The following is a 54,782-nucleotide window of genomic DNA, read 5'->3' on the forward strand; positions in this document are numbered from 1 at the left end:
CCCCGGCGCGCCCATTCCCTCACGGGCGCAGCTGACCCGCAAATATCAGGTCGGCGAGACCGCCGCCCGTCACGCGCTCCGCGTGCTCGCAGGCGAAGGGCTCATCATCGGCCGCGTAGGGTCGGGCCATTACGTCAGGGAACGCCCCGACCTGACACCACTTCACCGATGGCGCTTCCTCGATCATCCTGCCCCGTTCGCGGCAGATCTGCAGTCGCAGGGCAGACGCGTGACCTGGGACTGGCACAGCGAACCGGCCGAAGCGGATCCCGACATCGCCAGACGGCTGCGCGTCAAGGAGTCGACCACGCTCACGAAGACCCATTACGTCTTCCGCGGCGACGGCAGACCGCTCCAACTCGCCACGTCCTATGAGCCGAGGGACTTCGCCGCCCACTCGGAGGAGGAACGGCGGAGTCTGGTCGCGAGGATGTACGCGCATGGCATAAAGATCACTGAGATCGTCGAGAGCGTGCACACCCGCGTGCCTCGCCCCGTGGAGAGCGACGCGCTCGACCTGGCGGCCGGCGTTCACGTTCTGCACGTCGAGCGTACGCACTGGGCCGGCGACCGTCCGGTGGAGACCAGCGACATCGTCATCCCCGGCGACCGCTTCCGGGTCACGTACAGCATGCCCGTCTAGGACGGCAGGCTCCGGGCGAACCCGCCTCGTCGCCCGGAGCCGCACACCGTCCCGGGCGGCGGCGGACTGCTGCGCGATCGGCCCGGCCGGGACCCAGCGCCACGCACCGATCCGCACCCGAAGCGCCGGCTGCCCGATCAGACGACCAGCCGGGCCGCCGCGGCCATCACCGAAGCGATGCGCCCGTAGACGCGGCCTTCCGCCCGTTCGGCGGCGAAAGACGCCTCCTTTGCCGATGAACGCGCAGGTCAGAGATTGTCGGTGCGCGCTGATACAACGGTCGCGGAGGTGCCGATGCGAGTGAAAGATCTGTCCAAGCACGACCGGCCACGCGAACGGCTCATGTCCAGAGGCGCGAGCGCCCTCGCGGATCGGGAGCTGCTGGCGGTGCTGCTCGGATCGGGTTTTCGCGGGTCGAGTGCCCTCGACCTGGCGGCCCAGGTGATCAAACACTGCGGAGACCTGGACGGACTGGGACGTTCCGACCCGCACCGGCTGCTCACCGTGCCCGGCGTCGGCCCGGCCAAGGCCGCGCGCGTGGCCGCGGCCTTCCATCTCGCACGGCGCGCGGAGGCCTGGCCCGAGCGCGAACGCATCACCAGCACGACGGAGCTGGCCGACCACTGCGCCCCGCTGCTGCGCGGCCATACGCAGGAGCGGCTGGTCATGGTGGTGTGCGACACCGGCGGCCGGGTGCTGAAACGCTCGGTGGTGACCGAGGGCGGCGCCGACCAGACGGCCATGCCGGTCCGGGAGGTGATCACGGAGGTCCTCACCACCGGCGGGGCGATGTTCGGCCTCGCCCACAACCACCCGAGCGGCTCCCTCGACCCGAGCCCGGCCGACCTGGTGGCCACTACGCGCCTCCTCGAGGCCGCCGAGACGGTCGGGCTCCGGCTTCTCGACCACCTGATCATCACGGACGCCGCCTGGCGGCGAATCCCCATCCAATCGCCTTCCACCTGCCCACCGAACCCCAAAGGGAATGATCCCGCGCATAGCGCCGAACAGCAGTTTTCCAAGAGACGACCATGAGAACCTAATCGCGCGGGTAGGCCGTTACGGACGTCAGCCGGCCATAACTCGTCATAGGTGTGGTCCCGCGCCTCCTGGTGGGTGCGGGACCACGCCCATGGTTTCCGCGCAGATCCCAGGCGGAGCGCATCCGGTCGCGTCGACGGTTCCCTGACCGGAGCGCCTCGCCTGGGGTTGCGCGAAGGACCGCCGACGTCACACGGCTGCGGCGCCGCAGCGACAGGGCCCCGCGACCTCGGCGCGATGGTGCGGCCGGCGAGGGCCGCGACCCGGTCCGGCGGCACCGGGAATGCGGCGCATTCCCCGTTATCCGACCTGCCCCGACAGCAGCTTGGCCCACACGATCATCGTTTTGACATGCCGGCTGTGCGCACACTCGTCGATCAGAATCTCGGCGCCCTTTCGCCGCGTCCTGCGGATGAAGCGCAGGCCGCCGGCCTGGCACAGCTCGTAGAACGTCGGCTGACAGTCGCACGTGTATTCCCGGACACGTACGCGTTCGCCGGGCGACCATATGGGGTCCCACCTCAGCGGCGTGTAGCCGGGGCGCAGCTCCGGCACGTGAACTCCGAGACACCAGTCTTCCCTTGGCATTGGCTTTGGAGAACGTTCGGCCATGTCGCAACCATAGGTCTGGTCGTCATCTCTTGTCTACATGTAACGAGCGCTCTGTCTAAATAGACAGCACGATATGGGGCTCCTTGCACCTCTTGGCCTATGTTGCCTACGTGCTCGACTACGAAGGTGACACCCACATCTACATCCAGGTCGCCGACATCCTTCGGCGCCGAGTCTCCGAGCTCTCGTCCGGACACCCGGTGCCGAGCGAGGCCGACATCCAGCAGGAGTTCGGGGTCGCCAGAACCACCGCCAGACGCGCGATCCACGTCCTGCGCGAGGAAGGGCTCATCTACACGGTCCAAGGGGAGGGCGCCTTCGTCGGCCCGCCGGCGGAAGCGCCTCGCAAGAAGCGGAAAGTGCCGCTCTACCAGCAAATCGCGACAGACATCGCCGATCACATCAAAGCGGGAAAGTTCCTCCCGCGACGCCCCATACCAGGCGAGACGGCACTCGTGAAGGAGTACGGCGTCGCCCGCGAAACGGTGCGGCGCGCCATGGCACTGCTGCGAGAGCAGGGCTGGATCTACACCGTCGCCCAGCGCGGCAGTTACGTCTCCCCAAAGGAGTCGTGGCCCCAGGCCTGACTTCACTCAACTGCTTGTATCGAGACGTCTACGATATGGGCATGCTCGACCGCGATGGACCCGTCCCGCTCTACATCCAGGTCGCCGAGGTGATTCAAGAGCGGATCACCAGTGGGCGGTTGCGGACCGGCGAACCGGTGCCGAGCGAGGCGGCCATGGAGGCGGAGTTCGACATCGCCCGGACCACTGCGCGAAACGTGGCCAGAGAGCTTCGCCGACGTCGGCTCGTCCATACCGTGCAAGGCGAGGGCACATTCGTGGGGCCGCTCGGAGTGCCACGCGTGAAGCCGACGAGGGCCATTCATGTGACCATCGCCAACGACATCATCGCCCGGATCAGACGCGGCGAGCTCCGGCCGGGCCGCGCGATACCGAGCGAGACGACGATGATGCGGCAATACGGCGTCGCCAAGGTCACCGCCCGTCAGGCTGTCTCACGCCTCCGTGAGCAGGGCTGGGTCTTCACGGTGCCACTCCGCGGCACCCATGTGTCCGATCCCGCGGGCTGGCCTGAGGAACAGCCTGATTGATCCGCGGACAGTCAGCCGAGAGCGTCGAGCAACTCGCGCTCGCGCTGGGCGCTGAGGCCGCCACGTCTCGCCCGATCCAGACCCTGCTCGCGTTCCCAGAGCAGCGTGTCGGCCAGCAGCTCCGCCCGGGGCCGATGACGGAGCCCCGCGGCGCGCGCCGCAGACCCGTTCCGGGCCGACCACCCTTCCCAGCCTGGCTGGACCAGCCACATCGGCAGCGACTCGGCCCCCATGTACTCGGCCACGCCGTTGGCGAGCAGCCATGCCGAATCGGCGGTGACCACCGGACCGGTGTGCCCGCCAATGCTGCGGGACAGCTCGATCCACTCTCCGAACGCAACGATCGGACCGACGGCGTCGTAGGTGCCGGTGCGCCCCGTCTCCGCGGCGTCGAGCAGCCAGGCGGAGAGGTCCCGCACGTCGACCGCCTGTGTCGGCCTGGCCGGCGTATCGGGAACCAGCATCGGCCCTTGCGGATCGCGTGCGGCACGGGCCACCCAGTAGCCGGAGCGTCCGCTGTGATCGCCTGGGCCGCCGATGAGACCGGCGCGTGCGATGAGGAGGCGGTCGCCCACGACGGCCGTCGACGCCTGCTCGCAGGCGACCTTCGCCTCGCCGTACAGCGCGCGGTCGACCTCGCTTCGGTCGGCCGGAGCGAGAAGGGGCGCGGACTCGTCCGCGTCGGGCGTGGCGTGGGAGGCGTAGGCGCTGATGGAGGAGACATAGGCCCAGTGCCTGGCCCTGCCGCCCAGCGCGTCGAGCGCCTCACGAACGAAGCCCGGCTGCCATGACACCTCGATGACCGCATCCCATTCGCGATCGAGCAGCGGATCGTACGCCGAAGGATCGCGCCGGTCGGCGGCCACCAGCGTCACGCCGTCCGCGACCTGCCCGCTTTCGCCGCGCGCGAGGCACGTCACCCGATGACCACGCTCGATCGCCTGCCGCGACAGCTCCCGGCCCACCCATGCTGTTCCGCCCAGAATCAAGATCTCCATCCCGACACTCAAGCACCCCGGACACCGGGCACCCAGGCGGGTTCACCGACAGCGGACCCGATGACACCCGGCAACGGATACGCACCGAGGTGCAAGCCGCCCCAGGGCGCCGAGAGCCGCCTGGACTGGAACGTCGCGGTGGACTCCCCCACCGTCCGGGCCCACCGCGCCACCGCCGGTTACCCGAAAGGGGGACACGGAGCCGGCAGCGGACATAGGTCGTCAGCTGACCGCCGCGGCCGGCAGAGGCCAGGCCGGTTGCCGCCGGCCGTCCCCCTGTCGTTCCGCGCTCGCGTACACCTCCTCCTTGTGGCTGCCGGAAGAGAGGCCCGCCGGACCGGCGTCGTCCGTGCAGAGAGCGGCGCGTCCGTTCCAGGCCACATGGGCGGCCATGTCAGAAGACCGGGATGATGTCCTCCGGGTCGATGAAGTCCACCTGCACGCCTTCGAGGTCCAGCTCGGGAATGGCGGGGAAGGCGATGCCCCACCGCTCGACGATGGCGCGGACCCTGGCCATCGCCAGGCGCCAGTTCTCCGCCTGCTCCTCATACGACAGCACGCCCAGCCCCGCCTGCCTGGCGTGGTCCATGAGGACGCGGTGGTTCGGCAGGAAGTACGGCGGGAGATCCCAGAAGCCTCCAGGAGGCTCCCAGAGGATCATGCTGAGGAAGACGAAGCCCGCTCTGAGCTGGCGGGTGATGAGGCCGCGGGTGTCGTCCGTGAGGCCCGGCCATTCGTTTTCCAGGATCGTCATGCAGATTTGCAGATGGCGGGACTCGTCCCGGCCGATGCGGTGGAACATCTCGCTGAAGACCGGGTGGTGGGTCGCCGACGCCATGCCTCGGAAGAGCGTCGAGGCGGCCATCTCGCCCATCATGAAGCTGGTGAAGAGGACCGGGAGCGAATATTTGCCCACGGCCGAGGTGTAGCCGTTCCAGTAGCGGCCGCCGTTGTGGTAGAGCCAGCCGATGTTGTTGTGGGCCGCCGATTCGAGGTCGTCCGACGGGGTCCAGTTGAGCGGGCCGCCGGGCCACAGTCTGGCGATGGTGCGCTGGCAGCACTCCTCGTGGTTCATCTCGTCGCGGGTGATCGAGAAGAAGCACTTCCTGACCGGGTCCTCTTCGTGCTTTTCGAAGGCCTGGATGGTGGCGCGGGCGAAGACGGCCGGCCCCGAGGCGTCGAAATTCGCCAGCACGGCGAACCAGTACATGATCCCCAGGCGCTGTTCCCGGGTGAAGTCCTCCGGCTTCAGGCCGTCCCATGGGAGGTCGGCCGGGTTCCAGACCGTGCGCTTGGACTTTTCGTAGATGGCGGCGAGTTTCTCCGTCTCGACGCGCCACTCCATGGGATAGATGTTGGGCTGCGGGATCTCCGGCGCTGGCCAGAAGCCGCCCTCTGGAATCGTGAGGTCCGCCATTGTTTGTGACACCTCCTCCCCTATCCTGCGCGGCGGCGTCACGGCTTTCAAGTACGGGCACGCTGGGTGATGGCCACGCAGACCAGTACGGCCAGCGCCGCGACCACTGTGGCCAGGCCGAATCGCTCGCCCATCAGGAACCAGGCCCAGACGAGCGTCAGCAAGGGTTGTGTCAGCTGTGTCTGTCCGGCCCTGGCGATTCCGCCGCGAGCGAGGCCCTCGTACCACGGGAAGAAGCCCAGGAACATGGAGATCACCGCTACGTAGGCGAATCCGCTGATCGCTTGGGGTGTGAAGGTCATGGGGGTCGTCAGGGCCAGCGCCGCGGTTACGGGGACTGTCAGGGGGAGGGAGAAGACGAGGGCGTGGGAGATCACCTGCCAGCCCGGGGTCTGCCTGGAGAGGCGGCCGCCTTCCGTGTAGCCGATCGCCGCCGACACGAGGGCCCCGGCAAGGAGGAGGTCGGGCCAGGACGCCGTTCCTTGGTGCTGGGTGAGGGTGAAGGTGGTGATCGCTATGGCGCCTGCCGTACAGGCCACCCAGAAGAGAGGGCGGGGCCGTTCGCCTGCCCTCACGACGGCGCAGGCGGCCGTGGCGGCCGGGAGGAGGGCCGTCACGACGGCGGCATGGGCCGTGCTGGCGCCGAGGTCCAGGGCCAGGCCGCTGAAGACCGGGAAGCCGAAGACCACGCCGAGGGAGATCAGGGCGTACGCGGGCCAGAGGTGTCTTGGGGGGAGGAGGGGGCGGTTGGCGGCTTTCAGGCAGGCCATGGCGATGACGCCGGCGATGGTGGCCCGGCCTGTGGCCACGAGCCACGGGTTGAAGCCCTCCATGGCGTAGACGGTCCCCGGGAAGGAGCCGGAGAAGGCCAGGACGCCGAGGAATGCCAGGGCCGTGCCTTGGCGACGGGCCCGCTCTGGCGCCCCGCCCACGGTCTGCCGCGGGGCCGGCCGGAGCGGTGCGGAGGGGACCGCTACTCCATCGAGGGCAGTAGCGCTATTCTTATCCTTCATGAACAACGATAGCAGTATCGCTCAGATCGCCGCGATGCTGCGCGAGGAGGCCGCCCAGCTCGGGCCGGGCGCACGGCTCCCGTCCAGCCGGGAGATCATGCGCAGGCACAACGTCAGTCCCGTCACGGTGTCGCGGGCCATCGGTCAGCTCGCGGCCGAGGGCCGGGTCGTCACGAAGCCCGGCAGCGGCGCCTTCGTGGCTCACCAGATCAGGACAGGGCGGGACACGGCAGACCTGTCCTGGCAGACCGTCGCCCTCGGCGATCGGGTGGTCGACGAGAGCCCTGTGGCGGCGTTGCTCGCCTCCGTTCCCGACGGGATGGTGCCGCTGACCGGCGGATACCTGCATCCGGGGCTGCGGCCGGACAAGCAGTTGGGGGCCGCGGCGGCGCGGGCCGTACGCCGCCCTGACGCCTGGGCCAAGCCGCCCCTCACGGGCCTGCCGGAGCTGCGCAGGTGGTTCGCGACGCAGGCCGGCGGCGACGTGACCGCGGCCGACGCGCTGATCGTCAGCGGCGGCCAGGCGGCCCTCGCGCACGCGTTCAGGGCCCTGGCCGCCCCGGGCACGCCGGTGCTGGTCGAGACGCCCACCTACCCCGGAGCGCTGGCGGCGGCCAAGGCGGCCGGGCTGCGCGCGACGGCCGTACCCATGGACAGCGCCGGCGTACGCCCGGAGCTGCTGGCCGAGGCGTTCGCCGTCACCGGCGCGCGGGTCTTCTTCTGCCAGCCGACGCTGCACAACCCGACCGGGGCCACCTTGCCCGTCGAGCGCCGCGAGCAGGTGTTGCAGGTGGCCAGGGCGGCGGGGGCGTTCGTGATCGAGGACGACTACGCCCGCTACCTGACCGAGGACGCGCCGCCGTCGCTGGCGTCCATGGATCAGCACGGCACCGTGGTGCACGTGGGCTCCCTGACGAAGATCCTGTCGCCGAGCCTGCGGGTGGCCGCCGTGATCGCCCGTGGCCCCGCCGCGCATCGGTTGCGGGCCAGCCAGCTCGTGGAGTCGTTCTTCGTGGCGCGGCCGTTGCAGGAGACCGCACTGGAGTTCGTCGGGTCCCCTGCGTGGCGACGGCACCTGACGGCCGTACACGCCGAGATCAGGACCCGGCGCGACGCGCTCGCGGCCGCATTGGCGGCGCGCATGCCGGAGGCCGAGCTCCATCTGCTGCCCATCGGCGGGATGCACCTGTGGCTTCGCCTGCCCGCCGAGGTCGACGAGAACGCGCTGGTGGAGGCCGCCCGGCGGAACGGCGTGCTGGTGAGCCCGGGCCGGATGTACTACCCGTCCGAGCCGCCAGGGCCGCGGATCAGGGTGACCCACATCGCCGCCACGCATCTGCCGGAGCTGCATGAGGGCGTACGGCGACTCGCCCAGGCCCTTGCCGACACGCGACGGCCCGCAGCCGATCGGGCGTGATCACAATGCCAGTAGAGTGACCGGCATGTCGTCCTCCGCGGAGCTCATCCGAGACTTCGTGAACACCTACGACGTCGAGTCCGACACGGACGAGCTCGCCTCTCCCGCCGAGCTGGCCCTCTGGCTGCGCGAACACGGCCTCGCAGGCCCGCACGACCGCGCCACCGACGACGATCTCCACACCGCCCACGCCCTCCGCGACGGGCTCAGGGCCGCGCTCAGGCGCGAGCCGGCCGGCCTGCCCGCCCTCCCCCTCCAGGTCATCGCCGGGGAGAGCGGCCCCGAGCTGGTGCCGGCACAGGGCGGCGTACCCGGCGGACTGGCCAGGATCGCGGCCGCGGCGGTGGACGCGTCGTGGGACCGGCTGAAGGTGTGCGCGGAGGGAACATGTCAGTGGGCGTTCATCGACTCGTCAAAGAACCGTTCCCGCTCGTGGTGTTCTATGCGTGTATGCGGCAACCGCACCAAGACACGCGCATACCGGGCGAGGAAGCGGGGTTCGCGTCGTCTCCAAGGGTCAAACACCGATACGGTGTAACTCGTGCCTTGTGGCATGGACGGCAGGCGAAGGAGCGGGCCGAGATGGCAGACGTAGGCGTCCGGGCGGCCCGGCGCGACGATGTGCTCCAGGTTGCGAATTGTCAGATACGCGCCTGGCGCTATGGCTATCGGGACTTCCTACCGGAAGGTCCGCTAGAGCAGATGACCGGGGCGGCCGCGGAGAAGATGTGGCTGCGCCAGTGGGACGAGGCGATCGTCGCCCCGCCCACCCCCATGCACCGGGTGCTGGTGGCGGTGGAGACCATCCTCGATACCGAGGGCTTCCCCGCCCTCGGAGCGGGCGGCAGTGCTGCCCTCATCACCCCTCGCGGCGGAGAGCGCGTGGTGGGCTTGGCCTCCCATGCCCCCGCCGAGGATCCCGACCTGGACCCCACCATGACGGCCGAGATGCTGACGCTGCTGGTCGACCCCGACTTCGTACGGCGGGGCCACGGCAGCCGCCTGCTCAACGCGACGGTCGACTACTTGCGCGACGACGGTTTCCGGCAGATCGTCACGTGGGTGTTCGCGGACAACCACGCGGTGCTCGGTTTCCTGGAGTCGGCCGGCTGGGGCGAGGACATGGCAGAGCGTGTCCTCGACATGGGCCGCCCGATCCGGATGATTAGGCTTACAACGGACATCAGCTAGAGATGGCGACGCTCAATCAGTGGATCGCGGGCGCTCGCCCGCGCACGCTTCCCAACGCGATCGTGCCCGTCATGGTGGGCACCGGCGTGGCCATCGGCGAAGGCGGCTTCGTGTGGTGGCGGGCGCTCCTGGCGCTGTTCGTGGCGCTCTCGCTGCAGATCGGCGTCAACTACGCCAACGACTACAGCGACGGCATCCGCGGCACCGACGACCAGCGGGTCGGCCCCATGCGGCTGGTGGGCTCGCGGGCGGCCGCGCCGCGGCAGGTGCTGACCGCCGCGCTGGGCTGTTTCGCGCTCGCGGCGGTGCTCGGCCTGGTCCTGGTGCTGGTCACGCAGGCGTGGTGGGTGCTGCTGGTGGGCGCGGCGGCGATCGCGGCCGCCTGGTTCTACACCGGCGGCTCACGCCCGTACGGCTACCGCGGGCTGGGCGAAGTCGCCGTGTTCGTGTTCTTCGGCGTCGTCCCCGTGGTCGGCACGGCGTACGTGCAGACGGAGTCCCTGAGCTGGCCCGCGTTCGTCGCGTCGATCCCGGTGGGGCTGCTGTCGTGCTCGATGCTCGTGGTCAACAACCTGCGTGACGTGGGGACCGACGGGCAGGCGGGCAAGCGTACGCTGGCGGTCGTGCTGGGGGCCGAGCGCACCCGTACGCTCTATGTGGCCTGCCAGGTGGTGCCGTTCGTGATCGCGCTGGTGATGGTCCCGATCACGCCGTGGGCCGCGCTCGCGCTGCTCGCCGCGCCGCTGGCGATCACTCCGATCAGGGCCGTGCTGGGCAAGGCCGTGGGGCCGGCGCTGATCGCGGTGCTGCAGCAGACGGGCAAGCTGCAAATGGCGTACGGACTGCTGTTCGCCGTGGGCCTGGCCATCGTCTTCTGACCGGGGGAGCGGCTCAGCAGCCGCGGCTCATCACCACGCGCGGCGCGATCTCGATCCCCAGCTCGCGCTCGTGCTCCACCAGCGCCCGCAGCTGCGGCCCCCATTCCGGCTCGGGCAGCACCGAGAAACCGTGCCGGGCGTACCACGGCGCGTTCCAGGGCACATCGCGGTACGTCGTCAGCGTCACGCGCGGCGCGCCGGCCGCCTTCGCGTGGTCGATCACGGCCGCCATCAGCCGCCCGCCGATGCCCTGACGCATGCTGTGCGGATGGACGGCGAGCTGGTCCAGATGCACGTTGCCGTCCACCCAGCCCACGAGCGCGAACCCCGCGGGCGGCTCCCCTTCGACCAGGACGGTCCCAGGATCGGCCACTTCCTCGACCATGGTGGTGCCGGGCGGGAACGGGAAGGTGATGCCCACCTGCTCGAACAGCCGGTCCGCGGCGAGCTCGATCGCTGTCAACCCGGGAAGTTCACCGGGCTCCGCCCATCGCACCATGCCGACACGATCTCATGTTTCGGGCGGATCCCGCCGCTCGTTATTAATCTTGATGATCGTAGGCCCGGCTGTGCGGAGCCGGGATCCTCTCCTCACGACGTGCCCACGACCAGCCAAGGTGGTGGGTACGTCGTGCGGCCCCGCGGACGGGCGGGGTCACAGGTCGAGCAACGACTCCAGGCCCAGGGTGAGGCCGGGCAGCTCGCGCACCCGGCGCACGCCGAGCAGCACGCCGGGCGTGAAGGCCGACCTGCTCATCGTGTCGTGCCTGATCGTGAGGATCTCGCCGTCGCCGCCCAGCAGCACCTCCTGGTGCCCGATGAGCCCGGACAGGCGCACCGCGTGCACGTGCACCCCGCCCACCTCGGCGCCGCGGGCGCCGTCGAGCGCGGTGCTCGTGGCGTCCGGCATCTGCCCGAGCCCGGCCTTGGCGCGCGCTTCGGCCACCAGCTCCGCGGTACGGCGGGCGGTGCCGGAGGGCGCGTCGGCCTTGTTGGGATGGTGCAGCTCGACGATCTCGACGGACTCGAAGTAGCGGGCCGCTTGCTGGGCGAAGTGCATCATGAGCACGGCCGCGATGCCGAAGTTGGGGGCGATCAGGCAGTTGGTGCCCGGAGCGGCCGCCAGCCAGTCGCGGAGGGTCTGCAGCCGCCCCTCGTCGAACCCGGTCGTGCCCACCACTGGATGGACGCCGTGGGCGATGGCCCATTCGAGGTTGCCCATGACCACGTCGGGGTGGGTGAAGTCGACCACCACCTCCGCGCCTTCGAGCCGCTCGATGGGGTCGTCCTTGCCGAGCGCGGCCACCAGCTCCATGTCGGTGGCCGCCTCGACCGCCTTGCACACCTCGACGCCCACACGGCCGCGGGCGCCCAGTACACCTACCCTGATCACACGGCCACCCTAGCGGATGGCGTCGGTGAAGTCCTTGTCGCCGTACGGACCGATCACGGCGAGCGTGAACGGTCGGTTGAGGACGTCCGCGGCGATCTCGGAGATCTCGTCGGGCGTGACGGCCTCGATGCGGGCCAGCACCTCGTCCACCGACATGAGCTCGTCGTAGACCAGCTCGTTCTTGCCGATGCGCGACATGCGGGAGCCGGTGTCCTCCAGGCCGAGCACGAGCCCGCCGCGCATCTGCCCCTTGCCGCGCATGATCTCGTCGGCGCTCAGCCCTTGGGCCACCACCCTGGTCAGCTCGTCCCGGCAGATCTTCAGCACGTCATCGATCTTCGACGGCAGGCAGCCGACGTAGATGCCGAACTGACCGGTGTCGGCGTAGGCCGAGGTGTAGCTGTAGGCGGAGTAGGCCAGGCCGCGCTTTTCCCTGATCTCCTGGAAGAGCCGGGACGACATGCCGCCGCCCAGCGCCGAGTTGAGCACGCCCAGCGCGAACCTGCGGTCGTCGGTGCGGGACAGACCTGTCGTGCCGAGCACCAGGTTGGCCTGCTCCGTCGGCCGGTCGAGCACCCTGACGCCGGAGCGCGTGTCGGCGCCGGGGCCGCTGGTGCGCGGCGGCGCGAACTCGGGAGGGCCGCTCAGCGCCCCCGCCCGCTCGTACGCCCTGGTGACCAGCTCGACGACCTCTTCGTGCCGAATGTTGCCCGCGACGGACACCACCGTGCGGCGAGGCCGGTAGTAACGCTGGTAGTACTCGGCGATCCGGTCCCGCCCGAGGGCGTTGATCGACTCGACCGTGCCCAGGATGGGACGGCCGATCGGCGAGTCGCCGTACAGCTCGGCGGCGAACTGCTCATGCACCACGTCCGAGGGATCGTCGTCGTGCATGGCGATCTCCTCGAGGATCACGCCGCGCTCGGACTCGACGTCCTCCTCGGTCACCAGCGAGCTGGTCACCACGTCGGCGAGCACGTCGACCGCGATCGGCAGGTCCTCGTCGAGCACGCGTGCGTAGTAGCACGTGTACTCCTTGGCGGTGAAGGCGTTGATCTCGCCGCCGATGCCCTCGATGGAGGCGGAGATCTCCATGGCGTCACGCGTCGGGGTGCCCTTGAACAGCAGGTGTTCAAGGAAATGGGTGGCCCCCGTGTGCTCGGGGGCCTCGTCGCGCGAGCCGATGCCGACCCACATGCCGACCGCGACGCTCCGCACGGTCGGCATGGTCTCGGTCACCACGCGCAGCCCACCGGGCAGGACGGTGCGCCTCACGACCCCGGCTCCGTCCCTGCCAGGGTGCAACGTAGCGGTGCTCACGGGGCCTCCTTCATCGGCCCCGTGAGCAACCCGCTGTGTCTGCTGGATCCCTCGCTTCGCTCCGTCACGAGTTCCGGTCGTCCCCTTCGCCTCCGCTGGTGCTACGGGTGCGGACGCGCGTACGGGTGCGGCGCGGCCGGTCCGACTTGTCCTCAGCGGCCGGCGCGGCCTCCTCGGGCTGCGGAACGTCGGCGTCGCCCTCCTCGGAGGTCGTCGCCTCCTTCTCCGCGGACTCCTTCTCGATGACCTCGACAGGCACCAGGGAGAGCTTGCCCCGGCCGTCGATCTCGGCGATCTCGACCTGGATCTTCTCGCCGACGCTCATCACGTCCTCGACGTTCTCGATGCGCTTGCCGCCGTGCAGCTTGCGGATCTGCGAGACGTGCAGCAGCCCGTCCTTGCCCGGCATGAGCGAGATGAACGCCCCGAAGGCCGCGATCTTGACGACCGTGCCCAGGTAGCGCTCGCCGACCTCCGGCATGTGCGGGTTGGCGATGGCGTTGATCGCCGAACGGGCGGCCTCGGCGGACGGGCCGTCGGTGGCGCCGATGTAGATCGTGCCGTCGTCCTCGATGGTGATCTCGGCGCCCGTGTCGTCCTGGATCTGGTTGATCATCTTGCCCTTCGGGCCGATGACCTCGCCGATCTTGTCGACCGGGACCTTGATGGTGATGATGCGCGGCGCGGTCGGGTTCATCTCCGCCGGAGAGTCGATCGCCTCCTGCATCACGTCGAGGATCGCCAGGCGGGCGCCCTTGGCCTGCTTGAGCGCGGCGGCCAGCACGTGGGCGGGGATGCCGTCCAGCTTGGTGTCGAGCTGCAGCGCCGTGATGACGTCCTTGGTGCCGGCGACCTTGAAGTCCATGTCGCCCATGGCGTCCTCGGCGCCGAGGATGTCAGTCAGGGTGACGTAGGAGTCACCCTCGCCGATCAGGCCCATCGCGATGCCGGCCACCATCTCCTTGAGCGGCACGCCGGCGTCGAGCAGCGCCATCGTGGAGGCGCAGACCGAGCCCATCGACGTGGAGCCGTTGGAGCTGAGCGCCTCGGAGACCTGGCGGATGGCGTACGGGAACTCCTCGCGCGTGGGCAGCACCGGCATCAGCGCCCGCTCGGCCAGCGCGCCGTGACCGATCTCGCGGCGCTTGGGCGAGCCCACCCGGCCGGTCTCGCCGGTGGAGTAAGGCGGGAAGTTGTAGTTGTGCATGTAGCGCTTGGTCCGCTCCGGGTTGAGCGTGTCGATGACCTGCTCCATGCGCAGCATGTTGAGGGTGGTGATGCCCAGGATCTGGGTCTCACCGCGCTCGAACAGCGCCGAGCCGTGCACCCGGGGCACCACGTGGACCTCGGCGGACAGCGCGCGGATGTCCTTGGTGCCGCGGCCGTCGATGCGGATGCCCTCCTTGACGACCCGCTCGCGCATGAGCTTCTTCATCACCGAGCGGAACGCGGCGCTGATCTCCTTCTCGCGCCCCTCGAACTCGGGCACGAGCTTCTCGGCGGCCAGCGCCTTGACCTTCTCCAGCTCGTTCTCGCGCTCCTGCTTGCCGGCGATGGTCAGCGCGGCAGCCAGCTCGGCCTTCACCGCGTACTCGACCGCGGCGTAGACATCCTCCTGGTATTCCAGGAAGACCGGGTATTCGGCCGTCTCCTTGGCCGCGACCCGCGCGATGCGGGACTGCGCCTCGCACAGCACCTTGATGAACGGCTTGGCGGCGTCCAGGCCCTGCGCGACGGTCTCCTCGGTGGGCGCGACCGCGCCCTCGGCGACCAGCTTGAGCGTGTCCCTGGTGGACTCGGCCTCGACCATCATGATCGCGACATCGCCGTCGGCCAGCACCCGGCCCGCCACGACCATGTCGAACGTGGCCCGCTCCAGCTCGTGATGCGTCGGGAAGGCCACCCACTGGCCCTCGATCAGCGCGACGCGCACGCCGCCGATCGGGCCGGAGAACGGCAGGCCCGCGAGCTGGGTGGACAGGGACGCGGCGTTGATGGCGACCACGTCGTAGAGGTGGTCAGGGTTGAGCGCCATGACGGTGGCGACGACCTGGACCTCGTTACGCAAGCCCTTGACGAACGACGGGCGCAGCGGCCTGTCGATCAGGCGGCAGGTGAGGATGGCGTCCTCGGAGGGACGGCCCTCACGCCGGAAGAACGAGCCGGGAATGCGGCCCGCGGCGTACATTCGCTCTTCGACGTCGACCGTGAGCGGGAAGAAGTCGAATTGCTCTTTCGGATTCTTGGACGCGGTGGTAGCGGACAGCACCATCGTGTCGCTGTCGAGGTAGGCGACGGCAGAGCCGGCCGCCTGGCGGGCGAGACGACCGGTCTCGAACCGGATCGTGCGCGTGCCGAATGAGCCGTTGTCTATGACGGCTTCAGCAGTGTGGACACCCTCCACGGGGGACCTCCTTGTGGTCGGTCTCCCGCGCCCTTTTCACCGGCACCCTCGTTAGGTGCAGCGCCGGTCTTCGATCGAAGCGCCCGGTCAGACGTCGTACGTCTTCCGGAAGCCACTACCGAGGACCGGCCCGCAGGCGTCGCGGGTCGCATGGTGCTAAGCGGACGCGGGGGCTGTGTGTCTCTGATTTTCAGTTTTACGCCAGGCGCAGGGGGGTTTTCACCTCGCCACGCGCCCGGTCTGTCCTGACTCTATGGGTCCTACCCCATATGAGAAGGGAGCGGCACAGGGCCGCTCCCTTTCATGCTATCGGCGCAGACCAAGCCGCTCGATGAGGGCGCGGTAGCGCTGGATGTCGACCTTCTGCAGGTACTTCAGCAGGCGGCGCCGGCGACCGACGAGCAGAAGCAGGCCACGACGGCTGTGGTGGTCGTGCTTGTGCGTCTTCAGGTGCTCGGTGAGCTCGCTGATGCGCTTGCTCAGCAGTGCGATCTGCACCTCGGGCGACCCGGTGTCGCCGTCGGCCGTCGCGTATTCGCTGATAATGGACTTCTTGGCAGCGGTGTCGAGGGACACGGCTCTCCTTCAATCTACGGGCACGCGCGAGTGAGTCGAGAGCGCGAACGACCGTGCGTGCCTACAGTCGCCGCGTGAAGGCCGTCATGGGCAGCGCGCAGCGGCGCCGTCACAGAGCCGACATGCAAGGTTACCACCTTGGCAAGAGTGCTCGGGTGTCGCCGTCACACGTATTGCGCAGCGTACTCGCCGGTCGGGGCGATGGGGGTGATGACGTCGATCAGCACCCCGTTGGGGTCGGACACGATGAAGTGCCGCTGGCCGAAGTCCTCATCGCGCAGCGCGAGCTCGGGACTGAGACCCTCGCCGGCGACCAGCCGCCGCCATTCGGCGTCGACGTCGGCCACCTCGAAGTTGAGCAGCAGTCCGGCGACGGGCCGCCGGTAGGCCTCGGGCAGCGTCGGATGCGCGTGGTCGAGCAGTGCCAGCTCGTACGTCCCGCGCCGCAGGCTCACGTACCAGTCGGCCTCGAATGTCACCTCGAACCCGAACAGCCGCACATAGAAGTCCTTCGACTCGTCGACCTTGGCCGTGCAGATCACGGAATAGAAGCTACTGAGCTCCATGGCGTCCTCCTTTTCACATACCACCGGTATGTGAGGGTAAGCTAGTTCGCATACCTTCGGTATGTCAAAGTGAGGATCGGGTGACCAGAGCGGCGCAGAAGGAGCACACCAGGCGGACACTGGTGGCCGTGAGCAGGCGCCTGTTCGCGGCCAGGGGCTACGCCGCGGTCGGCCTGGCGGAGATCGTGCGCGAGTCCGGGGTGACCAAGGGCGCGCTCTACCACCATTTCGCGGGGAAGACCGACCTCTTCCGCGCCGTGCTGGAGGAGGTGCAGCAGGAAGTGGCGGCCCGGGTGGTGGCCGCGGCCGAGGCGGCAGGCGACCCGTGGGCCCGGCTCAAGGCCGGCTGCGCGGCCTTCGTGACGGCAGGCGCCGACCCGGAGGTCCAGCGCATCATGCTCATCGACGGCCCAGCGGTGCTGGGCTGGAACGAGTGGCGGGCGATCGACGAGTCCTCATCGGCCGTACACCTGGCCGAGGCGCTCACGGCCCTCATCGACGAGGGCACGATCCCCGCTCAGCCGGTCGAGCCCCTGACCCACCTGCTGTCGGGCGCGATGAACGAAGCCGCCCTGTGGCTTGCGCAATCCGCCACACCCGACGTCGCCGCGACGCTTTCGGCGCTGTCGCGGCTGCTGGAGGCTCTGCGTCATGATTCATGAAGACTCTTACGCGCTGCCGTGGCCCGCCACCCACCGACGCCGGCTCACGTCTGTCCAGGGAAACGGCCGCTGACCGGTCAGTGGCGCGCCGCCGTAACGGTGCGCATGGTTGACCGGCGGGGTGGTTCAGGCCGGACGCGTGAGGCGGCGGGCGGCGGCGACGTCGGCGTGGATTTGCTGGATCAGTTCCTCGATGGAGTCGAAACGGGTGTTGGCGCGCAGGCGGGCGGCGAATTCCACGGCCACGTGAACCCCGTAGAGCTCCAGATCATCACGATCCAGCGCGTAGGCCTCAACCGTCCGCGGCACGCCCTCGAACGTCGGATTGGTGCCGACCGAGATCGCGGCCGGCCACCGCTCGCCTTCGTACAGGGCGGGCAGATTGGCCACGGGCACGCACTCCAGCCACCCCGCGTAGACCCCGTCGGCCGGGATGGCGGTGTGCGCCGGGGTCTCGACGTTCGCGGTGGGGAAGCCGAGCTGGCGGCCCCGCTGGTAGCCGCGGACCACCACGCCTTCCACCCGGTGCGGGCGCCCGAGCGCGGCGGCGGCGGCCTCGACGTCCCCCGCCACGAGGCGCTCGCGGATCGCGGTCGAGGAGATGGAGTCGAGCGTGGGCACGGCCTCCACCGCGAAGTCGTATTTGTCGCCCAGCGTCCGCAATGTGTCGACATCGCCGCTCGCGCCGTGACCGAACACGAAGTCCTCCCCCACGACCACGACGGCCGCCCGCAGCCGTTCGGCGAGCACCGATTGGGCGAAGTCGGCCGGGCTGGTCCGCGACAGCTCCAGCGTGAACTCCACCACGTCCACCTCGTCCACCCCCAGCCCCGCCAGGAGCTCGGCCCTGCGCCTGTGGTTGGTGAGCCGCGGCGGATGCGACCCGGGGCTCACCACCTCGTCGGGATGCGGCTCGAACGTGACGGCGACGCTGCGCAGCCCGCGCTCGCCGGCGATGGCGACGGCCCGCTCGACAACCCGCTGGTGCCCGCGGTGGACCCCGTCGTACACACCGATGGTGACGACAGACCTTCCCGAACCCTGCACGCTAGGCCCCATTCGCTCGTGGCGGCTCAATCCGACACAAGCCTGCCACGCCCATCACTCTTCCCTCCAATCGAGGGGGATCGGAGCCGAAGTGTGAGGGGAATCGAGCGGATAGGATCGGGCATCATGCCTCGATATGCGCTGCTGATCCTGCCTGCCTTCAACCGGGTCTACGGAGAGAGCTCCGTCCGGCTGACCAGGAGCGAGCTGGCGGTCTTCAGCTCGCGCGCCCTCGGCAACGCGATCGTGGCCAGCGAGGAGACCGAGATCGGCGGCGTCCCGTACGTGACGTTCGAGACGGCGGAGCCCCTCACCCAGCCGGACATTTCGCTTTTGTCAAACCTTTCCTCGGTTTATGCAATCTTTGGTCTCGAAGGCGACCTGCTCCGGCCGCTGCGGATGCGGCCGCTCGACCGGCTGACCAGCGACCTGATCACCATCCAGAAATACGCCGGCAAGACCAACGAGCACTTCACCAAGCTGCTGCTCAACGTCACCGCACTGGCCGGCGACAAGGGACTGGGCGAGCGGCTGGCGGTGTTCGACCCGCTGTGCGGCCGCGGCACGACCCTCAACCAGGCCCTCATGTACGGCTACGACGCCTACGGGATCGACGTCGACGGCAAGGACTTCGAGGCGTACTCCGGCTTCATCAAGACCTGGCTACGCAACAAGCGCCTCAAGCACACCGCCGAAACCGTGCCGGTGCGCCGCGAGCGGGCCCTGGCCGGGCGGCGGCTGAACGTCACTTTCGGCCTGTCGAAGGAGGCCGTCAAGGCAGGCGACGTGCAGCGCCTGGCCGTGGTCAACGCCGACACTTTCAAGAGCCGCGAGTTCTTCAAGCCGCGCTCGTTCGACATCCTGGCGACCGACGCCCCCTATGGCGTCCAGCACGGCAGCAAGGGCGGATCCGGCCTGTCCCGCAGTCCCCTGGAGCTGCTCAGGCAGGCCGTACCGGTCTGGGCGGAGCTGCTGCGTCCCGGCGGCGCGATGGGCATCGCCTGGAACACCTACGGCGGCAAGAGCGCCGACCTGGCGGAGATCCTGCGCGCGGCCGGCCTCGAGGTGGTGGACTACCCCGACTTCGAGCACTGGGTGGACCAGGCGATCGTCCGCGACATCATCGTGGCCCGCCGGCCTGCTAGCTGACGAACACCGCGAGGGGCTTGGCTATGGGGCCGTGCTCTTCGACCAGGGCGAGCAGCTCGCCGTCCGGTCCGAACACGCCGATCGGCCCCATCCCGAGATCGAGCGCGGGCAGCCGTCCGCCGTGCCCGATGACGCGCGCCTCGTCGGCGGTCACGTCCCTGCGCGGGAACGCCGCCGACACCGCCTCGCCTATCGGCAGGACCACGCACTCCTCGGCGAGCTGCTCGACACTCCTGGCCAGCGACAGGTCATAGGGCCCCACCCGGGTACGCCGCAGCCGCGTCAGATGCCCCCCGACCCCGAGCGCCGCTCCCAGGTCGCGGGCCAGCGCGCGGATGTAGGTGCCGCTGGAGCAGGTCACGACCGCGTCCACGTCCACGACGTCATCGAGCGTCCTGATGCCGAGCACCTCGAACGCCCGCACGGTGACGGGCCTGGCCGCGAGCTCGACCGTCTCGCCCGCCCGCGCGCTCTTGTAGGCGCGCTTGCCGTCCACCTTGATGGCGCTGACCTGCGGCGGGATCTGCATGATCTCCCCGGTCAGCGCCGCGATGCCCTTGTGGATCTCGGCCGCCGTCACGTCGGCCGCCGAGGCCGTCGCGGTGACCTCTCCCTCGGCGTCGTCGGTGTTGGTGCTCACGCCGAGCCGGATCGTGGTCTCGTAGACCTTCTCGGTCAGCATCAGGTGCCCGAGCAGCCTGGTCGCCTTCTCCACGCCGATCACGAGCACGCCGGTGGCCATCGGGTCGAGCGTCCCGGCATGCCCCACGCGCCGGGTGCCGGCGATGCGCCGCATCTTGGCCACCACGTCGTGGGACGTCCAGTCGGCCGGCTTGTCGACGATGATCAGACCGCTCTCGGCCATCAAGCCTCTCCCAGCCCTCGTCCGAACTCCATCGCGCCTTTCACAGCCCGTCCGAACTCCATCGCGCCTTTCACAGCCCGTCCGAGCACCATCACGCCTTCCGCAGCTGCCGCCTGAAGGCGGTCATGGTGTCCTCGACGCTGTCGTGCGAGGTGTAGCCCGCCGCGTTGTGGTGCCCGCCGCCACCCAGCGCCGCGCACGCGGCGCCCACGTCGACGGTGCCCTTGGACCTCGTGGACACCTGCCAGGAGCCCTGGTCGTCCTCCTTGAGCACGACCGCCACCTCGGCCTCGTCGGTGCGCCGCACGATGTCGATGATGCCTTCGAGCTCGGCGTACGGCAGCCCGTACGCGGCCCGGTCCACCCGCGTGATGTACGTCCACACCAGGCCGTCCTCCAGCGTCGCCCGGTCGAGCGCGGCCGCCAGCACCTTGAGGTAGGCGAACGGCGAGCGGTCCCACAGCTCGCGGGCGATCTCGTCGGTGCGCAGCCCGGTCGCCACGAGCCTGGAGGCCATCTCGTGCACGGCCGGAGTGGTCGAGGAGTGCCGGAAGGAGCCGGTGTCGGTCACCAGGCCCGCGTACAGGCATGTGGCGATGTCCCGGTCGAGTCGCCCGCCGAGCCGGTAGATGAGCTCCTCGGCCAGCACCGCCGTGGCGGCCGCCGTGGCGTCGATGAGCCCGAGCGTGCCGAAGCCGGCGTTGGACGGGTGGTGGTCGACCACGACGACCTCGCGCGCCCTTGCGGCGTTGTCGCTGAGCAGCCCCAGCCGCTCGAACGTGGAGGTGTCGAATGTGATCAGCAGCTCCGGGGCCGCCGGGTATTCAGCCGGCGGCACCAGCATCTCCTGCCCCGGCAGGAAGCGCAGCAGGCGCGGCACGGCGAAATGGCGGTCGCCGAACGACGCCACCACCCGCTTGCCCATCGAACGCAGGACGAAGGCCACGGCCAGCATCGAGCCGAGCGCGTCCCCGTCGGGCGTCACGTGGCAGGCCAGCGCGATCTCGTCGGCCTTGCCGATGAGGCGCAGCGTGCGATCCCAGGCGCTCTCCGGGATCGCGCCGGCGGCGCCGTTGCTGAAGTCAATGCGGGGCGGGCGCTCAGCCCGGTCGCGTACGTCGGGCGTCACGCCTGTTCGTCCCCTGCTACTTCAGCGCCTATCTCATCTGGTTCCTCATCGGGCTTCTTGTAGGGGTCTGCCTCGCCGGCGTACGCGGCGCCCGCGGCCCGGCGCGCGACCTCGGCGTCCCGCGCCCTGGCGGCGTTGATCAGGTCGTCGAGGTGGCGCGCGTTGTCGGGCAGGGGGTCGTGCGTGAACGTCAGCGTAGGAGCGAAGCGCACGCCGGTCTGGCGGCCGACTTCGGAACGGAGGATCCCCTTGGCGCTTTCAAGGGCGGCCGCGCTGTCGGCGCGCTCGGCCTCGGACCCGAACACCGTGTAGAACACCGTCGCCTCACGCAGGTCAGCGGTGACGCGCGTGTCGGTCACGGTCACGAAGCCCAGGCGCGGGTCCTTGATCCGGCGCTCCAGCATCTCGGCGACGATCTGCTGGATGCGGTCGGCGAGCTTGCGCGCTCGTGCGGCATCCACCATGTTCGCTCCCCCTCACGCACGACCATGGCCGTGCTGTCGTTCATTCTTCGTCGTTGTAGAGGCGCTGCCTGGCCGACAGCAGCTCGATCTCCGGGCGGAAGGCCACCATCCGCTCGCAGGCGTCCATCACCTCTTTGCAGTTGCCCGCGGAGGCGGAGACCACCGCGATGCCGACCTCAGCCCTGCGATGCAGGTCGAGATGGCCGGTCTCGGCCACCGCGATGCCGGGATAACGTCGCTGCAGCTCGGCGATCAGGGGCCGCACGGCAGAGCGCTTCTGCTTCAGCGACCTGACGTCGCCGAGCAGGATGTCCAGGGTCAGAGCACCCACATACATCGTTGGCTACCACCGCTTTGCCTGGTGTGGTGAACGCACGACCCCGGCCTGCTGCGGTGGAAACCAGGCCAGGGCGTGCGAGAGGCGCCCGGCGGATGTCCCGCCGGGCGCCCGGCCGCGTGTCACGCGCGCGGCTTCTCCCGCATCTCGAAGGTCTCGATCACGTCGTCGATCCTGATGTCGTTGTAGCCGACACCGATGCCGCACTCGAAGCCCTCGCGGACCTCGGTCGCGTCATCCTTGAAGCGACGCAGGGACGAGACGGTCAGGTTGTCTGCGACGACGACGCCGTCGCGGATGATCCTGGCCTTGCTGTTGCGGACGATCACGCCGGAGCGGACCAGCGAACCGGCGACGTTGCCGATCTTCGGCACCTTGAAGACCTCGCGGACCTCCGCCGTGCCCATCTGGACCTCTTCGAACTCGGGCTTGAGCATGCCCTTGAGCGCCGCTTCGATTTCCTCGATCGCCTGGTAGATGACCGAGTAGTAGCGGATGTCGACGCCCTCGCGCTCGGCCAGGTCGCGCGCCCGAGGCTCGGGGCGGACGTTGAAGCCGATGATGACCGCGTTGTCGTCGGCGACGGCCAGGTTGACGTCGTACTCGGTGATGGCGCCGACCGCGCGGTGCAGGACACGGAGCCTGACCTCGTCGCCGACGTCGATCTTGAGCAGGGCGTCTTCCAGGGCCTCGACCGAACCGGACACGTCACCCTTGATGATGAGCTTGAGCTCGTCGACGCGGCCCTTCTCGAGGTTGCTGAACAGCTCCTCGAGGGTGAGGCGGCGGCTCGACTTCGCCATGTCCGCGCTGCGCTTGCGCGCCGCGCGCTGCTGGGCGATCTGGCGGGCCATCCGGTCGTCGGTGACGACGATGAAGTTGTCACCGGCGCCCGGCACGGCCGTCAGACCCATCACCAGGACCGGACGGGACGGCGTGGCCTCTTCGACCGCGTCGCCGTTGTCGTCGAGCATCGCGCGGACGCGGCCGTAGGCCTCGCCACACACGATCGAGTCGCCGACGCGCAGCGTGCCGCGCTGGACCAGGACGGTCGCGACGGGGCCACGGCCCTTGTCGAGGTGCGCCTCGATCGCGATGCCCTGGGCGTCCATCGTCGGGTTGGCCCGCAGGTCGAGCTCGGCGTCGGCGGTCAGCAGGATCGCCTCGAGCAGCTCGTCGATGCCCGTGGAGTTCTTCGCCGAGATGTCGACGAACAGCGTCGAACCGCCGAATTCCTCCGCCACCAGGCCGTATTCGGTGAGCTGGGCCCGCACCTTGTTGGGGTCCGCGCCCTCCTTGTCGACCTTGTTGACCGCGACGACGACCGGGACGTCGGCCGCCTGGGCGTGGTTGAGCGCCTCGATGGTCTGCGGCTTCACACCGTCGTCGGCCGCGACCACCAGCACCGCGATGTCGGTGGACTTGGCGCCTCGGGCACGCATGGCGGTGAACGCCTCGTGACCCGGGGTGTCGATGAAGGTGATCCTCCGGTCTTCGCCCTCGTGCTCGGCGGAGACCTGGTAAGCGCCGATGTGCTGGGTGATGCCACCCGCCTCGCGCGCCGCCACGTTGGTCTTGCGGATGGCGTCGAGCAGCTTGGTCTTACCGTGGTCGACGTGACCCATGACGGTCACGACCGGCGGACGCGCGGCCAGGTCGGCCTCGTCGCCCTCGTCCTCGCCGAACTCGATGTCGAAGGCCTCGAGAAGCTCGCGGTCCTCCTCCTCCGGGCTGACGACCTGGATGTTGTAGTCCAGCTCCTGCCCGAGCAGCTGCAGCGTCTCCTCGTTGACCGACTGCGTCGCGGTCACCATCTCGCCGAGGTGCAGCATGATCTGCACGAGCGCGGCGGGGTTGGCGCCGATGCGGTCGGCGAAGTCGGACAGCGACGCGCCGCGCGGCAGGCGGATCGTCGCGCCGTTGCCGCGAGCGACCTGCACGCCGCCGATCGCCGGCGCCGACATGTTGTCGAACTCCTGGCGCCTCTGGCGCTTGGACTTGCGACCACGCGTGGGACGGCCGCCGGGACGCCCGAAGGCTCCCGCGGTGCCGCCACCACGGCCGCGACCGCCGCCGCCGGGACGACCGGCGAAGCCGCCACCGCCGCCACCGGGACCACCGGTACCGGTGCGCTGGCCGGTGCCGGCACCACCCGGGCGACCGGCGAAGCCGCCGCCGCCACCGGGACGACCGCCGCCGCCACCGCCGCCACCGGGACGACCGCCGCCGCCACCGCCGCCACCGGGACGGCCGCCGCCGCCACCGCCGCCACCGGGACGACCGCCGCCGCCACCGCCACCGCCGGGACCGGCAGGACGGCCCTGCGGCATCATCATCGGGTTGGGACGCGGGCCACCAGGACGGGGACCACCCGCACCGGGACCGGGACGCGGACCGCCGGCGGGCGGGCCCGGACGCGGACCGCCGGCACCGGGCCTGGCGTCACCGCCGGAACGGCCCTGCGGCGGACGCGGCATCGCGCCGTCGCGCGGCGGACCATCGCGGCGCTCGCGCTGGCCGGGGCCGCCGCCATCGCGCTGGCCACCGGGACGCGGCGGCCGGGACTGGCCCATGCCGCTGGCGTTGGACGAGAACGGGTTGTTACCCGGACGCGGGCCACGCGGGCCCGGCTTCGGCCCCGGGCCGGGACGCGGACCGCCGCCTTCGCGGGCGCCGCCTTCGCGGGGGCCGCCGGGACGCGGTGCCTGCGCGGCACCGCCGCCGCCACCGCCACCGCCGGGCCCCGGACGGGGGCTCGGGCCGGGCTTGGGACCCGGGCGGGCGGCCGGACCGGGTCGCGGACCCGGAGCCGGAGCCGGACGGGCCGGTGCGCCGCTCTCGAAGCGCGCCTGCGGAGCCTGGGGCGCCTCACCGCGCGGAGCCTCCGGCTGCTGCTGCTGGTGAGGCATGGGAACGGGCGGGCGCGGCTGACCGCCGCCCGCGGGACCCGGACGTGGGCCGGGAGCGGGCTTGGGACCCGGACCCGGACTCGGACGCGGAGGAGCCGGAACCGGCGCCTGCGTGATGCCGTTGCCGGCCTGGCTGTCCGCCAGCCGGGGAGCAGCCCTTGGCGGCTGCGGCTTGTTGGACGGCTGACCGCCGCCCCTCGAGGGCCCACCCTTGGATGCGCCCAGTGCTTCGGTGAGCCTGCGGACCACCGGCGCTTCGATGGTCGAGGACGCCGAACGGACGAACTCTCCCATCTCTTGGAGCTTGGCCATGACGACCTTGCTCTCTACGCCGAACTCCTTAGCGAGCTCGTATACCCGGACCTTCGCCACTGCACTCCCTTACTCGGCCCGGGAGGCTGGCTGTGCCGTCCGGACCGTCGCTACCTTGACGTCTTCATCGCCGCGTGCTCATCAGGCGCTCATAGCAATCTGACTCCGCCCATCAACTCGGCGTCCTACATGACATTTCGTGGTTCTCCTTCTAGGTGCGCCCGCACGGGCGAGATGTCAAGCGGTCCCGTCACGCGGAACGCGCGCGGAAACGCTCGGCGACGCTCGGCGAGCTCCAGACAGCTCAAGGACGGATGCAGCGATGCACCGCGGCCAGGAAGCCGTCCTCGCAGATCAGGGACCACATGATCCTCGACCCGCACCAGGCGGAGCAGCTCGGACTTAGCCGTGCGAACCCTGCAGCCCACACAGGTGCGCTGTGGGGCCGCATGGCCACCATATTCCAGCTTACCGTGTTGACGCATCTACGGAACCGGCCGCATCCTCCGCTTGTGTGTCGGGCCGGATGTCGATCCGCCACCCCGTGAGTCTCGCGGCTAGCCGGGCGTTCTGCCCTTCTTTCCCGATGGCCAGCGAAAGCTGGTAGTCGGGCACGGTGACCCGCGCGACTCGCCCCTCGAGATCGAGAACCTCGACATGTGAAACGCGGGCCGGCGAAAGGGCATTCCCGACGAACTCCCCCGGGTCCTCCGACCAGTCGATGATGTCGATCTTCTCGCCGTGGAGCTCCGCCATCACGTTGCGCACGCGCGAGCCCATCGGCCCGATGCACGCGCCCTTGGCGTTGACGCCGGCCTTCCGCGACCTGACCGCGATCTTCGTACGGTGGCCCGCCTCGCGCGCCACCGCGGCGATCTCCACGGTGCCGTCGGCGATCTCCGGCACCTCCAGCGCGAACAGCTTCTTCACCAGTCCGGGATGCGTGCGCGACAGGCTGACGGAGGGTCCCTTGTGACCCTTCTTCACCTGCACCACGTAGGCGCGGATGCGCTCTCCGTGCACGTATTCCTCGCCGGGCACCTGCTCGGCGTGCGGCAGCACGGCCTCGATCTTGCCCAGGTCGACCAGCACCACGCGGGGGTCCTTGCCCTGCTGGATGACGCCGGAGACCAGCTCGCCCTCACGGCTGGCGAACTCGCCGAAGTTGATCTCGTCTTCCGCGTCGCGCAGCTGCTGCAGGATGACCTGCTTGGCGGTGGTGGCGGCGATCCTGCTGAAGTTGCCAGGCGTGTCGTCGTATTCCCTGACGACCTCGCCGTCCTCGTCCAGCTCCGCTGCCCAGATCGTGACGTGACCGGTGCTCCTGTCGAGCTCGGCGCGCGCCTTGGAGGCCGCGCCCTCGGTGCGGATGTACGCGATCAGCAGCGCGTCCTCGATCGCCTTGACCACCAGGTCGAAGGAGATGTCCTTTTCGCGTTCCAGGCTGCGCAGGACGCTCATGTCGATGTCCACGGCGGCTCCCCCTTAGCCTTCGTCGCCGTCGACGTCGTCGATCCGGCGGAACTCCACCTGCACCCGTCCCCGGGTCAGGTCCTCGTAATCAAGCCTGCGCGCGGTGCCCGCGACGTCGATGTCGACGCCGCTGTCGTCCGCCGCCAAAATCCGGCCCTCCACCTCGGTGCCGTCTCTCATCTCGGCCTTCACCAGGCGCTTGGCCGCGCGCCGCCAGTGGCGCGGCTCGGTGAGAGGGCGGTCGACGCCCGGCGAGGAGACCTCGAGCGTGTAAGCCGCCTGGCCCATCGCGTCGTCGTCGTCCAGCGCCGCGGAGACGGCCTGGCTCACGTCGGCCACGTCGTCGAGACTCACGCCGCCGTCACGGTCGACGATCACGCGTAGCAGTCTTCGTCTGCCTGCCTGGGTGACCGTGATGTCCTCCAGGTCGAGGCCCTCCGCGCTGACCACGGGCTCCAGGAGCTTCATCAGGTGGTCGCGGGGTGATTCGCTGCCCATATCGACCTCCCCTATTGTCATGTCTCAGCCGGGCGGACCTCGCCACTGGCTCTCCGCCGTCTGGCCGCTCAGCCAGCGACGACAGTTGACACCCTATCCGCATGGGGGCACGGAAAGAGCGCCACTCGGCCCGGTCGAATGGCGAGCGTCGCCTGACAGCGATCCCGGGCACCAGCCCGTACGATGCTATCTGGGTCCGTAGTCACTGGAGGTCTCTGCTCGTGCGCCCGCGTCACCTCTCCCGGCGAGTCTTGCTGGCGGGCGGAGCGGCCGCTCTCACCGCCTGCAGCGCGTCCGGCCCTCCGCAGCCGTCCGCCAAGGCCCCCGACTCGCCCGAGACGCGCCTGGTGAAAGAGCTGATCGCCGACAAGGAGCGGACGATCGCGCTCTATTCGTCGCTGATCGCGGGAGGGGCGCGCAAGCTCGTCCCCTTCAGGGATCGCCATCAGGCCCATCTCAACGAGCTGCGCAAGCACGTCACGGTCACCGCACCGGCCTCGCCCACCGCGTCGGCATCGGCGTCGCCGTCGCCGTCGCCGACCGCCACGCAGAAGGCGTCGCTGTCGCGGCTGCGGGAGCTGGAGCGCAGGTCGGCGGCGCTGCGGCCGCGCCAGCTCGCGAGCGTCTCGCCCGGGATGGCCCAGCTCATCGCCAGCATCGGCGCCTGCGAGGCGGCTCACGTCGTGGCCCTGCCGAGGTCGCTGTGAGCATGGCCGACGACATCGAGAAACTACGCAAGGCGCTGGCGGCCGAGCACGCGGCGCTGTTCGCGTACGGGCTGCTGGGGGCGCGGACCTCCGGGTCGCTGCGGGCCAGGATGACCGCGGCCTTCGACGCCCACCGGGCGCGCCGTGACCAGTTGCGCGCGTTCATCACGACACGTGGCGGCAAGCCCGCCGAGCCGGACGCGTCCTACGCGCTGCCGTTCTTCCCCTCCGACGCCGCGCTGGCCGCCAGGCTGGCGGTGCACCTGGAGACCGGGGTCGCGGCCGCCTATCTGGAGCTGGCGGCCGCCCAGGACGTGTCGCTGCGCCGCCACGCCGCGCTGGCCATGCAGGAGGCGACGACCCGTTCGTACGCCTTCCGCCCCGCCCAGCCGGCGGCCTTCCCCGGCATGCCGGTCGCGGCGACGCCGGCCCCCTCGCCCTCACCTGTACAGGACGGAGAGTAAGTCCGGGCCGAGGCGTTCCACGGCGGCGGCGTCGAGCTGGTAATAGACGACTGAGCCGCGCCGGTGCGTGTGGACGAGCTGGGCCTCCCTGAGCCTGCGCAGGTGTCTGGAGACCTGGGGCGCGGTCATGCCGAGTTGCGTGGCGAGCTCGGCGGTGGCCACCGGGTTGCGCAGGATCGCATAGCAGAGCCGCAGCCTGGTCGGATCCTGGAGGGCGGCGAGCCTGCGCCTGACGGTCTCCAGCGTCGGGGTGGCGGGTTCGTCGGCGCCGTACTGGATGACGACGGGATAGCCGGGATAGTGCTTGATCACAAAGTGCGGCCGGCCGTGGACGGTGGGGACGATCAGGCACGGGCGTCCGGGGTGCACGCGGGCGGTGGCGGCGTACAGCTTGTCGAACACGATCCGCACCGGCCCGTCCGGGGTGCTCGTGGCGGCGGCGGTCGGCAGGTCGGCCAGGGCCAGGGCGCCGCGTCTGCGCACGTCCCGCTCGCGCAGCGCGCCGTCACGGTCGAGGTCGGGGCGCAGCGCGGGCCACTCGGCGTCGAAGGCCGCGGCGGCGAACGCGGTGAGGAACCCGAGCAGCTCGCCGCGGAACGCCTCCGGGTCGGCGCGCAGCCTGGCGCCGATCTCCATGCGGCTGGTGGAGATCAGCCGCAGCCGGTGCAGCATGTCGTCGCCGAGACTGAGAGCGGGCACGGCGCCGTTCTTGCCGATCAAGGCCTGCACGGTCATCGCCACGAAGTCGCCGATCGGCAGCTCGGCCACCTCCCGCAGCTCGCCGGCGAGCGTACGCCGTGGGCCCGGCGACAGCGGCAGCAGGTAGCGGGCGCGGAAGGCGCCCCAGAGCGGTGCCCAGGCGGCGGCCGTGGCCAGCAGCCCGCCGTCCGTCTCGCGGTGCGCTCTGGCGACCCAGCGCGCGCTGGCGGGGTGGTGTCCGGGCTCGTCGAGGACATGCAGGCAGGCGCACAGCTCGGCCAGTGGCGACTGCTGCACGGCGATGGCTCCGGCGCCGGATGGGTCGAGGAGGAGCGTGACAGCCACCCTGCAGATTACCGCGTTACCGTCAATCTCCTTGTGCTTGAACCGTTGTTTACGCAGGCTGACAGCCCATGACTGAGGCACTGCACGTGGTCAGGCACCCGACCGAGTTCTACTCGGCGGGCGCCACGACCGTCTTCGCGTCGCGTTTCGACCAGAGATTCTCCTACTGCTTGTACGTCCCGTCCGCGCACGACCCGGACGGGACGCCGTTGCCGCTCGCCGTCCTGCAGCACGGCACGGGCCGGCGCGGCCCGCAGTACCGTGACAACTTCGCCGGGTGGGCCGAGGAGCACGGCTGCATGGTGCTCGCGCCGCTCTTCCCCGCCGGCATCGGCGACCCGGACGACCTGCACAACTTCAAGTTCCTCCGGTACGGCGACATCCGCTTCGACCACGTGCTGCTGGCCATGGTCGAGGAGGTCGGCGCGCGCTTCCACGTGGACACCGGGCGGTTCCTGCTGCACGGATTCTCCGGCGGGGGCCAGTTCGTGCACCGGTTCGGCTACCTGCATCCCGACCGGCTCGCCGGATTGTCGATCGGTGCGCCGGGGCGAATCACGTACATCGATCACAGCAGCCCCTGGTGGATCGGGCTGAAGGGGTTCGAGGAGGAGTTCGGCTGCGCTCCGCGGGTGGCGGAGCTGCGGGACGTGCCGGTGCAGATGGTCGTGGGCAGCGCCGACGTGGAGACCTGGGAGATCAACAACCAGGGCGACAGCAACTGGATGGACGGCGCGGACGCCCACGGGGTCACCCGCGTCGATCGGCTCATGGCACTGCGCGACAACTTCCAGGCCCACTGGATCGACGTGCGGTTCGACGTCGTGCCCGGCGTGGGCCACGACCCGATGCGGGTGCTCGGGCCGGTCAAGGACTTCTTCACCTCACTTCTCACCCCCCGGGAGTCATCATGAAGATCAACCTGTTCGCCGTCGTGGCGGCGGCCGCCACGCTCGCCGGCTGCGCCGTGGGCGAGAGCGCCGAGGCGGGCGGCGGCTACCCCGCCAAGGCCCTGTCGATCATGGCCCCGGGCAGCCCCGGCGGCGGCTGGGACACGCGGGCCCGCGGCATCGCCAGCTCGCTCAGCGAGTGCAAGGTGGCCGACGTGGACGCCACGGTCACCAACGTGCCGGGCGCGGGCGGCACGATCGGGCTGGCCCAGTTCGCCAAGCGGAAAGGCGATCCGTACCAGCTCATGGTCATGGACAGCGTGACCATGCTGGGCGGCATCGTGAACAACAAGTCGCCGGTCGACCTGTCGACGCTCACGCCCGTGGCCGGGCTGAGCCGTGGGCCGAGCGCGATCGTGGTGGCGAAGAAGTCGCCGTACCAGGACCTGAAGTCGCTGCTCGACGCGATGGAGGCCAAGCCTCGCAGCGTCAAGTGGACGGGCGGCTCCCTCGGCGGGCCCGGTCAGATGACGGTGGCGGGCCTGGCCAAGGGCAGGGGCGTCGCGGCCAAGGACATCAACTTCGTGCCCACGGCGGGCGGCGGCGAGTCGATGAACCTCCTGCTCAGCGGCGCCGCCACGGTGGGCATCGACACCGTCGCGGAGCTGCGCCCCCAGATCGACGCGGGCGAGCTCAAAGTGCTCGCGGTGGACTCCGAGCAGCGGGTGCAGGCGGTGGACGCGCCCACGATGAAGGAGCTGGGCCTGGCCGGCGAGGCGGTCTCCACGCTGGCCGGCGTGCTCGCTCCGGCCGGGCTGACCAAAGAGCAGCAGCAGGACGTGATCGGCCTGCTCGACAAGGTGCGCCAGACGCCCTGCTGGAAGAAGGTCTTGGAGCGCAACAACTGGACCGAGGACTGGCGGCCGGGCGCGGAGTTCGGCGAGGTCCTGGCCCAGCAGCGCACGCAGGTCACCGCCATCCTCGGTGAGCTGGGGCTCGGCAAGTGACGCAGCGGATCGTCTCGGCCGGCTTCCTGCTGGCGGCCGTGGTCGTGCTCGCCCAGGCGTTCGCGATCCCGCTGGGAGACGGCTATCAGGCGGTCGGGCCGCGTGCGTTCCCGCTGCTCGTGGGCGGCGGGCTGGCCGTGGTGGCGGTCATCGGGGTCGTCCAGGCGTTCCGGGCGCCGGAGGACTCCTCGGAGGAGACGCACTGGCCGTCGGTGCTGATGCTGGTGGGCGCGCTGGCGGGCTACGCGCTGCTCCTCGTGCCGGCCGGCTACTGGCAGGCCACGACGGTGTTCTTCGCCGTCGTCGCCAGGGTGCTGGGCAGCCGGCGGCTGGTTCGTGACGTACTGGTGGGGCTGGTGCTGGCGCTGGCCACGCACTTCCTGTTCGACCGGCTCCTCGGCATCGCGCTGCCGCCGGGCCTGATCAGATTGGCGATCTGAGATGGACGTGCTCGGCAACCTGCTCGACGGGTTCGGCCACGCCCTGAGCCTGCAGAACCTGCTGCTGGCCGTGCTCGGCGTCACCCTGGGCACGCTGGTGGGCGTGCTGCCCGGGCTCGGGCCCGCGACCACCATCGCGTTGCTGCTGCCGCTGACGTTCGTGTTCGACCCGGTGGGCGCGTTCGTGATGTTCGCCGGGATCTACTACGGCGGCATGTACGGCGGCTCCACGACCGCGATCCTGCTCAACATCCCGGGCGAGACGGCCTCGATCCCCACGACGCTCGAGGGCTATCCGATGGCCAGGCGGGGCCGGGCGGGCGCGGCGCTGGCGACGGCGGCCATCGGCTCGTTCGTGGCGGGCACGATCTCCACGGTCGTCATCACGTTCCTGGCCCCCGGCATGTCGAACATCGCCAAGCTGATCCAGCCGGCCGAATACTTCTCGATCATGGTGCTCGCGTTCGTGACGGTCACCTCGCTGATGGGCGACTCGATCGTACGGGGGCTGTCGAGCCTGTTCCTCGGCCTGGTGATCGGGATGGTGGGCATCGACCAGATGACCGGGCAGCCGCGCTTCGCGTTCGGGGTCCCGGAACTGTACGAAGGGCTGTCGGTGGTGGCGGTCGCGGTCGGGCTGTTCGCGGTGGCGGAGGCGGTCTCCACCGCCGCCGCGCGGCACCGGCCCGCACAGGCGCCGGTCACGGTGGCCGGAAAGGTCGGGATGACGCGGGAGGACTGGGGCAGGTCGTGGCGGCCGTGGCTGCGCGGGACCCTGTTCGGGCTGCCCATCGGATCTCTGCCGGCCGGCGGGGCCGAGTTGCCGACGTTCCTGAGCTACAACGTCGAAAAGCGGCTGTCCAAGCACAAGGAGGAGTTCGGGCAGGGAGCCATCGAGGGGGTGGCCGGGCCTGAGGCGGCCAACAACGCGGCGTTCTCGGGTGTGCTGGTGCCGCTGCTCACGCTCGGCATTCCGACGTCGGCCACGGCGAGCATGCTGCTGATCGCGTTCCAGATCTACAACGTGCAGCCTGGGCCGCAGCTCTTCGACCAGCAGCCGGTGCTGGTGTGGACGCTGATCGCGAGTCTTTATATCGGGAATGTGATGCTGCTGGTGCTGAACCTGCCGTTGATCCGGGTGTGGGTGAAGCTGCTCAGCGTGCCGGCCGCGCTGCTGACGGCGGCGATCCTGACGTTCGCGACGCTGGGGGTCTACTCGATCTCGCAGAGCGTGTTCGAGGTGCTGGTGGCCTACGGGTTCGGGCTGCTGGGGTGGGTGTTGCACCGGGCCCGGTATCCGGTGGCTCCCTTGATTTTGGGGGCGGTGCTGGGGCCGTTGATGGAGGTGCAGTTCCGGCGGGCGCTGGCGTTCAGCGAGGGTGACCCCTCCGTCTTCGTGACGCGGCCGGTGTCGCTGGCGATCCTGCTCGTTGCGGCGGGTTGCCTGGTGGGGCCGGTGCTGTTGCGCCGCCGCGCGAAGGAGCCCGTCCGGGCTGCTTGAGGAGACATGCCCGTGCAGGGACCCGGTCGGACGACATGCCCGTGCAAGGACCCAATCGGACGACGTGCGCGATGAGAGGCACGCCGAGCCGAGCGGGTCCTGCGGGGCGGGTCCGCGGTGTGCGGGCGGAAGCGTCAGGCGATGGCGGCGGCGATGCGGTCGGCGGCCTCGGCGACGGGGATCTCCGACCTCTCGCCGGAGACCCGGTCGCGGAGCTCCACGACGCCCTGCGTCAGCCCGCGCCCGACCACCACGATCGTCGGCACCCCGAGCAGCTCGGCGTCCTTGAACTTCACGCCCGGCGACACCTGCGGCCGGTCGTCCACCAGGACGCGCAGCCCGCGCGACTCCAGCTCCGCGCCCAGCTCCAGGGCCGCCTCGACCTGGTGCTCCTTGCCCGTGCCGACGATGTGCACGTCGGCCGGGGCGACCTCGCGCGGCCACACCAGCCCGAGCGCGTCGTAGGCCTGCTCGGCGATGACCGCCACGGCGCGCGAGACGCCGACGCCGTAGGAGCCCATCGTGATGCGGATCGGCTTGCCGTCGGGGCCGAGGGCGTCGAGGCCGGCGGCGTCGGCGTATTTGCGGCCGAGCTGGAAGATGTGGCCGATCTCGATGCCCCGGTCGATGGACAGCTCCGCGCCGCAACGGGGGCAGGGGTCCCCGGCGCGCACCTCGGCGGCCTCGATCGTGCCGTCAGGGATGAAGTCGCGGCCCGCGACCACGTCGGCGGCGTGCTTGCCCGCCTCGTTGGCCCCGGTCACCCAGGAGGTGCCGGTGACCACGCGGGGGTCGACGAGGTAGCGGATGCCGAGCTCGCGCAGGACCTGCGGCCCGATGTAGCCGCGGACGAGGCCGGGGTGCTTGGCGAAGTCGGCGGCCTCGAAGATGGCGGGCTCGCCGGGCGCCAGCGCCGCCTCCAGGCGCTTGAAGTCCACCTCGCGGTCGCCCGGAACGCCGATGATGAGCGTCTCGATCTTGTCGGAGCCCGGCGTCGTGATCTTGACGACGACGTTCTTCAACGTCTCGGCGGCGGTGATGGACAGGCCGTGGTGCTCGTTGACGTACGACACCAGCGACTCGATGGTCGGCGTGTCCGGCGTGTCCAGGACCTTCAGCGGGGGCAGGTCGTCGTATGAGCGGGCGGCGGGCGCCGTCGTGGTGACGGCCTCGGCGTTGGCCGCGTAGCCGCAGGAGTGGCAGGCCACGAACGTGTCCTCGCCGGTGGGCGTGGGCGCCAGGAACTCCTCCGACGCCGAGCCGCCCATCGCCCCGGACTGGGCGAACACGATCTTGTAGTGGATGCCGAGCCGGTCGAACGTCCGGATGTAGGCCTCGCGGTGCTGCTCGTAGGAGCGCTTGAGGCCATCGTCGTCGAGGTCGAACGAGTAGGAGTCCTTCATGAGGAACTCGCGGCCCCGCAGGATGCCCGCCCTGGGCCTGGCCTCGTCGCGGTATTTGGTCTGGATCTGGTAAAGGGTGACCGGATAATCCTTGTAGGAGGAGTATTCGCCCTTGACCATGTCGGTGAAGAGCTCCTCGTGCGTGGGACCGAGGAGGTAGTCGGCGCCCTTGCGGTCCTGGAGCCTGAACAGCGTGTCGCCGTATTCGGTCCAGCGGCCGGTGGCCTCGTAGTATTCGCGGGGCAGCAGGGCGGGGAAGAGCACCTCCTGGGCGCCCATCCGGTCCATCTCCTCGCGGACGATCCTGGTGACGTTTTCCAGCACCATCTTGCCCAGGGGCAGCCAGGAGTAGATCCCGGGCGCCACGCGGCGGACGTAGCCGGCGCGGACCAGGAGCTTGTGGCTCGGCACTTCCGCGTCTGCCGGGTCGTCCCGCAGGGTGCGAAGAAACAACGACGACATGCGCAGCAACACGGCTACTCCTTGCTCGAACCTGGATGTGGAGGACTACAGGCTATCGACTCGGAGCGACCACGCGCTCGCGCTTATCCACAGGCTCAGACCGTCAGGGGGAGCCAACCGGTCACGAGGGCCGCCAGGAGGATCGTGAGCAGGCCCGCGAAGACCACCGACAGCGCCATCGCGCGCACCCGCGCCCGGGCGTTCCTTCGCAGCACGAGCACCAGCGCGATCGACAGCAGCCCGGCCACCAGCGCGGGCATCGGCCAGAACGACTGCCCGCCGTCGATGAGCCCGGGCGTCGCGCGGTCCGCCACGTCCGCGATCAGCGCCGCGCCGAGCGCGCCCGCCGCGAGGTCGCCCCAGGCGTCGTCCCTGCGGGTGACGTACGCCAGCAGGCCCAGGCCGACGAGCAGGGCGAGGGTCCAGTTGAGCCCGGCGGCGCTGCCACCGATGACGTCGAAGGCGAGGTCGCCGCGCATCGTGCTCGCGCCCATGGCCGCGACCAGCGTGGAGACCGCCGCCAGGAACGTCGTCACGAGCGCCCACCCGAACCCCGACGCCCTGACCCCGACGACCACGGACAGGGCGAGATAGACGTACGGGTCGTAGAGCCGGCCGACCCATTCGGGGTCGCGGCCGGAGATGAGCATGCCGACGAGCCCGACGGCGAGTCCGCCGAGGAAGGCCGCCACGAGATGACGTTCGATGCCGCGCTGCCGCCGGTCGTACTCGGCGAAGTCGGCATAGTCGATTGCGGTGTTGTCCATCTCCATTCCCTGGTCAACCCACCTGTGGGGCGCTTCTAGGGATGACCACAATCAGACTATGTAACCCTCCCAAAAAGGCAAATTTCGGTCATAACGCCGCTAACAAGCAATCGCTTGGTTAACATGTTCCCCGTGTCGCTTCCCGATGAGCTCCGCGCCGTCGTCCGTGACTATCTCGCCGGCCGTCCCGGCGCGCCGTGGCAGGCGTTCGCGCGCGACGTGGGCGTCGCGGGGCTGCTCGTCCCCGAGGAACACGGCGGAGCAGGATGCGGGCCCGCCGAGATGGCCGCCGTGGCGGAGGAGCTTGGGCGGGTCCTGTCGCCCCATCCGTTCCTGCAGTCGGCGGTGATGGCCGTCGAGGCGATCAAGGCGAGCGGGGCGTTCGCGCTGCTGCCCGAGCTGGCCGCGGGCGCGACGACCGCGACCGTGGTGCTGCCGGGGGACGGGGACCTGCGGCTGGAGGGCAACCTGCTCACGGGTGTGGTCCCGTACGCGCTCGAAGGCGACCTGGTGTTCGTCTACGCCGGCGGGCTGCTGCTGGACGCCGCGCCCACGCGGCGGGAGCCGCATCGGACCATGGACGAGAGCAGGCCGCTGACGCGGCTGACGTTCGAGAGCGTCCCGGTACGGCGCCTCGGCGACGGCGCCGCGTGGGCCCGCGTGCGGGACCTCGGCATCGCCGCGCTGGCCGCCGAGCAGGTGGGCGGGGCGGCGCGGTGCCTGGAGATGGCGGTCGAGCACGCCACGCGCCGGCGGCAGTTCGGGCGGCCGATCGGGTCGTTCCAGGCGATCAAGCACAAGCTGGCCGACGTGCTGCTCCTGGTGGAGTCGGCCAGATCGGCGGCCGGGGCGGCGGCCCGCGACGGGGTGTTCGCGGCGATCGCGGGGTCGTACTGCACGGAGGCCTATCTGACGGCGGCGGGCGAGAACATCCAGGTCCACGGCGGGATCGGGATCACCTGGGAGCACCCCGCGCACCGCTACTTCAAGCGGGCCACCTCAGACGCGCAGCTCTTCTGCCCGCCCGAGGCCCACCGCGCCCGGCTCGCGGCTCACATCTTCGGATAACCCCGCACTTCCACACGCCGGCCGCTCCCGCGGCGGGCTACCCGCCCAGCAGCTCTTCCCAGGGATGGCGGGCGTTGGTCCGGCGGGTGGTGTCGAGGGCCTCGGCCAGGCGCCAGAACCCGGGACGGGCGCGTACGGTGGCCCGGCCCATCGGGTCGATCGCCCGCAGCTCGAAGCGCACGCCCATCACGTCGAGCACCGCCGAGCCGGCGCCGCCCGGACCCACCTCGGTGACGAGCGAGCCGTCGTAGCCGGGGTCGCGCACCTGCTCGGCCAGCAGGCTGGCCACCTCCGACGCGTATGGGCCGTCGCGCCACTCGATGTGCCAGCTGTGGTCGGAACCGCGCCACCAGGTCAGGTCGCGGCACGACTCGATGAAGTCCGCCTCGGTCGCGAGCGCGGCCATCACCCGGCCGAACGCCTCATACCGGCGGGCACTCGTGAGCGAGAGATCGTCGTCGCCGTGATCGGGGACGGCACCATCCTTCGGCCGCCGTAGCGCGTGCTTCCGCTTCACAGGCACCCACTCTGATCGCGCGGCACCCTTCCCGCAAGTCTTCGCTGCTGATACTCTCTACCAAGCGAGCGCTTGGTTCACTATTTTGCCGGAGGCGCGATGACGTCCCTACGGATCAGCCTGGGGTACGAACTAGAGGTTCGCGGTCGCACTCGCGAAGTCGAGCAGCAGGCGTTCCAGAACGTGATCGAACAGGTCGCGCTGGGCGATCGGCTGGGCTTCGACACCGCCTGGTTCGTGGAGCACCACTTCACCAGAGGCTTCTCCCATTCCTCAGCCCCCGACCTGGTCCTGGCCGCCATCTCCCAGCGCACTGAGCGCATCCACCTGGGGCTGGGCGTGGTGCTGCTGCCGTTCCAGTCCCCCATCCGCACGGCCGAGCGCGTCGCCACGCTGGACGTGCTGAGCGGCGGGCGGGTGGAGTTCGGGACCGGGCGAGGGGCCTCGCCACTGGAGTACCAGGCGTTCCAGCGGCCGTTCGAGAAGTCGCGGCAGATCTGGGAGGACTCGCTGGAGGCCACACTGGCCATCTGGCGGGCGGACGGCGAGCCGATCAGCCGGTCCAACGAGTTCTTCGAGATCCCCGACGTGGCCGTCTACCCGCGCCCCGCGCAGCGGCCGCATCCACCGGTGTGGGTGGCGTCCACCTCGCTGGAGGGCTATCTGGCGGCGGCCAGGCACGGATACAACCTGCTGGGCATGACGATGCTCAAGGGCATCGACGACGTAGCCGCCGACATAGCGAAATATCGAGAATGTCTGGCGGAGCATGGCTTCGACCCCGCCAGCCGCCGGATCGCCCTCATGATCCCCTGGTTCGTCGCGCCCACCCGGGACGAGGCCACCGCCACGGCCGCCGACCCCGTCCTGTGGTACATCCGGCGCCAGGTCAACCTCGTCACCCCGCCCGACTACTACGACGCCCGCCACGCCACGCACCGCGTGCTGGGGCAGCTCGCGGCCGGGCTGCCGCCCGAGGAGGCGATGGCCACACTGCGTGAGCACCTGATGGTCGTGGTGGACGACGTGGAGGGCTCGCGCAAGGCCCTGGCCAGGATCGCCGAGGCCGGTGCCACGGATCTCATCATCCAGGCCCAGGTCGGCGGCCTGGCGCACGAGCGGGTGTGCGACTCGATGACGCTGTTCATGACCGAGGTGGTGCGTTGATGGCCCGCTGGCTGACACGGGACGATCTCGGGGGCGCGGCGCACTCCGCCACCGGCCTCCTGCTCGTCTCCCCCGACGTGTCGAGCGTCTTCCCGCTGGGCCGGGCCGACCGCGCGGCCGCCGCCGAGCTGACCGGGGCGGCGCTGCGGGCCGCCGGAGCCGGCGAACGGGACCGCGTCGTGGTGGCCCTCGCCGAGCCCGCGAGTGCGCTCTGGACCGCCGCCGCGGCGGACGTGGCCCAGGCCGCCGCCTGCGTGGAACCGCGCGGCCGGATGCGCCTGCACCACGCGCTGTCCGCGCTGAAGGCGACCACGCTGGTCGCCACCCCGACGGGCGCGATGGACTTCCTGGCCCGCCTGCATCTGGAGTTCCTGCTGGACCCACTGGACCTCGGGCTCAGGAACATCGTCCTGACCGGGGAGATCGCCTCGAAGCGGACGCTCGGCCACCTGGCCGGCGAGTTCGCGGCGCGGGTCACGGAGGTGTACGCGAGCCCGTTCGGCGGCACGCCGCTGGCCTGGCGGGCGGCCGAGGAGGACCCGCTCACGCCGCTCGCGGACGACTTGCTGGGGCTGGCGGCGCTGGACAAGGACGCAGCCCCCGATTCGGCGGCGGCGCCGGCCGAGCTGGTCGTCACCCCGCGCGGCCACTCCACGCTCGGCGACGCCGTGCTCAGGACCGGGCAGGTCGCCAGGCTGGGCGGCGCGGGCATTTCGGCGCCCGCTCACACCGTGGGCGAGCACGTGCTGGTCAGAGGGGTGTGGCTGGCGCTGCCCCGGATCGAGAAGGCGCTGTCCAAGATCGACGGCGTGGCCGGCTGGGACCTCGCGATCAGCAGGCAGGGCACGCTGGACGCGGCCGTGCTCACGGTGACGTTCAACCGGGAGAGCCTGGTCGGCAACCCCATGTGGCGATCGCGGATCCAGCAGGCCGTCCAGGCGCTGACCCCCATATCGATCACCGTGAAGATCGCCCAGGAGGTCTCGGAAACGCCCCTCGCCGGCACCGTGAACGACCTGCGCGGTCACCACTTGGGCAGGGACCGGGCTCTCATCACCTAGGGGGCGATGCGATGGCACCGATGCCGGACTGGGGGACGCTCCCCCGCATGCTGCGCGACCAGGCCGACCGGCACCCCGATGCCACGGTGATCGCCGAGGGCGGCACGCGGGTGACGATGTCCGAGCTGAGGACGGCGGCCGCCGAGATCGCCCGCGGCCTCATCGCCCTGGGCGTCGGCCCCGGCGATCGGGTGGCGATGTGGGGGCTCAACTCCGCGTATTGGGTGGCACACGCGTTCGGGATCTGGGACGCGGGCGCCGTGATCGTGCCGCTCTCGTCCCGGTTCAAGGGCATCGAGGCGGCGCAGCTGATCGAGAAGACGGGGGCTCAGGTGCTGATCACCGGTGCCGGCCCGGCCGCCGTCCCGCTGGCCGATCTCCTCCCGCCGCTTCCCCTCCTGCGCCGCACCATCCCCCCGGCCGCGGAGTTACGTTCCTTGGGTACGCGGGTCCCCGCGCGGGAGGCCGAGGACCGGGCGCTCGCCATCCGCCCTGACGACCTGTGCGAGATCATGTCCACGTCGGGCACCACCGGCACGCCCAAGGGCGTCATGCTGGACCACGACCAGGTCCTGCGCGGCTACTGGGACTGGTCCGAGATCGTCACCCTCGACGAGCGCGACCGCTACCCGATCATCGCCCCCTTCAGCCACGGGTTCGGGCTGAACGCCGGGCTCATCGCCTGTGTGCTGCGCCGGGCCACGATGCTGCCGATCCCGATCTTCACTCCGGACGCCCTGATGTCGCTGGTCTCCGCCGAGCGCGTCACCGTGCTGGCCGGGCCGCCCACGCTGTTCCACCGGATCCTGGACGAGCTCGACCGCGCCTCCTGGGACGTGTCGTCGCTGCGCGTGGCCATCTGCGGCGCCGCCGCCGTCCCCGCGACCCTCATCACCCGGCTGGCCGAGCGGGTCGGGCTGGAGCGGATGATCAACGCGTACGGGCTGATGGAGGGCACGGTCGTGTCCATGACCAGGGCCGGCGACCCCATCGACGTGATCGCCAACACCACCGGCAGGCCCGTGCCCGGCATCGAGGTCAAGATCGTCGACGACGACGGCAAAGAGGTCGCGACCGGCGAGCGTGGCGAGATCCTGCAGCGTGGGTACGGCGTGATGCGCGGCTACTGGAACGAGCCCGTCAGGACGGCCGAGGTCGTCGACGCGGACGGCTGGCTGCACACGGGCGACGTCGGCGTGCTGGACGAACGCGGGAACCTCGCCATCGTGGACCGCAAGAAGGAGCTCTACATCGTCAACGGCTTCAACGTCTCGCCTGCGGAGGTGGAGTCGCTGCTGCTGCGCGAGGGCTCCCTGGCGCAGGCCGCGGTCGTCGGCGTGCCCGACCCGGGCACGGGCGAGGCGGGGGTGGCGTACGTGGTCCCCCGGCCGGGCGCGACGGTGACCCCCGACGCCGTGCTCGCCTGGGCCAAGGCCAACATGTCCAACTACAAGGTCCCCAAGCGGGTCGTCGTGGTCGACGCCCTCCCGGCCAACGTCAACGGCAAGATCGACAAACTGACCCTCCGCGCCCGCGCCGCGACTGCGGAGTAGGCCCGAGCGACGCGGTGCGGGCTCGCGGAAGGGCGTGGCGCGAGGTGCGGGCGCGCCGGACGGTGTGGCGCGCGGGACGGCGTAGCGCGGGGGCGGGCGCGTGGATGGAAGCTGGGTGACGCTGGCCGGGAGCGGGTAAGTTAGTAGTGCGCCCTTTGCCCCAGGAGCTGCCATGTTGCGCCTGCTGGCCGGAGAGGCCGCACGTAGATTCGGGGGGCGCGCGGCCGTGGTCACCGGCACCACCCGCCTGACCTTCGCCGACCTGGACCGGCTCTCGGATCACGTGGCCGCCGGGCTCGCCCATCGCGGCGCCAGGATCGGCGACGTCGTGGTTCTCGCCCTACCCGACGGCCCCGAGTTCGTGATCTGCTACGTCGCCGCCGCCAAGATCGGCGCGGTGACCGCGGGCACCGGGACGGAACGCCTCGAACTGCTGGCCATGCTGAACCCGGCGCTGGTCATCACCGCACCCCGCGTGCTGCCGTCGCTCCCCGGGCTCGACGTGGTGACGTTGCCCGTGGACGACGGCGACCGCGCACGCCAGCCCTATGACCCGGCGCGGCTCGGAGGCCTGCCCAGGGCCGAGCCGCCACCGCCGCCGTTCCCGCCCGATCCGAGCCGCCCGGTGGTGATCACGTTCACCTCGGGCAGGACCGGACCGCCGAAGGGCGTGGTGTTCGGCGAGCGCCAGCTCGAGGCGATCCGCGCCCACGGAGCGGGCGCCCGCTGGGGTACGGGCGAGGCGCGTCTGGTGCCGCACCCGCTCGGCCGGCTCGGGTTCGCCACCAGGCTCCCGGTGTTCCTGCAGACCGGGCGGACCTGCCACGTCCTGCCCAAGTGGAGCGTGGAGGGCGCCACGCGGGTGCTGCGCGAGCACGGGATCGGCGTGCTGCAGGGCAGCCCGTACCAGCTGTCGCGCGTCCTGGACTGCGGCGAGAACCTCCCGGACCTGGCCCTCGTCCTGTCCGGCGGCGCCCCCGCCGCGCCCGAGCTGATCAGGGCATTGCGCGCCCGGTACGGCGTGCCGGTCTGCAACCGCTACGTCTGCACCGAAGCCGGGCTCGGCCTCGGCACGCGCCCCGACGACCCTCCTGAGGACGCCGAGGCGAGCGTCGGCAAGCCGCGCAGCGGCGTGGACGTGTCGATCAGGGACGAAGAGGGGCGGGTCCTGCCACACGAGCAACCGGGGGAAGTACTTCTCCGTTCAGAAGCGGTCATGAGCGGCTACGTTGGCAACAGCACCGATCAACCGGTTTTCGCCAAGGACGGGTTCGTCCGCACCGGCGACCGGGGATACATCGATCACACTGGCCGGTTGCACCTAGAGGGACGTGTGCCCTGGGCAGCCGGGTCTTAGGAGGCAGCGTGGCGTTGCGTGTGGCGGTCATCGGTTCGGGCCCCGCCGGGATCTACACGGCCGAGGCCCTGGTCAAGCAGTCGTTGGAGCCCGTGCGGGTCGACGTGCTCGAACGCCTGCCCACTCCGTACGGGCTGGTCAGATACGGCGTCGCGCCCGACCACACCTCCATCAAGTCGATCGCGAACTACCTGCGGAGGGTGCTGGAGCTGCCCGAGGTCCGCTTCCTCGGCGGCGTCACGCTCGGCCCGCACGTGTCGGTCGAGGACCTGCTCGGCAGCTATGACGCGGTGGTCTACTGCACCGGGGCGATGGTCGACAGGAAGCTCGGCATCCCGGGCGAGGACCTGCCGGGCAGCGTGGCCGCGACCGACTTCGTCAACTGGTACTGCGGACACCCCGACGTCGATCCCGGCAGGTTCACGCTGGACAGCCCCGAGGTCGCCGTGATCGGCGTCGGGAACGTGGCCGTGGACGTCGTCCGCGTCCTGGCCAAGACCGCCGACGAGCTGCGCGCCACCGACGTGCCGCACGATGTGCTCGAACGCCTCTCCGAGAGCCAGGTCAAGGCGATTCACATGGTGGGCCGCCGCGGCCCCGAGCACGCCAAGTTCACTCTGAAAGAGCTGCGCGAGCTGGGCGACCTGGCGAACGCCGACGTCTGCGTACGCCCCGACGAGGCCGTCGTCCTGGGCGGCGATTTCCCGCGCCAGGTCCAGGGCAACATCAAGGTCCTGCAGTCGTGGGCCGCCCGCGAGCCGGTCGGCCGCCCGCGCCGGCTCGACGTGCGATTCTGGCTGCGGCCCGTGGAAATCCTCGGCGCCGAGCGGGTCGAGGGGCTCAAGCTCGAACGCACCCGCCTGTCGGAAGAGGGCCGCGTGGTGGGCACGGGCGAGTTCGAGACACTGCCGGTGGGCATGGTGCTGCGCTCGGTCGGCTACCAGAGCGTGCCGCTGCCCGGGGTGCCGTTCTCGGAGCAGACCATGACCGTGCCGAACGAGGCCGGGCGGATACGCGAGCGCGAATACGTGGCAGGCTGGCTCAAACGCGGTCCCACCGGGGTGATCGGCACCAACAAGTCGGACGCCGCGGAAACCGTCCGCACGCTCCTGGCCGACCTGGAGGGCCGCGAACGCGTGGCCGCCGAGTCGATCGACGCGCTGCTGGCCGAACGGGGCGTGCGTCCTGTGACCTACGCTGAGTGGCTGGCCATCGAGGCGGCCGAGACCGAGCTGGCCAGATCGCTCGGGCGCGGCGAACGCGTCAAGCTCGTCGGATTGGAGACCATGCTCCGTGCCTGTCGTCCCTGACGTGCCGCCCGGGTTCGCGGAGACCTACCGGGCGCAGCAGGACCGCTACCCGGCCGCCGAGGCCGGGTGGCAGCCGGTCCACACCGTCTACGTCCCCGCCGACCGGTTCTCCGCCCACACGGTCACGGAGTGGCGCGATCACGCGCTGTCCCTGGTCAAGGCGCATCTGGCGGGGCCTGATGAGCTCGGCGCGGTCTTCGGGGCGCCCGGCCGGCTGGCGGCGGCCGTACACGAGAAGGTGCTGCGCAAGCTCTCGACCGAGCCGATCGAGGACCTGCGCGTCGACTTCGAGGACGGGTACGGCGTGCGCCCTGACTCCGTCGAGGACGGGCACGTGGAGCAGGCCGCCGCGGCGGTGGCCTCGATGCACGCCGCCGGGGGGTTGCCGCGGCGGTGGGGGCCGCGGGTGAAGTCGTTCGCGGACGGCGATCCCCGGCGGTCGGTGCGCACGCTCGGCGCGTTCCTCACGGGAGTCGTGGAGCGGGTGGGCGAGTTGCCCGCCGGGTTCACCGTGACCTTCCCGAAGGTCCTCATGGAGGCCTACCTCGGGCAGTTCGCGGGCGTGCTGCAACGGTTCGAGGCTCGGCTGGGGGTGCGGCTGCGGTTCGAGATGCAGGTGGAGGCGCCGCAGACGCTGCCTTTCCTGCGCGCCGAGCTGGTCCAGTCGCTGGGCGGACGCCTGGCGGCAGCGCATTTCGGGGTGTTCGACTACACGGCCGCGCTCGGGCTGCCGCCGCACGAGCAGCGGCTCGACCATCCGGCCTGCGACCACGCCCGGCACGTGATGCAGACCGCCTTCGCCGGTACGGGGGTCGAACTCTCGGACGGGTCGCTGGCCGCCTCGCCCGCCTCGAACCGGCCGCAGGACGTCCACGCGCTGTGGCAGCGGCACGCCGAGCTGGTCGCGCACTCGCTGCGGCACGGGTTCTACCAGGGGTGGGACATGCATCCGTCGCACCTGGTGAGCCGGTTCGCCACCGTCTACGCCTTCCACCTGGCCCACTACGACGCCTACCGGAAACGGGTCAGCGCATGGGAGGAGCAGCGGGAGGCCGGGGAGGGCGTCATGGACGAGCCGGCCACGATCCGCACGCTGGCGGCCGCCCTGCGCCGCGCCGACGCCGCCCTGCCCTGACGCGCCCCGGTCAGTCGCGTTCGACCAGGGCGCGCCACTGGCGTACCAGCCGCCACTCCACCGGGTCCGACCAGCTCGCCCGGACCGCGGAACCGACGTGGAAGGCGCGGATGCCGTAGTCGAGCAGGGCCGGGACGTGAGCCGGGCGCAGGCCGCCGCCGGCGAGGACGATCGAGCCGTCGCCTGCCTCGGCCCGGGCCTTCAGCACCGCCAGCCCCTCACCGACCCCCGAGGGCGAACCCGAGGTGAGCACGGTCGCGAGATTCGGCAGTAAACGCACGGCCCGCCAGGACGCCTGGGTGTCGGCCGCGTGATCCACGGCCCGGTGGAAGGTCCACGGAAGCGGCGACACGGCGTGGATCAACGCTTCGGTGGCCGCCAGATCGACGGCCCCCGCGTGGTCGAGGAACCCGAACACGAACCCCGCGGCCCCCGCCTGCGCCAGCGCCTTGGCCTCCCGGCTCAGGCGGTCCAGCACGTGGGCGTCGGCGGTGAAGTTGGCGTCGCAGCGGAGCATCACCATCTGGGGGAGCGGGCACTCCGCGGCGATCGCGGCAACCGTCTCTGGGGATGGGGTCAGCCCGTCGGCCGCCATGTCGGTGACGACCTCCAGCCGGTCGGCTCCGCCCTGTTCGGCGGCCACGGCGTCGCGCACGTTCAGCGCGATCACCTCGAGCAGGGATCCGGTCATGCAGGAGAGGTTATAGGGTGCTCTGCACCTTTCCGCCGCGAAGTGGGCAGAAGGCCCCGGCCACGGGCCCGACGACGAGACGGCGCCGAAGGACGGGCCGACCGCTCCCCGGCGAGGTGCGTACGTCCTTCAAAGGGCCCGCAGGCGCGTGTTCTCCACGGCTCGTGCCCCGGGGGGAGGCCGAGGCGGCCGGGAGGCGTCTGGGTGGGACAGGAGCCCGGCCCCGGGCATGCGAGGCCGGGGCCGGGCACATGGGGGGTGCGCTAGGCGCTGATCAGCTCCGCGAGCGTGAGATCGCGGAAGGCCGTGGTGGGCAGGTCCGCCGAGGAGCGCTGGAAGAGCGCACCGGAAGAGCGGTGCTGGAGATCCACCGTACGGACGTGCCGGAAGCCGCGGCTGCGGTAGTAGTGCTGCAGCCGCGGGTTGGCCTTGGCGCAGTCCAGCCGCAGCCACGGCAGCCCGGCGGCGTACGCCGAGGCGCAGGCCCAGTCCAGGAGTGCGTCGCCGAGGCCGCTGCCGGACCACGGCCGGGCCACGGCCAGCTTGTGGACGTAGAGCGCGGCGCCCGGGTCATCGGCCGCAGTCCAGAACTCGGGGTCCGCGTGGTCGTCGAGAGCTATGGTGGCTACCGGCGGGGCCGACGCATCTGGGTCGAGATATCTGAGCTCGTCGTCGAGCACGAAGAGCACCCGCTCCTCGATGAGCGGCTCGATCCGCTCGGGGCCGAACCCGTTGCGGGGCCACTGCCGCACCCCCCGCGCATAGAGCCACTCAGCGGTGTCCGCGAGCAGCGTGAGTACGCCGGGAAGGTCTGCGGGTTCCGCTCTGCGGAGTGCGAGCGGGTGCAGCATGGTTGTCGCGTTTGTGTGCATAATACAACTCCGTTGCGATGGGTGTCCGCGCGAGCGCATAGCGTGATGGCGCAATGTCGCGGAAGGCCGAAATGGGGCCTCGCCCCGATATATATGGATAAATGGCGATTTAGGGGAGTATGCACGACTCCCCTAGGCCAGCGAGGCGGCTATTTCTCGCTGCGCCCGGCCGGCGAAATCACCCCTTCATCCGAGCCCTTCAGCGGCGATCGAGCTCGTATCTGATCAAATGTTTGTCGGCGGGCAGCACCGACACCGCGACACGCACCGGCATGTCGGCCCCGTCGTAACCGACTCGGACATACACCATGACAGGCGTGCCGAGCTCGAGTTGGAGGCGCTCGGCCTCCTCCTGGTTGGGCATGCGGGCCCAGATGTCGTCCACGACGCGCACCTGCGCATGACCCAACTCCTCCAGCACCCGGTTCGCCCCTCGCGCGATGTCTCCGGGCCTGGCGATTTCGGAGTCGGCAACCAGGTCACGGGGGAAATAGGAATCGTTGGTGTTGTACGGCTGGCCGTCCACGAAACGCAGACGGCGTCTCACCACCGCTAATTCCCCATCCGCCAACTCCAGCCTGCTGGCGATCTCCTCTACCGGAGACACCGTCAGGACCTCGATGTACTGGCTTGGCGCACGCCCTTCCTGTGCCACGGCGTAGGCGAAGGCCTCCCGCAGTTCCCCACTGGGTTGCGGCTCCAGCTCCCGCTGCGGATAGATCAGCAGCGGCCTGCGGTCTCTGACCACGGTCCCGCGCCGCGGCGTGCGCGTGACGAGCCCTTCGTTGACGAGCTCTCCGAGGGCCAGCCGAACCGTGTTCCTGCTCACCCCGTGGTCTTCCATGAGCTGCGCCTCGGTCGGCAGCTGTGCCCCGGGGCCGAGGACACCCGAGTAGATGGCTCGTCGCAACTCCGCAGCCACCTGCTGATACAGCACCGACCTTGCCACTTTCACCCCTTTTGTTCCAACAATTTAGACGATCTGGTTCTAGCAGGCCACAACCCCTTGACCGAACCCCCTCCAGCGGCCCATCATCCATTCGTTGGTACAAATCCATCTAAAGGCCGGTGAGGGGGTGAAGGCCAGTGTTGCCGGTCCGCACGGGTACGCCGTACCTGCCCTGGCATGACCCTCGCGACGCAACACGTTTACTGCGTTACGTGTTGCATCGCCAGCGGTTCACCCACACCTACCAGAGCAATGGCGACGGAATGTCCGTGCACTCGGTGTTGACTGAGCTGACCGTGTGGTGCGATGACGGATCCTTTGTCTGGAATGAGGAGGGTGGCGCCCCCGTCACGCACCCCATCGATGACCCGGTTGGTGCAGCTCGACGCATCGCCGCACGTTGCCGGCAGCAGGAGCCTTCACGCTCCCCCATCGACTCCGTGCGCGAATCCACGGTCTAGGACTCCATCCCTCGCCGGAGTCCTGGCGCCGTCGCGCACGGGGCAGGAAGCGCGTCCTGGCGGGTCCCCCACGCCCGCCAGGGCGCGCTTTCCTCCGAGGAACCACCAACGGATCTCTTCCTCCCGACAGGGGCCTGCCGCGTACGGCGGCGGCGCCCGGACGGCAGGCAGGACCATGACCCGTGACCGCGTGGCCACGCCCGTCTCCAAGTCCCGTCCGTTCACGTCCGCCGCCAAGATCGAGCCGTCCACGTTGACGCCTACTGCTTCATCATCAACCCTCAGAGCCCAGCCTGGGGGCAGCTTCGCGATGGTGGGACTGGTGGGTTTGTTGGTACTAATCCAATTCCGGACCAGGGTCAACCAGTGCGAGGATGTGCGCCGGCGTGAATGAGGATTCAGTCTCCCCGCATCGCCATCACCCGCCGACCGGCTGCCAATTGACGAGCGCCAGCCGCTCGTCGACGTCCGTATAGGACGCCCGCACCCGCTCGCCGGGCTCCGGGAGCCGCTCGCCGTGCCAGTTCCCATAGACCACGCACCCCGGCACCGCCGCCAGCCTGACCATCACGACCACGTACGGCTCCCGCCGCCCCGGCAGGAACGCCTGATGGTTGACGATCCAGCTCTCGACCTCCCCTTCGGGCTCCACCTCCACCCAATGCCATGCCTCCGTACGGCAGAGCGCGCAGAACGCCCTGGCCGGGAAACGCCTCGCGCCGCAGGTGTCGCATCGCTGCACGGCGAACTCGTGCCGGGCGATCCGCTCCCACCACTCCTTGGAGTCCCGGTCGGGCTCGGGCCGGTACATCACGACCTCCTGAGGATCAGGGCGGAGGTGGCGGGGAGGATGTAGCCGGGCTGGGCCGTGGACAGCGCCACCTCGGCGCCCCTGACCTGGCGGTCCCCCGCATCGCCTCTGAGCTGGGACACCGCCTCGGCGATGTGGTTGATGCCGTGGACGTACCCCTCGGACAGGAAGCCGCCGTGCGTGTTGACCGGCAGCGGGCCGTCCAGGGAAATGGCGCCCGAGGCCGCGTACGGGCCGCCCTCGCCCTTGGCGCAGAAGCCGTAGTCCTCCAGTTGCACGACCACCGAGTACGTGAAGCAGTCGTAGAGCTCGGCCACGTCGATGTCGCCGGGACCGAGCCCGGCCTGCGCGTAGAGGCGTGGGGCCAGCGCGGCGGCCGCGGTGACCGTGGGGTCGGCGGACGGGCCCGCCAGGTGCGACGTGCCGCCGCCCCAGGCCGCCGCCGAGATCAGGGCGGGCGGGTGGCGCAGCGAACGGGCCCGTTCCGCCGTGGTGACGACCACGGCGCAGGCCCCGTCCGTCTCCAGGCAGCAGTCCAGGAGCCGGAACGGCTCGGCGATCCACCGGCTCGCCAGGTAGTCGTCCAGCGTGATGGGGGTCCGCATCAACGCCCGCGGGTTCTTCACGGCGTTGGCCCGCTGGGTGACGGCCAGTTGCCCGAAGTGCTCGGCCTTGGTGCCATATTTCAACATGTGGGCGCGGGCGTACATGGCGTACTGCTGCGGCGGCGCGACATACCCGTACGGCGCCTGATACTGCACCTCCGGACTGACCGGCACGCCCCGCCCGGTCCCGCCCATCCGGAACTCCGAGCGGGCGTTGATCGCCCGGTAGCAGACCACCGTCTCGGCCAGCCCGGCCGCCACCGCCAGCGCGGCCTGCCCCACGACGGCGTGCGAGACGCTGCCGCCGCCGAACTGGTCCAGGTGCCAGGCGAGGTCCGTCAACCCCAGCGCCGGGCCCACCAGGGTGGGCGGGGCCGAGTCGCCCACCCGGTGCGTGGCCAGGCCGTCGACGTCGTCCGCGGTGAGGCCGGCGTCGGCCAGCGCGGCCAGCACGGCGCGGCAGGCCAGCGTCAGGGTGCTCACGCCGGAGTCCTTGGTGAAGGGCGTGTAGCCGATGCCGGCGATCGCTGTCGCGTCCCGGAATTCAAGCAAGCGCTTGGCCACAACAGTCACGTTAGGCCGGACATTTCACCCACGTCAACACACCCCGGACGGTTCGCCTTGACACCTTTTCGCGGTTGCCCCTACCGTCCAAGCAAGCGCTTGGTATGATAGGCGCAGTCGGTGGACTAGGAGGCGGACCATGAGCACACACGCTGCCCGGCTCATAGCGCCGGACGGCTGTCGCGGCCTTCCGACGCCCCATCAGCGCAGGATTCGCAACGGAGCCGCCATGCCGACGGGCCCATCCCCAGCGAACGGCCATCTCGACAGCCGGCGTTTCCGGCAGGTGCTCGGCAGGTTCGCGACCGGCGTGGTGGCGATCACGGCGCTCGACCCCCAGGACGGGCAGCCCTGCGGCCTGGCCGCCAACTCCTTCACCTCGGTCTCGCTCGACCCGCCGCTGGTGGGGTTCTGCGTGGCGCACACCAGCACGAGCTGGCCCAGGGTGCGCGGCGCGAAGGTCGTCACCGTGAACGTGCTGGCCGAAGACCAGCAACAGGTGTGCGCCCAGCTGGCGACCAAGGGCGGCGACAAGTTCGCGGGCCTGGAGTGGATCGGTTCCCCCGGCGGCAACCCGGTGCTCGAGGGCGCGCTCGCCTGGCTCGACTGCGTGGTCGAGGCCGAGCACCCGGCGGGCGACCACATGATCGTGGTGGCCCGGGTGCTCCAGCTCGACACGCACGCCGAGGGCGGCCCGCTGGTGTTCTTCCGCGGCGGGTACGGGTCATTCGCCGGGGGGCTCGTTGAGCCTTCCTGAGGAGGCGGGCCACGACGAGACACCCGGCTTTCGCGAGAAGGCGCGGGCGTGGCTGGAAGAGACCCTCAGCGGCGAGTTCGCCGCCGCCCGCGGCCTCGGCGGCCCCGGGCGCGAGCACGAGGGCCACGAGCTGCGCCTGGCGTGGGAGCGCCACCTCGGCAAGCACGGCTGGACCTGTCTCGGCTGGCCGGAGCGGTACGGCGGCCGCGCCGCCTCTCTGGTGGACCAGGTCGCCTTCCACGAGGAGTACGCCAGGGCCGACGCCCCCGCCAGGGTGGGCCACATCGGCGAGGGCCTCATCGGCCCGACCATCCTCGAATTCGGCACCGACGAGCAGAAGGCCCGGTTCCTGCCCTCGATCCAGCGGGGCGAGGAGCTGTGGTGCCAGGGCTACTCCGAGCCCGAGGCCGGCTCCGACCTGGCCAACGTCCAGACGAAGGCGCACCTCGAGGGCGGCCAGTGGGTCATCACCGGCCAGAAGGTGTGGACCTCGCTGGCCCACGTGGCCGACTGGTGCTTCGCGCTGTGCCGTACCGAACCGGGCTCGCAGCGGCACCGCGGGCTGTCGTACCTGCTCGTCCCCATGCGTCAGCCCGGCGTCACCGTGCGGCCGATCGTGCAGCTGACCGGGACCTCGGAGTTCAACGAGGTGTTCTTCGACGGCGCGCGCACGGCTGCGGGGAACGTGCTCGGCGCGCCCGGCGACGGCTGGCGGGTCGCGCTGGCCACACTCGGCTACGAGCGCGGCGCGTCCACGCTCGGGCAGCAGATCGGCTTCCGGCGCGAGCTGGCCAAGGTGATCGAGACGGCCGGGCGGACCGGCGCGGCGGACGATCCGGTGTTCCGCGACCGCCTCGTCCGGGCCTGGCTGGAGCTGGAGATCATGCGGCTCAACGCGCTCAGGATGCTGCGCCCGGAGCCGGGGCCCGAGGTCTCGATCGCCAAGCTCTACTGGTCGGAGTGGCATCGCAGGCTGGGTGAGCTGGCGCAGGCCGTCCAGGGCAAGGGCGGGCTCGTGGGCGAGCTCGGCGATCTGCAGCGCCTCTACCTGTTCAGCCGCGCCGACACCATCTATGCCGGATCCAGCGAGATCCAGCGCAACATCATCGCCGAGCGCACTCTGGGACTCCCCCGCTGATTGGAGAGGCGATGCCCCCGCAGTACCCGAAGGCACACGGCCTGCTCGACGGCAAGGTGACGCTGGTGACGGCGGCCGCCGGCGCCGGCATCGGCTACGCGGCCGCCCGGCGCTGCGCCGAGGAGGGGGCCACGATCGTGGTCTCGGACAAGCACGAGCGCCGCCTGACCGCCGCCGCCGACGCGCTGACCGAGCTCACCGGCGTCAAACCCCTCGCCGTCCCGTGCGACGTGACGTCGGAGGCCCAGGTGCAGGCGCTGTTCGACGCGGTGGTCGAGGCGCATGGCCGGCTCGACGTGGTGGTCAACAACGCCGGCCTCGGCGGTACGGCGCCGCTGGCCGAGATGTCCGACGACCAGTGGCACGCGGTCATCGACGTCACCCTGACCGGCACCATGCGCTGCACCAGGGCCGCGCTGCGGCACATGATCGGCCAGGGCTCGGGCGTCATCGTGAACAACGCCTCGGTGGTCGGCTGGCGGGCGCAGGCCGGGCAGTCCCACTACGCCGCCGCCAAGGCCGGGGTGATGGCGCTGACCAGGTGCGTCGCGATGGAGGCCGCCGAGCACGGGGTGCGGGTCAACGCGGTGGCGCCGTCGCTGGCGGTGCACCCGTTCCTGGCGAAGGTGACCAGCGAGGAGCTGCTGAAGGAACTGGCGGCCAAGGAGGCGTTCGGGCGGTCGGCGGAGCCGTGGGAAGTCGCGAACGTGATCGTCTTCCTGGCCAGCGACTACTCGTCGTACATGACGGGCGAGGTGGTCTCCGTCTCCTCCCAGCATCCTTGACAGGGTCGCCCGAACCGCCTGCTCGTGGTGGCTGACTCGATCCTGTCAGGGAAACCTCAGGGTAGGCGGCAGGAGGATCCGGCTCTACTGTCCCACGTATGCGCACACGCTCCTCCTTTCTGCTCGATGTCCTCATGACGGAGTTCGGCGAGTCGATCAAGCGAGACCCAGCCGCTTTTAGGCGGAAATTTCGGAAAATGGCGGCCTCTCCCTTCGCCTTCTATCGGGGCAGCGCGTGCCTGTTCTACGCGGACATGACCGGCACCTACGCCGACGACTCCTACCTCGACGAGCCCACCAGCCGCGTCTGGATCCACGGCGACCTGCACGCCGAGAACTTCGGCACGTACATGAACGCCTCCGGCGTCCTCGTCTTCAACGTCAACGACTTCGACGAGGCGTACGTGGGGCCGTACGTGTGGGACCTGAAGCGCTTCGCCGCCAGCGTGGCGCTGCTCGGGTACGCCAAGGCGCTGTCCGACGACGGGATCGGCGTGCTGGTGACCGACTTCGCGCACGCGTACCTGGCCGAGCTGACCGGCATCGTGTCGGGCGGGGAAGAGGCGATCGGCTCGCTCACGCTGGACACCACCACCGGCGTGCTGCGCCGGGTGCTGCAGACGGCCCGGCTCAGCACGCGGGTGGCGCTGCTGGACATCGAGACCGTGATCGACGACTACGACCGGCGCTTCGCGCTCATGGACGGGCGCGAGGCGGTGGACGCGGCGACCAGGGACGCGGTGCTGGTCGCGTTCGAGGAGTATCTGGCCACGCTGCCCGCGCAGACGAACCCGGTCGAGCACGTGATCAAGGACGTGGCGCTGCGCAAGGGGGTGGGCATCGGGTCGGCCGGGCTGCCGTCGTACAACCTGCTGCTCGAAGGGCGCTCACAGGCGCTGGAGAACGACGTCATCCTCTACATGAAGCAGGCCGCCGTGCCAGCCGTGGCGCGGCACGTGACGGACGAGAAGGTGGCGTCGTACTTCCAGCATCAGGGGCATCGCACGGCGGAGTCGCAGCGGGCGCTGCAGGCGTACGCCGATCCCTGGCTGGGCTACACGACGCTCAACGGGGTGGGGCAACTCGTGGCGGAGGTGTCGCCGTATTCGGCCGACCTGGACTGGGACGACGTGAACGAGCCGGATGAGCTCCGGTCGATCGTGCGGGACCTGGGGCGGGCGGTGGCGCGCATGCATGCGGTGGCCGACGACGAGTCCAGCCATGACCTCGTCGACTTCTCGACGGAGGAGGCGATCCTGGCGGTGATCGGCGGTGACCGGGCCGGATTCGCCGGGATGCTGGTGGATTTCGCGCACCGTTACGGGGTGCAGACCCGGGACGACCACCAGAGGTTCGTCGATCTGTTCCGCAACGGCCGCCTTCCCGGCGTCTGACCGGCGGCCGCCTTTCCGGCGTCTGACCGGTGCTGCCCGCGCGACCGGCTCGGTCTCCGGCCGGCGTGACGGGAAGGCGGCCGTGCCCTCCGATCAGTCGAGGATGTCGTCGATGCTGACGCCGCTGCCGCCGGTGGCGGTGACGGCGTTGCCGTTGACGTTGTTGACGCCGGTCGCGGCGCGGCCGCTCACGTTGGAGTTGACGACGTTGCCGAAGTTGTTGCCGGACTGGACGGAGTCCCTGTTGGAGCTGGAGTTGCCGGCGTGCGTGTCCGCGTGCGCGGCGGCCGGCAGGAGCGTCGCGCCGGCCGCGGCGGCGGCGATGAGACCGGTCGCGCAGAGCTTCTTGATCATGTGGATGTCCTTTCCTGCCCGTTTCCCGGGCGTCAGCAGGTCAGTAGAAGATGTACGTCACGGTGGTGCCGCCGTTGGTGGCGGTCGAGGCGATGCCGTTGACGTTGTTGACGTTGG

Annotated in this window: 57 protein-coding genes (2 of these 57 only partly in view); 27 read left to right on the top strand and 30 right to left on the bottom strand. The window is 70.4% G+C overall.

From position 1 onward, the window contains the following. Together ACTMTI_RS08275 and ACTMTI_RS08280 are read left to right on the top strand one after the other, a co-directional pair. On the top strand, nt 1-643 hold the 3' portion of the coding sequence (locus ACTMTI_RS08275; RefSeq protein WP_441119263.1) for a GntR family transcriptional regulator. Its footprint begins 74 nt before the window's first position; the window shows 643 of its 717 coding nt (coding positions 75-717); the start codon falls outside the window, past its left edge; the stop codon is at nt 641-643. A gap of 294 nt (nt 644-937) precedes the next feature. Then, nucleotides 938-1,678: a JAB domain-containing protein gene (locus ACTMTI_RS08280; protein WP_441119264.1), complete on the top strand. Its 741-nt coding sequence runs from the start codon at nt 938-940 to the stop codon at nt 1,676-1,678. A gap of 306 nt (nt 1,679-1,984) precedes the next feature. Here ACTMTI_RS08280 and ACTMTI_RS08285 read toward each other — a convergent pair whose 3' ends face one another. Then, nucleotides 1,985-2,239, bottom strand: coding sequence for a hypothetical protein (locus tag ACTMTI_RS08285; protein WP_441119265.1), 255 nt, complete (start codon nt 2,237-2,239; stop codon nt 1,985-1,987). 167 nt (nt 2,240-2,406) lie between these two features. Between ACTMTI_RS08285 and ACTMTI_RS08290 the strand changes: the two genes are divergently transcribed. Together ACTMTI_RS08290 and ACTMTI_RS08295 are read left to right on the top strand one after the other, a co-directional pair. Continuing rightward, nucleotides 2,407-2,883: a GntR family transcriptional regulator gene (locus tag ACTMTI_RS08290; RefSeq protein WP_441119266.1), complete on the top strand. Its 477-nt coding sequence runs from the start codon at nt 2,407-2,409 to the stop codon at nt 2,881-2,883. Between the two features lie 41 nt (nt 2,884-2,924). Continuing rightward, nucleotides 2,925-3,413 carry a GntR family transcriptional regulator gene (locus ACTMTI_RS08295; RefSeq protein ID WP_441119267.1) on the top strand — a complete coding sequence of 163 codons (489 nt, stop codon included), beginning with the start codon at nt 2,925-2,927 and terminating at the stop codon, nt 3,411-3,413. A gap of 11 nt (nt 3,414-3,424) precedes the next feature. Here the strand turns inward: ACTMTI_RS08295 and ACTMTI_RS08300 are convergent, their stop codons facing one another. From ACTMTI_RS08300 to ACTMTI_RS08310, 3 genes are all read right to left on the bottom strand, one after another. Then, entirely contained in the window at nt 3,425-4,411 is a 987-nt protein-coding gene (locus ACTMTI_RS08300) for an NAD-dependent epimerase/dehydratase family protein (RefSeq protein WP_441119269.1), read from the bottom strand. A gap of 394 nt (nt 4,412-4,805) precedes the next feature. After that, complete coding sequence (locus ACTMTI_RS08305; protein ID WP_441119270.1) at nt 4,806-5,828, bottom strand: hypothetical protein; 1,023 nt, start codon at nt 5,826-5,828, stop codon at nt 4,806-4,808. A 47-nt stretch (nt 5,829-5,875) separates the two neighbouring features. After that, complete coding sequence (locus ACTMTI_RS08310) at nt 5,876-6,760, bottom strand: DMT family transporter (protein ID WP_441119272.1); 885 nt, start codon at nt 6,758-6,760, stop codon at nt 5,876-5,878. A gap of 79 nt (nt 6,761-6,839) precedes the next feature. On the opposite strand from ACTMTI_RS08310, the gene ACTMTI_RS08315 reads away from it, so the two are divergent. The 4 genes from ACTMTI_RS08315 (at nt 6,840) to ACTMTI_RS08330 (ending at nt 10,327) form a co-directional block, all read left to right on the top strand. After that, nucleotides 6,840-8,258 carry a PLP-dependent aminotransferase family protein gene (locus ACTMTI_RS08315; RefSeq protein ID WP_441119274.1) on the top strand — a complete coding sequence of 473 codons (1,419 nt, stop codon included), beginning with the start codon at nt 6,840-6,842 and terminating at the stop codon, nt 8,256-8,258. 25 nt (nt 8,259-8,283) lie between these two features. After that, complete coding sequence (locus ACTMTI_RS08320) at nt 8,284-8,796, top strand: CGNR zinc finger domain-containing protein (protein WP_441119275.1); 513 nt, start codon at nt 8,284-8,286, stop codon at nt 8,794-8,796. A 164-nt stretch (nt 8,797-8,960) separates the two neighbouring features. After that, complete coding sequence (locus ACTMTI_RS08325; RefSeq protein WP_441119277.1) at nt 8,961-9,449, top strand: N-acetyltransferase family protein; 489 nt, start codon at nt 8,961-8,963, stop codon at nt 9,447-9,449. A gap of 2 nt (nt 9,450-9,451) precedes the next feature. Next, entirely contained in the window at nt 9,452-10,327 is an 876-nt protein-coding gene (locus ACTMTI_RS08330) for a 1,4-dihydroxy-2-naphthoate polyprenyltransferase (protein ID WP_441119279.1), read from the top strand. 13 nt (nt 10,328-10,340) lie between these two features. Here the strand turns inward: ACTMTI_RS08330 and ACTMTI_RS08335 are convergent, their stop codons facing one another. From ACTMTI_RS08335 to ACTMTI_RS08360, 6 genes are all read right to left on the bottom strand, one after another. After that, nucleotides 10,341-10,790 (bottom strand): GNAT family N-acetyltransferase, encoded by a 450-nt coding sequence (locus ACTMTI_RS08335; RefSeq protein ID WP_441119281.1) that lies wholly within the window; start codon nt 10,788-10,790, stop codon nt 10,341-10,343. 192 nt (nt 10,791-10,982) lie between these two features. Next, nucleotides 10,983-11,720, bottom strand: a complete 738-nt coding sequence (gene dapB, locus ACTMTI_RS08340) for a 4-hydroxy-tetrahydrodipicolinate reductase (RefSeq protein ID WP_441119283.1) — start codon at nt 11,718-11,720, stop codon at nt 10,983-10,985. 9 nt (nt 11,721-11,729) lie between these two features. Further along, nucleotides 11,730-13,040, bottom strand: coding sequence for a M16 family metallopeptidase (locus tag ACTMTI_RS08345; protein ID WP_441119284.1), 1,311 nt, complete (start codon nt 13,038-13,040; stop codon nt 11,730-11,732). Nucleotides 13,041-13,104: 64 nt separating this feature from the next. After that, complete coding sequence (locus tag ACTMTI_RS08350; RefSeq protein WP_441119285.1) at nt 13,105-15,444, bottom strand: polyribonucleotide nucleotidyltransferase; 2,340 nt, start codon at nt 15,442-15,444, stop codon at nt 13,105-13,107. A 306-nt stretch (nt 15,445-15,750) separates the two neighbouring features. After that, a complete protein-coding gene (gene rpsO / locus ACTMTI_RS08355; RefSeq protein WP_441119286.1) occupies nt 15,751-16,020 on the bottom strand; it encodes a 30S ribosomal protein S15 in 270 nt (89 codons plus the stop codon). A gap of 164 nt (nt 16,021-16,184) precedes the next feature. Next, nucleotides 16,185-16,586 carry a VOC family protein gene (locus tag ACTMTI_RS08360; RefSeq protein ID WP_441119288.1) on the bottom strand — a complete coding sequence of 134 codons (402 nt, stop codon included), beginning with the start codon at nt 16,584-16,586 and terminating at the stop codon, nt 16,185-16,187. 80 nt (nt 16,587-16,666) lie between these two features. Between ACTMTI_RS08360 and ACTMTI_RS08365 the strand changes: the two genes are divergently transcribed. Continuing rightward, nucleotides 16,667-17,248 carry a TetR/AcrR family transcriptional regulator gene (locus ACTMTI_RS08365; RefSeq protein ID WP_441119290.1) on the top strand — a complete coding sequence of 194 codons (582 nt, stop codon included), beginning with the start codon at nt 16,667-16,669 and terminating at the stop codon, nt 17,246-17,248. A 126-nt stretch (nt 17,249-17,374) separates the two neighbouring features. On the opposite strand, the gene ACTMTI_RS08370 is transcribed toward ACTMTI_RS08365, so the two are convergent. Next, nucleotides 17,375-18,307 carry a bifunctional riboflavin kinase/FAD synthetase gene (locus tag ACTMTI_RS08370; protein ID WP_441119291.1) on the bottom strand — a complete coding sequence of 311 codons (933 nt, stop codon included), beginning with the start codon at nt 18,305-18,307 and terminating at the stop codon, nt 17,375-17,377. Between the two features lie 114 nt (nt 18,308-18,421). Between ACTMTI_RS08370 and ACTMTI_RS08375 the strand changes: the two genes are divergently transcribed. After that, complete coding sequence (locus ACTMTI_RS08375) at nt 18,422-19,444, top strand: TRM11 family SAM-dependent methyltransferase (RefSeq protein ID WP_441119292.1); 1,023 nt, start codon at nt 18,422-18,424, stop codon at nt 19,442-19,444. Here the strand turns inward: ACTMTI_RS08375 and truB are convergent. From truB to rimP, 8 genes are all read right to left on the bottom strand, one after another. Beyond that, on the bottom strand, nt 19,437-20,309 hold the full coding sequence (gene truB / locus ACTMTI_RS08380; RefSeq protein WP_441119293.1) for a tRNA pseudouridine(55) synthase TruB: 873 nt from the start codon (nt 20,307-20,309) through the stop codon (nt 19,437-19,439). The two genes, ACTMTI_RS08375 and truB, sit on opposite strands and share 8 nt — an antisense overlap. Before the next feature lie 91 nt (nt 20,310-20,400). Continuing rightward, nucleotides 20,401-21,438: a DHH family phosphoesterase gene (locus tag ACTMTI_RS08385; protein WP_441119294.1), complete on the bottom strand. Its 1,038-nt coding sequence runs from the start codon at nt 21,436-21,438 to the stop codon at nt 20,401-20,403. Further along, complete coding sequence (gene rbfA / locus ACTMTI_RS08390; RefSeq protein WP_441119295.1) at nt 21,435-21,902, bottom strand: 30S ribosome-binding factor RbfA; 468 nt, start codon at nt 21,900-21,902, stop codon at nt 21,435-21,437. The genes ACTMTI_RS08385 and rbfA overlap by 4 nt, the downstream gene beginning before the upstream one ends. Nucleotides 21,903-21,942: 40 nt before the next feature. Next, the gene (locus tag ACTMTI_RS08395; RefSeq protein ID WP_441119296.1) at nt 21,943-22,239 is read right to left on the bottom strand and encodes a DUF503 domain-containing protein; all 297 of its coding nucleotides are present in this window, start codon (nt 22,237-22,239) and stop codon (nt 21,943-21,945) included. 122 nt (nt 22,240-22,361) lie between these two features. Next, nucleotides 22,362-25,520 carry a translation initiation factor IF-2 gene (gene infB / locus ACTMTI_RS08400; RefSeq protein ID WP_441119297.1) on the bottom strand — a complete coding sequence of 1,053 codons (3,159 nt, stop codon included), beginning with the start codon at nt 25,518-25,520 and terminating at the stop codon, nt 22,362-22,364. A 125-nt stretch (nt 25,521-25,645) separates the two neighbouring features. After that, nucleotides 25,646-25,945, bottom strand: coding sequence for a YlxR family protein (locus ACTMTI_RS08405; protein ID WP_441119298.1), 300 nt, complete (start codon nt 25,943-25,945; stop codon nt 25,646-25,648). After that, nucleotides 25,929-26,933 carry a transcription termination factor NusA gene (gene nusA / locus ACTMTI_RS08410; RefSeq protein WP_441119299.1) on the bottom strand — a complete coding sequence of 335 codons (1,005 nt, stop codon included), beginning with the start codon at nt 26,931-26,933 and terminating at the stop codon, nt 25,929-25,931. The genes ACTMTI_RS08405 and nusA overlap by 17 nt, the downstream gene beginning before the upstream one ends. Before the next feature lie 12 nt (nt 26,934-26,945). Then, complete coding sequence (gene rimP / locus ACTMTI_RS08415; RefSeq protein ID WP_441119300.1) at nt 26,946-27,431, bottom strand: ribosome maturation factor RimP; 486 nt, start codon at nt 27,429-27,431, stop codon at nt 26,946-26,948. 221 nt (nt 27,432-27,652) lie between these two features. Between rimP and ACTMTI_RS08420 the strand changes: the two genes are divergently transcribed. Next, complete coding sequence (locus ACTMTI_RS08420) at nt 27,653-28,138, top strand: hypothetical protein (protein WP_441119301.1); 486 nt, start codon at nt 27,653-27,655, stop codon at nt 28,136-28,138. 2 nt (nt 28,139-28,140) lie between these two features. Further along, nucleotides 28,141-28,602, top strand: a complete 462-nt coding sequence (locus ACTMTI_RS08425; protein ID WP_441119302.1) for a ferritin-like domain-containing protein — start codon at nt 28,141-28,143, stop codon at nt 28,600-28,602. On the opposite strand, the gene ACTMTI_RS08430 is transcribed toward ACTMTI_RS08425, so the two are convergent. Next, complete coding sequence (locus ACTMTI_RS08430) at nt 28,579-29,646, bottom strand: DUF5937 family protein (protein WP_441119303.1); 1,068 nt, start codon at nt 29,644-29,646, stop codon at nt 28,579-28,581. The genes ACTMTI_RS08425 and ACTMTI_RS08430 overlap by 24 nt on opposite strands. A 68-nt stretch (nt 29,647-29,714) precedes the next feature. Here ACTMTI_RS08430 and ACTMTI_RS08435 point away from each other — a divergent pair, with 68 nt between their 5' ends. Genes ACTMTI_RS08435 through ACTMTI_RS08450 form a run of 4 tightly spaced genes read left to right on the top strand, consistent with a single transcriptional unit; the run spans nt 29,715 to nt 33,484 of the window. Then, nucleotides 29,715-30,560, top strand: a complete 846-nt coding sequence (locus tag ACTMTI_RS08435) for a hypothetical protein (RefSeq protein ID WP_441119304.1) — start codon at nt 29,715-29,717, stop codon at nt 30,558-30,560. After that, the gene (locus ACTMTI_RS08440; protein WP_441119305.1) at nt 30,557-31,543 is read left to right on the top strand and encodes a Bug family tripartite tricarboxylate transporter substrate binding protein; all 987 of its coding nucleotides are present in this window, start codon (nt 30,557-30,559) and stop codon (nt 31,541-31,543) included. The genes ACTMTI_RS08435 and ACTMTI_RS08440 overlap by 4 nt, the downstream gene beginning before the upstream one ends. Beyond that, entirely contained in the window at nt 31,540-31,983 is a 444-nt protein-coding gene (locus ACTMTI_RS08445; RefSeq protein WP_441119306.1) for a tripartite tricarboxylate transporter TctB family protein, read from the top strand. The genes ACTMTI_RS08440 and ACTMTI_RS08445 overlap by 4 nt, the downstream gene beginning before the upstream one ends. Nucleotide 31,984: 1 nt before the next feature. Then, complete coding sequence (locus tag ACTMTI_RS08450; RefSeq protein WP_441119307.1) at nt 31,985-33,484, top strand: tripartite tricarboxylate transporter permease; 1,500 nt, start codon at nt 31,985-31,987, stop codon at nt 33,482-33,484. Nucleotides 33,485-33,618: 134 nt separating this feature from the next. Here ACTMTI_RS08450 and ACTMTI_RS08455 read toward each other — a convergent pair whose 3' ends face one another. Together ACTMTI_RS08455 and ACTMTI_RS08460 are read right to left on the bottom strand one after the other, a co-directional pair. Further along, nucleotides 33,619-35,361, bottom strand: coding sequence for a proline--tRNA ligase (locus ACTMTI_RS08455; protein ID WP_441119308.1), 1,743 nt, complete (start codon nt 35,359-35,361; stop codon nt 33,619-33,621). A gap of 83 nt (nt 35,362-35,444) precedes the next feature. Further along, the gene (locus ACTMTI_RS08460; protein WP_441119309.1) at nt 35,445-36,116 is read right to left on the bottom strand and encodes a hypothetical protein; all 672 of its coding nucleotides are present in this window, start codon (nt 36,114-36,116) and stop codon (nt 35,445-35,447) included. A gap of 132 nt (nt 36,117-36,248) precedes the next feature. Between ACTMTI_RS08460 and ACTMTI_RS08465 the strand changes: the two genes are divergently transcribed. After that, on the top strand, nt 36,249-37,184 hold the full coding sequence (locus tag ACTMTI_RS08465) for an acyl-CoA dehydrogenase family protein (protein ID WP_441119310.1): 936 nt from the start codon (nt 36,249-36,251) through the stop codon (nt 37,182-37,184). A 37-nt stretch (nt 37,185-37,221) separates the two neighbouring features. Here the strand turns inward: ACTMTI_RS08465 and ACTMTI_RS08470 are convergent, their stop codons facing one another. Then, nucleotides 37,222-37,701, bottom strand: a complete 480-nt coding sequence (locus ACTMTI_RS08470) for a hypothetical protein (protein ID WP_441119311.1) — start codon at nt 37,699-37,701, stop codon at nt 37,222-37,224. A 99-nt stretch (nt 37,702-37,800) separates the two neighbouring features. Here ACTMTI_RS08470 and ACTMTI_RS08475 point away from each other — a divergent pair, with 99 nt between their 5' ends. The 6 genes from ACTMTI_RS08475 (at nt 37,801) to ACTMTI_RS08500 (ending at nt 45,284) form a co-directional block, all read left to right on the top strand. Beyond that, entirely contained in the window at nt 37,801-38,868 is a 1,068-nt protein-coding gene (locus ACTMTI_RS08475) for an LLM class flavin-dependent oxidoreductase (protein ID WP_441119312.1), read from the top strand. Beyond that, nucleotides 38,868-39,929, top strand: a complete 1,062-nt coding sequence (locus ACTMTI_RS08480) for a hypothetical protein (protein ID WP_441119313.1) — start codon at nt 38,868-38,870, stop codon at nt 39,927-39,929. Before ACTMTI_RS08475 ends, ACTMTI_RS08480 begins: the two co-directional genes overlap by 1 nt. 11 nt (nt 39,930-39,940) lie before the next feature. Beyond that, nucleotides 39,941-41,482 (top strand): AMP-binding protein, encoded by a 1,542-nt coding sequence (locus ACTMTI_RS08485; RefSeq protein ID WP_441119315.1) that lies wholly within the window; start codon nt 39,941-39,943, stop codon nt 41,480-41,482. Nucleotides 41,483-41,654: 172 nt separating this feature from the next. Next, nucleotides 41,655-42,839, top strand: coding sequence for a class I adenylate-forming enzyme family protein (locus ACTMTI_RS08490; RefSeq protein ID WP_441119317.1), 1,185 nt, complete (start codon nt 41,655-41,657; stop codon nt 42,837-42,839). A gap of 8 nt (nt 42,840-42,847) precedes the next feature. Next, nucleotides 42,848-44,149, top strand: a complete 1,302-nt coding sequence (locus ACTMTI_RS08495; RefSeq protein ID WP_441119318.1) for an FAD-dependent oxidoreductase — start codon at nt 42,848-42,850, stop codon at nt 44,147-44,149. Continuing rightward, entirely contained in the window at nt 44,133-45,284 is a 1,152-nt protein-coding gene (locus ACTMTI_RS08500; protein WP_441119319.1) for a DUF6986 family protein, read from the top strand. Before ACTMTI_RS08495 ends, ACTMTI_RS08500 begins: the two co-directional genes overlap by 17 nt. Nucleotides 45,285-45,294: 10 nt before the next feature. Here ACTMTI_RS08500 and ACTMTI_RS08505 read toward each other — a convergent pair whose 3' ends face one another. From ACTMTI_RS08505 to ACTMTI_RS08525, 5 genes are all read right to left on the bottom strand, one after another. After that, the gene (locus ACTMTI_RS08505; protein WP_441119320.1) at nt 45,295-45,975 is read right to left on the bottom strand and encodes a copper homeostasis protein CutC; all 681 of its coding nucleotides are present in this window, start codon (nt 45,973-45,975) and stop codon (nt 45,295-45,297) included. 263 nt (nt 45,976-46,238) lie between these two features. After that, entirely contained in the window at nt 46,239-46,847 is a 609-nt protein-coding gene (locus ACTMTI_RS08510; protein WP_441119322.1) for a GNAT family N-acetyltransferase, read from the bottom strand. Between the two features lie 199 nt (nt 46,848-47,046). Continuing rightward, the gene (locus tag ACTMTI_RS08515) at nt 47,047-47,796 is read right to left on the bottom strand and encodes a GntR family transcriptional regulator (protein ID WP_441119324.1); all 750 of its coding nucleotides are present in this window, start codon (nt 47,794-47,796) and stop codon (nt 47,047-47,049) included. 879 nt (nt 47,797-48,675) lie between these two features. Further along, complete coding sequence (locus tag ACTMTI_RS08520) at nt 48,676-49,068, bottom strand: Zn-ribbon domain-containing OB-fold protein (protein WP_441119326.1); 393 nt, start codon at nt 49,066-49,068, stop codon at nt 48,676-48,678. Beyond that, nucleotides 49,068-50,237: a thiolase C-terminal domain-containing protein gene (locus tag ACTMTI_RS08525; protein ID WP_441119327.1), complete on the bottom strand. Its 1,170-nt coding sequence runs from the start codon at nt 50,235-50,237 to the stop codon at nt 49,068-49,070. The genes ACTMTI_RS08520 and ACTMTI_RS08525 overlap by 1 nt, the downstream gene beginning before the upstream one ends. 229 nt (nt 50,238-50,466) lie before the next feature. Between ACTMTI_RS08525 and ACTMTI_RS08530 the strand changes: the two genes are divergently transcribed. The 4 genes from ACTMTI_RS08530 (at nt 50,467) to ACTMTI_RS08545 (ending at nt 54,311) form a co-directional block, all read left to right on the top strand. Beyond that, nucleotides 50,467-50,994: a flavin reductase family protein gene (locus ACTMTI_RS08530; protein ID WP_441119328.1), complete on the top strand. Its 528-nt coding sequence runs from the start codon at nt 50,467-50,469 to the stop codon at nt 50,992-50,994. After that, complete coding sequence (locus ACTMTI_RS08535) at nt 50,981-52,132, top strand: acyl-CoA dehydrogenase family protein (RefSeq protein WP_441119329.1); 1,152 nt, start codon at nt 50,981-50,983, stop codon at nt 52,130-52,132. Before ACTMTI_RS08530 ends, ACTMTI_RS08535 begins: the two co-directional genes overlap by 14 nt. An 11-nt stretch (nt 52,133-52,143) precedes the next feature. Next, nucleotides 52,144-52,917: an SDR family oxidoreductase gene (locus tag ACTMTI_RS08540; RefSeq protein ID WP_441119331.1), complete on the top strand. Its 774-nt coding sequence runs from the start codon at nt 52,144-52,146 to the stop codon at nt 52,915-52,917. A gap of 98 nt (nt 52,918-53,015) precedes the next feature. Further along, nucleotides 53,016-54,311: a DUF2252 domain-containing protein gene (locus ACTMTI_RS08545; RefSeq protein WP_441119332.1), complete on the top strand. Its 1,296-nt coding sequence runs from the start codon at nt 53,016-53,018 to the stop codon at nt 54,309-54,311. Between the two features lie 93 nt (nt 54,312-54,404). Here ACTMTI_RS08545 and ACTMTI_RS08550 read toward each other — a convergent pair whose 3' ends face one another. Beyond that, a complete protein-coding gene (locus tag ACTMTI_RS08550; RefSeq protein ID WP_441119333.1) occupies nt 54,405-54,665 on the bottom strand; it encodes a hypothetical protein in 261 nt (86 codons plus the stop codon). Between the two features lie 40 nt (nt 54,666-54,705). Then, nucleotides 54,706-54,782, bottom strand: the end of a protein-coding gene (locus ACTMTI_RS08555) for a hypothetical protein (RefSeq protein ID WP_441119334.1). 208 nt of this gene lie beyond the right edge of the window; the window shows 77 of its 285 coding nt (coding positions 209-285); the start codon falls outside the window, past its right edge — the gene reads right to left on this strand; the stop codon is at nt 54,706-54,708.

The organism is Nonomuraea sp. H19, from assembly GCF_052068215.1.
GTDB lineage: Bacteria > Actinomycetota > Actinomycetes > Streptosporangiales > Streptosporangiaceae > Nonomuraea.

What these genes read in the sequence shown, in the direction of transcription:
- ACTMTI_RS08375 (WP_441119292.1), top strand. Translation starts at nt 18,422, where the DNA reads ATGCCTCGATATGCGCTGCTGATCCTGCCTGCCTTCAACCGGGTCTAC.
- ACTMTI_RS08545 (WP_441119332.1), top strand. Translation starts at nt 53,016, where the DNA reads ATGCGCACACGCTCCTCCTTTCTGCTCGATGTCCTCATGACGGAGTTC.
- ACTMTI_RS08300 (WP_441119269.1), bottom strand. Translation starts at nt 4,411, where the DNA reads ATGGAGATCTTGATTCTGGGCGGAACAGCATGGGTGGGCCGGGAGCTG.
- ACTMTI_RS08360 (WP_441119288.1), bottom strand. Translation starts at nt 16,586, where the DNA reads ATGGAGCTCAGTAGCTTCTATTCCGTGATCTGCACGGCCAAGGTCGAC.
- ACTMTI_RS08520 (WP_441119326.1), bottom strand. Translation starts at nt 49,068, where the DNA reads ATGTACCGGCCCGAGCCCGACCGGGACTCCAAGGAGTGGTGGGAGCGG.
- ACTMTI_RS08510 (WP_441119322.1), bottom strand. Translation starts at nt 46,847, where the DNA reads ATGCACACAAACGCGACAACCATGCTGCACCCGCTCGCACTCCGCAGA.
- ACTMTI_RS08330 (WP_441119279.1), top strand. Translation starts at nt 9,452, where the DNA reads ATGGCGACGCTCAATCAGTGGATCGCGGGCGCTCGCCCGCGCACGCTT.
- ACTMTI_RS08460 (WP_441119309.1), bottom strand. Translation starts at nt 36,116, where the DNA reads ATGGACAACACCGCAATCGACTATGCCGACTTCGCCGAGTACGACCGG.
- ACTMTI_RS08550 (WP_441119333.1), bottom strand. Translation starts at nt 54,665, where the DNA reads ATGATCAAGAAGCTCTGCGCGACCGGTCTCATCGCCGCCGCCGCGGCC.
- ACTMTI_RS08395 (WP_441119296.1), bottom strand. Translation starts at nt 22,239, where the DNA reads ATGTATGTGGGTGCTCTGACCCTGGACATCCTGCTCGGCGACGTCAGG.
- ACTMTI_RS08315 (WP_441119274.1), top strand. Translation starts at nt 6,840, where the DNA reads ATGAACAACGATAGCAGTATCGCTCAGATCGCCGCGATGCTGCGCGAG.
- rbfA (WP_441119295.1), bottom strand. Translation starts at nt 21,902, where the DNA reads ATGGTGGATGCCGCACGAGCGCGCAAGCTCGCCGACCGCATCCAGCAG.
- ACTMTI_RS08490 (WP_441119317.1), top strand. Translation starts at nt 41,655, where the DNA reads ATGTTGCGCCTGCTGGCCGGAGAGGCCGCACGTAGATTCGGGGGGCGC.
- ACTMTI_RS08435 (WP_441119304.1), top strand. Translation starts at nt 29,715, where the DNA reads ATGACTGAGGCACTGCACGTGGTCAGGCACCCGACCGAGTTCTACTCG.
- ACTMTI_RS08405 (WP_441119298.1), bottom strand. Translation starts at nt 25,945, where the DNA reads ATGCGTCAACACGGTAAGCTGGAATATGGTGGCCATGCGGCCCCACAG.
- ACTMTI_RS08320 (WP_441119275.1), top strand. Translation starts at nt 8,284, where the DNA reads ATGTCGTCCTCCGCGGAGCTCATCCGAGACTTCGTGAACACCTACGAC.
- ACTMTI_RS08505 (WP_441119320.1), bottom strand. Translation starts at nt 45,975, where the DNA reads ATGACCGGATCCCTGCTCGAGGTGATCGCGCTGAACGTGCGCGACGCC.
- ACTMTI_RS08425 (WP_441119302.1), top strand. Translation starts at nt 28,141, where the DNA reads ATGGCCGACGACATCGAGAAACTACGCAAGGCGCTGGCGGCCGAGCAC.
- ACTMTI_RS08530 (WP_441119328.1), top strand. Translation starts at nt 50,467, where the DNA reads ATGCCGACGGGCCCATCCCCAGCGAACGGCCATCTCGACAGCCGGCGT.
- ACTMTI_RS08480 (WP_441119313.1), top strand. Translation starts at nt 38,868, where the DNA reads ATGGCCCGCTGGCTGACACGGGACGATCTCGGGGGCGCGGCGCACTCC.
- truB (WP_441119293.1), bottom strand. Translation starts at nt 20,309, where the DNA reads ATGGCCGAGAGCGGTCTGATCATCGTCGACAAGCCGGCCGACTGGACG.
- ACTMTI_RS08485 (WP_441119315.1), top strand. Translation starts at nt 39,941, where the DNA reads ATGGCACCGATGCCGGACTGGGGGACGCTCCCCCGCATGCTGCGCGAC.
- ACTMTI_RS08540 (WP_441119331.1), top strand. Translation starts at nt 52,144, where the DNA reads ATGCCCCCGCAGTACCCGAAGGCACACGGCCTGCTCGACGGCAAGGTG.
- ACTMTI_RS08440 (WP_441119305.1), top strand. Translation starts at nt 30,557, where the DNA reads ATGAAGATCAACCTGTTCGCCGTCGTGGCGGCGGCCGCCACGCTCGCC.
- ACTMTI_RS08370 (WP_441119291.1), bottom strand. Translation starts at nt 18,307, where the DNA reads ATGGGGCCTAGCGTGCAGGGTTCGGGAAGGTCTGTCGTCACCATCGGT.
- ACTMTI_RS08295 (WP_441119267.1), top strand. Translation starts at nt 2,925, where the DNA reads ATGCTCGACCGCGATGGACCCGTCCCGCTCTACATCCAGGTCGCCGAG.
- ACTMTI_RS08475 (WP_441119312.1), top strand. Translation starts at nt 37,801, where the DNA reads ATGACGTCCCTACGGATCAGCCTGGGGTACGAACTAGAGGTTCGCGGT.
- ACTMTI_RS08305 (WP_441119270.1), bottom strand. Translation starts at nt 5,828, where the DNA reads ATGGCGGACCTCACGATTCCAGAGGGCGGCTTCTGGCCAGCGCCGGAG.
- ACTMTI_RS08280 (WP_441119264.1), top strand. Translation starts at nt 938, where the DNA reads ATGCGAGTGAAAGATCTGTCCAAGCACGACCGGCCACGCGAACGGCTC.
- ACTMTI_RS08325 (WP_441119277.1), top strand. Translation starts at nt 8,961, where the DNA reads ATGACCGGGGCGGCCGCGGAGAAGATGTGGCTGCGCCAGTGGGACGAG.
- ACTMTI_RS08450 (WP_441119307.1), top strand. Translation starts at nt 31,985, where the DNA reads ATGGACGTGCTCGGCAACCTGCTCGACGGGTTCGGCCACGCCCTGAGC.
- rimP (WP_441119300.1), bottom strand. Translation starts at nt 27,431, where the DNA reads ATGGGCAGCGAATCACCCCGCGACCACCTGATGAAGCTCCTGGAGCCC.